At 63.4% G+C, this 41,992-nt stretch carries 48 protein-coding genes and 1 pseudogene; 22 read left to right on the forward strand and 27 right to left on the reverse strand.

The features are described from left to right. Positions 1-269 precede the first annotated feature (269 nt). The 3 genes from ABVF28_RS15545 to ABVF28_RS15555 all read left to right on the forward strand — a co-directional run bounded on the left by ABVF28_RS15545 (position 270) and on the right by ABVF28_RS15555 (position 2,758). Entirely contained in the window at positions 270-932 is a 663-nt protein-coding gene (locus tag ABVF28_RS15545; RefSeq protein ID WP_371031186.1) for a recombinase family protein, read from the forward strand. A gap of 483 nt (positions 933-1,415) precedes the next feature. Further along, the gene (locus ABVF28_RS15550; RefSeq protein ID WP_371031187.1) at positions 1,416-2,291 is read left to right on the forward strand and encodes a hypothetical protein; all 876 of its coding nucleotides are present in this window, start codon (positions 1,416-1,418) and stop codon (positions 2,289-2,291) included. Further along, a complete protein-coding gene (locus tag ABVF28_RS15555; RefSeq protein WP_371031188.1) occupies positions 2,291-2,758 on the forward strand; it encodes a hypothetical protein in 468 nt (155 codons plus the stop codon). Before ABVF28_RS15550 ends, ABVF28_RS15555 begins: the two co-directional genes overlap by 1 nt. A 108-nt stretch (positions 2,759-2,866) precedes the next feature. Here the strand turns inward: ABVF28_RS15555 and ABVF28_RS15560 are convergent, their stop codons facing one another. The 7 genes from ABVF28_RS15560 to arsB form a co-directional block, all read right to left on the reverse strand. Further along, complete coding sequence (locus ABVF28_RS15560) at positions 2,867-3,064, reverse strand: hypothetical protein (RefSeq protein ID WP_371031189.1); 198 nt, start codon at positions 3,062-3,064, stop codon at positions 2,867-2,869. A 41-nt stretch (positions 3,065-3,105) separates the two neighbouring features. Then, positions 3,106-3,405 carry a glutaredoxin family protein gene (locus ABVF28_RS15565; protein ID WP_371031190.1) on the reverse strand — a complete coding sequence of 100 codons (300 nt, stop codon included), beginning with the start codon at positions 3,403-3,405 and terminating at the stop codon, positions 3,106-3,108. Further along, positions 3,374-4,042 carry an SOS response-associated peptidase gene (locus ABVF28_RS15570; protein ID WP_371031191.1) on the reverse strand — a complete coding sequence of 223 codons (669 nt, stop codon included), beginning with the start codon at positions 4,040-4,042 and terminating at the stop codon, positions 3,374-3,376. The genes ABVF28_RS15565 and ABVF28_RS15570 overlap by 32 nt, the downstream gene beginning before the upstream one ends. 80 nt (positions 4,043-4,122) lie before the next feature. Beyond that, the gene (locus tag ABVF28_RS15575; protein ID WP_371031192.1) at positions 4,123-5,502 is read right to left on the reverse strand and encodes an FAD-dependent oxidoreductase; all 1,380 of its coding nucleotides are present in this window, start codon (positions 5,500-5,502) and stop codon (positions 4,123-4,125) included. Positions 5,503-5,517: 15 nt separating this feature from the next. Beyond that, positions 5,518-6,207 carry an arsenate reductase ArsC gene (locus ABVF28_RS15580; protein WP_371031193.1) on the reverse strand — a complete coding sequence of 230 codons (690 nt, stop codon included), beginning with the start codon at positions 6,205-6,207 and terminating at the stop codon, positions 5,518-5,520. A gap of 6 nt (positions 6,208-6,213) precedes the next feature. Next, positions 6,214-6,624 (reverse strand): arsenate reductase ArsC, encoded by a 411-nt coding sequence (locus ABVF28_RS15585; RefSeq protein ID WP_371031194.1) that lies wholly within the window; start codon positions 6,622-6,624, stop codon positions 6,214-6,216. Between the two features lie 42 nt (positions 6,625-6,666). Beyond that, the gene (gene arsB / locus ABVF28_RS15590; protein WP_371031195.1) at positions 6,667-7,761 is read right to left on the reverse strand and encodes an ACR3 family arsenite efflux transporter; all 1,095 of its coding nucleotides are present in this window, start codon (positions 7,759-7,761) and stop codon (positions 6,667-6,669) included. A 100-nt stretch (positions 7,762-7,861) separates the two neighbouring features. Between arsB and ABVF28_RS15595 the strand changes: the two genes are divergently transcribed. After that, entirely contained in the window at positions 7,862-8,233 is a 372-nt protein-coding gene (locus ABVF28_RS15595) for an ArsR/SmtB family transcription factor (RefSeq protein ID WP_371031196.1), read from the forward strand. Further along, positions 8,230-8,637 carry a low molecular weight phosphatase family protein gene (locus tag ABVF28_RS15600; protein WP_371031197.1) on the forward strand — a complete coding sequence of 136 codons (408 nt, stop codon included), beginning with the start codon at positions 8,230-8,232 and terminating at the stop codon, positions 8,635-8,637. The genes ABVF28_RS15595 and ABVF28_RS15600 overlap by 4 nt, the downstream gene beginning before the upstream one ends. Before the next feature lie 18 nt (positions 8,638-8,655). Here ABVF28_RS15600 and ABVF28_RS15605 read toward each other — a convergent pair whose 3' ends face one another. The 12 genes from ABVF28_RS15605 to ABVF28_RS15660 all read right to left on the reverse strand — a co-directional run bounded on the left by ABVF28_RS15605 (position 8,656) and on the right by ABVF28_RS15660 (position 19,998). Next, complete coding sequence (locus ABVF28_RS15605; protein WP_371031198.1) at positions 8,656-10,086, reverse strand: hypothetical protein; 1,431 nt, start codon at positions 10,084-10,086, stop codon at positions 8,656-8,658. A 4-nt stretch (positions 10,087-10,090) separates the two neighbouring features. Then, positions 10,091-10,429 (reverse strand): helix-turn-helix domain-containing protein, encoded by a 339-nt coding sequence (locus ABVF28_RS15610; RefSeq protein ID WP_371031199.1) that lies wholly within the window; start codon positions 10,427-10,429, stop codon positions 10,091-10,093. After that, complete coding sequence (locus tag ABVF28_RS15615; RefSeq protein WP_371031200.1) at positions 10,426-11,532, reverse strand: tyrosine-type recombinase/integrase; 1,107 nt, start codon at positions 11,530-11,532, stop codon at positions 10,426-10,428. Before ABVF28_RS15615 ends, ABVF28_RS15610 begins: the two co-directional genes overlap by 4 nt. A gap of 302 nt (positions 11,533-11,834) precedes the next feature. Then, positions 11,835-13,619, reverse strand: a complete 1,785-nt coding sequence (locus ABVF28_RS15620) for a hypothetical protein (protein WP_371031201.1) — start codon at positions 13,617-13,619, stop codon at positions 11,835-11,837. Between the two features lie 368 nt (positions 13,620-13,987). Next, positions 13,988-14,224, reverse strand: a complete 237-nt coding sequence (locus tag ABVF28_RS15625) for a hypothetical protein (protein ID WP_271986221.1) — start codon at positions 14,222-14,224, stop codon at positions 13,988-13,990. Positions 14,225-14,567: 343 nt separating this feature from the next. Beyond that, a complete protein-coding gene (locus ABVF28_RS15630; protein WP_371031202.1) occupies positions 14,568-14,801 on the reverse strand; it encodes a hypothetical protein in 234 nt (77 codons plus the stop codon). A 95-nt stretch (positions 14,802-14,896) separates the two neighbouring features. Beyond that, positions 14,897-15,238, reverse strand: a complete 342-nt coding sequence (locus tag ABVF28_RS15635) for an Lsr2 family protein (RefSeq protein WP_371031203.1) — start codon at positions 15,236-15,238, stop codon at positions 14,897-14,899. Positions 15,239-15,333: 95 nt separating this feature from the next. Beyond that, the gene (locus tag ABVF28_RS15640; protein WP_371031204.1) at positions 15,334-17,115 is read right to left on the reverse strand and encodes a relaxase/mobilization nuclease domain-containing protein; all 1,782 of its coding nucleotides are present in this window, start codon (positions 17,113-17,115) and stop codon (positions 15,334-15,336) included. Further along, on the reverse strand, positions 17,112-17,522 hold the full coding sequence (locus ABVF28_RS15645) for a plasmid mobilization relaxosome protein MobC (protein WP_371031205.1): 411 nt from the start codon (positions 17,520-17,522) through the stop codon (positions 17,112-17,114). The genes ABVF28_RS15640 and ABVF28_RS15645 overlap by 4 nt, the downstream gene beginning before the upstream one ends. Positions 17,523-17,894: 372 nt before the next feature. After that, positions 17,895-18,179: a hypothetical protein gene (locus ABVF28_RS15650; protein WP_371031206.1), complete on the reverse strand. Its 285-nt coding sequence runs from the start codon at positions 18,177-18,179 to the stop codon at positions 17,895-17,897. Positions 18,180-18,340: 161 nt separating this feature from the next. Continuing rightward, complete coding sequence (locus ABVF28_RS15655) at positions 18,341-18,733, reverse strand: helix-turn-helix domain-containing protein (RefSeq protein ID WP_371031207.1); 393 nt, start codon at positions 18,731-18,733, stop codon at positions 18,341-18,343. Positions 18,734-19,410: 677 nt separating this feature from the next. Then, positions 19,411-19,998 (reverse strand): hypothetical protein, encoded by a 588-nt coding sequence (locus tag ABVF28_RS15660; protein ID WP_371031208.1) that lies wholly within the window; start codon positions 19,996-19,998, stop codon positions 19,411-19,413. A 134-nt stretch (positions 19,999-20,132) separates the two neighbouring features. Between ABVF28_RS15660 and ABVF28_RS15665 the strand changes: the two genes are divergently transcribed. Further along, positions 20,133-21,509, forward strand: coding sequence for a hypothetical protein (locus ABVF28_RS15665; protein ID WP_371031209.1), 1,377 nt, complete (start codon positions 20,133-20,135; stop codon positions 21,507-21,509). Positions 21,510-21,628: 119 nt separating this feature from the next. Beyond that, positions 21,629-22,366: a DUF4839 domain-containing protein gene (locus tag ABVF28_RS15670; RefSeq protein WP_371031210.1), complete on the forward strand. Its 738-nt coding sequence runs from the start codon at positions 21,629-21,631 to the stop codon at positions 22,364-22,366. Positions 22,367-22,413: 47 nt separating this feature from the next. On the opposite strand, the gene ABVF28_RS15675 is transcribed toward ABVF28_RS15670, so the two are convergent. Further along, positions 22,414-22,791, reverse strand: a complete 378-nt coding sequence (locus ABVF28_RS15675; RefSeq protein WP_371031211.1) for a hypothetical protein — start codon at positions 22,789-22,791, stop codon at positions 22,414-22,416. A gap of 129 nt (positions 22,792-22,920) precedes the next feature. Between ABVF28_RS15675 and ABVF28_RS15680 the strand changes: the two genes are divergently transcribed. The 3 genes from ABVF28_RS15680 to ABVF28_RS15690 all read left to right on the forward strand — a co-directional run bounded on the left by ABVF28_RS15680 (position 22,921) and on the right by ABVF28_RS15690 (position 25,705). Next, a complete protein-coding gene (locus ABVF28_RS15680) occupies positions 22,921-23,913 on the forward strand; it encodes a type IV toxin-antitoxin system AbiEi family antitoxin domain-containing protein (RefSeq protein WP_371031212.1) in 993 nt (330 codons plus the stop codon). Positions 23,914-24,230: 317 nt separating this feature from the next. Continuing rightward, positions 24,231-24,998 carry a hypothetical protein gene (locus ABVF28_RS15685; RefSeq protein WP_371031213.1) on the forward strand — a complete coding sequence of 256 codons (768 nt, stop codon included), beginning with the start codon at positions 24,231-24,233 and terminating at the stop codon, positions 24,996-24,998. Continuing rightward, positions 24,992-25,705, forward strand: coding sequence for a DUF3800 domain-containing protein (locus ABVF28_RS15690; protein WP_371031214.1), 714 nt, complete (start codon positions 24,992-24,994; stop codon positions 25,703-25,705). Before ABVF28_RS15685 ends, ABVF28_RS15690 begins: the two co-directional genes overlap by 7 nt. Before the next feature lie 106 nt (positions 25,706-25,811). Here the strand turns inward: ABVF28_RS15690 and ABVF28_RS15695 are convergent, their stop codons facing one another. Both ABVF28_RS15695 and ABVF28_RS15700 read right to left on the reverse strand, forming a co-directional pair. Continuing rightward, entirely contained in the window at positions 25,812-26,036 is a 225-nt protein-coding gene (locus ABVF28_RS15695) for a DUF2188 domain-containing protein (protein ID WP_371031215.1), read from the reverse strand. A gap of 635 nt (positions 26,037-26,671) precedes the next feature. Then, positions 26,672-27,256 (reverse strand): AAA family ATPase, encoded by a 585-nt coding sequence (locus tag ABVF28_RS15700; protein ID WP_371031216.1) that lies wholly within the window; start codon positions 27,254-27,256, stop codon positions 26,672-26,674. 342 nt (positions 27,257-27,598) lie between these two features. On the opposite strand from ABVF28_RS15700, the gene ABVF28_RS15705 reads away from it, so the two are divergent. The 3 genes from ABVF28_RS15705 (at position 27,599) to ABVF28_RS15715 (ending at position 32,216) form a co-directional block, all read left to right on the forward strand. Further along, positions 27,599-28,711, forward strand: coding sequence for a hypothetical protein (locus ABVF28_RS15705; protein WP_371031217.1), 1,113 nt, complete (start codon positions 27,599-27,601; stop codon positions 28,709-28,711). Next, complete coding sequence (locus ABVF28_RS15710) at positions 28,704-30,164, forward strand: hypothetical protein (protein WP_371031218.1); 1,461 nt, start codon at positions 28,704-28,706, stop codon at positions 30,162-30,164. The genes ABVF28_RS15705 and ABVF28_RS15710 overlap by 8 nt, the downstream gene beginning before the upstream one ends. Positions 30,165-30,344: 180 nt before the next feature. Beyond that, the gene (locus ABVF28_RS15715; RefSeq protein ID WP_371031219.1) at positions 30,345-32,216 is read left to right on the forward strand and encodes a PT domain-containing protein; all 1,872 of its coding nucleotides are present in this window, start codon (positions 30,345-30,347) and stop codon (positions 32,214-32,216) included. Between the two features lie 181 nt (positions 32,217-32,397). Here the strand turns inward: ABVF28_RS15715 and ABVF28_RS15720 are convergent. Next, positions 32,398-32,975 (reverse strand): annotated as a pseudogene (locus tag ABVF28_RS15720) (recombinase family protein). A gap of 376 nt (positions 32,976-33,351) precedes the next feature. Here ABVF28_RS15720 and ABVF28_RS15725 point away from each other — a divergent pair. Next, entirely contained in the window at positions 33,352-33,906 is a 555-nt protein-coding gene (locus ABVF28_RS15725) for a hypothetical protein (protein ID WP_371031220.1), read from the forward strand. Positions 33,907-33,953: 47 nt separating this feature from the next. On the opposite strand, the gene ABVF28_RS15730 is transcribed toward ABVF28_RS15725, so the two are convergent. Beyond that, positions 33,954-34,340 carry an ImmA/IrrE family metallo-endopeptidase gene (locus ABVF28_RS15730; protein ID WP_371031221.1) on the reverse strand — a complete coding sequence of 129 codons (387 nt, stop codon included), beginning with the start codon at positions 34,338-34,340 and terminating at the stop codon, positions 33,954-33,956. Positions 34,341-34,368: 28 nt separating this feature from the next. Further along, positions 34,369-34,725 (reverse strand): helix-turn-helix domain-containing protein, encoded by a 357-nt coding sequence (locus ABVF28_RS15735; protein WP_371031222.1) that lies wholly within the window; start codon positions 34,723-34,725, stop codon positions 34,369-34,371. A gap of 172 nt (positions 34,726-34,897) precedes the next feature. Here ABVF28_RS15735 and ABVF28_RS15740 point away from each other — a divergent pair, with 172 nt between their 5' ends. Together ABVF28_RS15740 and ABVF28_RS15745 are read left to right on the forward strand one after the other, a co-directional pair. After that, positions 34,898-35,122, forward strand: a complete 225-nt coding sequence (locus ABVF28_RS15740; protein WP_371031232.1) for a hypothetical protein — start codon at positions 34,898-34,900, stop codon at positions 35,120-35,122. 24 nt (positions 35,123-35,146) lie between these two features. Continuing rightward, positions 35,147-35,473 (forward strand): hypothetical protein, encoded by a 327-nt coding sequence (locus ABVF28_RS15745; protein ID WP_371031223.1) that lies wholly within the window; start codon positions 35,147-35,149, stop codon positions 35,471-35,473. Between the two features lie 3 nt (positions 35,474-35,476). On the opposite strand, the gene ABVF28_RS15750 is transcribed toward ABVF28_RS15745, so the two are convergent. Next, complete coding sequence (locus tag ABVF28_RS15750) at positions 35,477-35,857, reverse strand: hypothetical protein (RefSeq protein WP_371031224.1); 381 nt, start codon at positions 35,855-35,857, stop codon at positions 35,477-35,479. Between the two features lie 74 nt (positions 35,858-35,931). Here ABVF28_RS15750 and ABVF28_RS15755 point away from each other — a divergent pair, with 74 nt between their 5' ends. The 5 genes from ABVF28_RS15755 to ABVF28_RS15775 all read left to right on the forward strand — a co-directional run bounded on the left by ABVF28_RS15755 (position 35,932) and on the right by ABVF28_RS15775 (position 40,477). Beyond that, entirely contained in the window at positions 35,932-36,396 is a 465-nt protein-coding gene (locus tag ABVF28_RS15755) for a hypothetical protein (protein ID WP_371031225.1), read from the forward strand. Further along, on the forward strand, positions 36,377-37,186 hold the full coding sequence (locus ABVF28_RS15760) for an N-acetylmuramoyl-L-alanine amidase (protein WP_371031226.1): 810 nt from the start codon (positions 36,377-36,379) through the stop codon (positions 37,184-37,186). Before ABVF28_RS15755 ends, ABVF28_RS15760 begins: the two co-directional genes overlap by 20 nt. Then, the gene (locus tag ABVF28_RS15765) at positions 37,186-37,557 is read left to right on the forward strand and encodes a hypothetical protein (protein ID WP_371031227.1); all 372 of its coding nucleotides are present in this window, start codon (positions 37,186-37,188) and stop codon (positions 37,555-37,557) included. Before ABVF28_RS15760 ends, ABVF28_RS15765 begins: the two co-directional genes overlap by 1 nt. Before the next feature lie 10 nt (positions 37,558-37,567). Then, positions 37,568-37,879 (forward strand): hypothetical protein, encoded by a 312-nt coding sequence (locus ABVF28_RS15770; protein ID WP_371031228.1) that lies wholly within the window; start codon positions 37,568-37,570, stop codon positions 37,877-37,879. Positions 37,880-38,029: 150 nt separating this feature from the next. After that, the gene (locus ABVF28_RS15775; protein ID WP_371031229.1) at positions 38,030-40,477 is read left to right on the forward strand and encodes a glycoside hydrolase domain-containing protein; all 2,448 of its coding nucleotides are present in this window, start codon (positions 38,030-38,032) and stop codon (positions 40,475-40,477) included. A 94-nt stretch (positions 40,478-40,571) separates the two neighbouring features. On the opposite strand, the gene ABVF28_RS15780 is transcribed toward ABVF28_RS15775, so the two are convergent. Then, a complete protein-coding gene (locus ABVF28_RS15780) occupies positions 40,572-41,051 on the reverse strand; it encodes a hypothetical protein (RefSeq protein WP_371031230.1) in 480 nt (159 codons plus the stop codon). Positions 41,052-41,478: 427 nt separating this feature from the next. Between ABVF28_RS15780 and ABVF28_RS15785 the strand changes: the two genes are divergently transcribed. Beyond that, a complete protein-coding gene (locus ABVF28_RS15785) occupies positions 41,479-41,874 on the forward strand; it encodes a hypothetical protein (RefSeq protein WP_371031231.1) in 396 nt (131 codons plus the stop codon). Positions 41,875-41,992 lie beyond the last annotated feature (118 nt).

Consider the following 41,992-nt stretch of genomic DNA (forward strand, 5'->3'; position numbering starts at 1 on the left):
AAGTCGCGACAGAACTCAACCAGCGGCCACGCAAAACCCTCGGCGGCAGAACCCCTGCCGCCGCCCTCGAAGAGCTACTCTCGAACCCACCAAGACCAGGTGTTGCGACGACCGGCTGACACCACCCTAGGGTTTCGCGCCGTCTCATGTGTGCGGCAAAATCGGGGGAGCGATGCCCGAGATTCCGGGGCTCGCCGTTCGCATAACTATGTATCAGAACTAGGCCGCTAGAGTCGCGTCTTCGACGTTGGTTTTGCGACAGGAGAATCGTGCCCAAACTGATCGGCTATGCCCGAGTCTCGACCCGCCACCAGGACACCGACCGGCAAGAGGTTGATCTGAAGTCCGCTGGGGTGCGCGCTGACGATCTCTACGTCGACCGGGGGGCATCGGGGGCGCATGCGTCGCGTCCAGCGTTAGACGCAGCCCTACGGGCTCTGGAGGACGGTGACACGCTCGTGGTGCCGACCCTCGACCGCTTGGGCCGTTCGACCGGCAACATGCTGGAGCTCGCGCAGCAGTTGCGCGAAGCTGGTGTCGCGCTGCGGGTACTGAACCTCGGTGGGGGAGACGTGGACACGTCCACCCCGATGGGCTCCATGGTCTTCACCGTCATGTCTGCCCTCGCGCAAATGGAACTCGAAGTGAAACACGAACGGGTGCTCGACTCCGTGAGCAAGCGAAGAGCTGCCGGGGCCGACCTCGGCGGGCGACCCCGGAAAATCACCGACAGCCAGCTACGCAACGCCGCACACCTGGTCGCGGCCGACGTACCCGTGGCGGAGGTCGCCCGCAACCTCGGCATCTCGCGCGCGACGTTGTACCGCCGTCTGCAAAACGTGACGCCCCCGGCTGCGGACCCGCCGCAAGTTGCTGGAAGCGCGCACCCTCCAACCCTCCACGGGCTGACCGCCCCGATCAATCGCCCGTAGTTCGTCGACGTATCCAACCATCTGACTGTTCGCGAGACATCGCACCACCCGCGACCAGCAGACTCCCGCGCGAAGTCCAGGCTGACCCAAAAACCAGCGCCTACTACGACCAGAGGAAGCGCGCCGACTTGAAACCCGCGAGCCGTGCCAGGCACCCTGACGGTGTACCCACGAGGTCCTATCAACAACGATCACAAGTAGCAACGCATGAACCATGCCCCACGAGTCTCGATGATGGATCGAGAACAGGCGTCCACGAACAAAAACACGAATTTGGTCTCCTCGTAGACGATTTCGCAAGACCAACTGAAGGCGTCAAAAAAATTCACTTGCCTCTGCATCATTCACTGGGTACTCTCCAAACAGGAACGTTACCTAGCCAACCGGCACCTTGCGCGTCGAACACAGGTTCATTGACCGCGCCACCCTGAGGCTCACTGACGTCCAAATCTTCACCTGAATACTGAGCCGAATAGGAAGTTCGTGTATTTCCACACCCTCTTGGGAGTTATCTCTGTCGCTGCGTTGTCATTAGGGGGTGGAACGGTCACATTGGACACGCCGACCAATCCCGAACCAATTGTAAACTGGATTGAGACATCAGAAGACACACTCGGTGACGTTATTGCGAGGGCCATCGAGGAATCGAATCCTGATCTAGTTGCAGCTGAACTCGAGATCCTTGGGTCCGCTGGAGTAGCCGACAGTGAAAGCCTCACAGGCTTGAACGACCTCAGTGAAGCGCAGTTGGATACCGCCGTTGCCGCCGTTGCCGCCGGAGACGCGATGCCCGACTACCTGGAACAGGTCGGTCCAGCCTCAGATTCTGGCGCTACCCCTGGTGCGTTCAAAACCGGCGCAAGTAGCAATCGCTCTCGGGATACTACTCCTTTCATTCAAGGAGCCATCAACAACGGTTTTTCATACGAAACGACGGACTACATCCGCCGAGGTGTCGTCCAGGCGACCGGAGCGATAAAATGGACAGATCGCATTGACGTCCGAGTGGTAACTGATCCATCAGCGAAGTCAACGAAGTTCACGAGCCACTTGTCATATTTTCCTAGTACGAGATACTTTAACGATGGTAAAGGCGTGATCTATAACATCTGGAAAGGTGTACGACCGGGGACAGGGAGCGTAAAGATCGCAGCCGAAATCCTGGAGAACCCCAAGCTGGGCGCCACGGTGAAGACCTTAACCCATTCACAGTCCGTCCGCGGTGGTACCTACTATATTGATATCGGCGTGTATGCGATGCATCGAGACCGCGGCGAAGTAACTCCGACGTATTATTCGAGTGGGCAGCTGACCGGGGTTGCCCGATGCGAATCGGATACGAACGTGTGCAAGTTCTAATGGACGACACCGAGAGCGAGTTCGACCACAGACTCACTGATCCGACGCTACCCAACGAAATAGCTCTTTCGGTTGTTTCCGCGGGGAGCATTGGGCAGTGCATTACCCTCGCTGCGAATCCGAACTTATCGGCTGAAGCGCAAGCAAGGTTGGCGGATCATACAGAGGAAGTCGTCGCCGAATCGCTGCTGCTTAATCAAACGATCTCGCCCGCGTCGGTGTCGAAACTGCTCGCGCGATGGAAGGTTCAACCCGAGCTCGCGAATCAGGCAAAACACCACGTCAATGCCCCAGATTCGATTAAGGTCACGCTCGAGGTCGGCACGATGACTTGGGCAAGCTTGGATCGGTTCCTGGAGAATCAAGGGGCTACTTCAGGCGAACGTAAAACTCTGGCAACGTACATGGGCACCGAAGAGTCTGGGACGCTTGGCGAAGTCTGGGCGCGGATTCGGGCTTTAGCGTGAGCAGTCGCCCGGGGAGGGGTGGCCTGTACCTCACGGATCATCGCAACTACCTGACCACGAGCTACGACCGACTGCCGCGTGGCGCGTGGATGGCGAACTGAGCGGTGGTTATCCGAGCTCGTCGATGAGCTCGGTCGCGGTAGCCGCGACGCTCTGGAAGTGATCGCGTTCCGCGGTGGTGTTGCCCTCGCGCTGCGCCTGGTCGAAAGCGTCGCTCGCGTAGTCCTGGAGCGCGTTGACCAGGATCGCGTATCGGTCGCCGTCTGTGAGATCGAGCGTCACGATGTGGGTCTGCTGCTCAGCCATGCTCGCAGTCTTGCACCTGCCGCCGACAATCGTGCCCGCGCCTACTGGCGGCGACTCAGCCGGTCGATGTGGTCGGGTCGGAATCCCGACCAGTGGTCGTCGTCTTCGACGACCACGACGGGCGCTTCCGAGTAGCCGAGCTCATCCATGATGTAGCTGCGCGCGGCCGCGTTCTCGTCCAGGGTGACGTCGACCTCGACGAACGCGACCCCTTTGGCGGCCATGGCCTTCTTGGTGAGCTTGCACCGCACGCAGCTCTCCCCGGTCGTGTAAACCCGCACTGCCTCGTCCACGTCGCCTCGATGCTCGTTAGAGCGTGATGGGTTCGATGAGACTGGCATCGGTGCGGTCGAGCTTTCGCACGTTGTTGACGACTCGAGAAACTGGCCGTGTGGTGATCGTCGCGGCAACGGCGGCCGACGTCTCCTCGAGCTCGTGCAGCATCGCGTCTTTGTCGTCGAGCTTCTCGGCGCTGATCCAGCGGTCGAACATCTCGGGTTCGAGGAATACGGGCATGCGGTCGTGAATCTCTCCGGACGCGTCCCGCGCTTCGCGGGTGATGATCGTGAACGTGGATCGCCATTCGTCGTGCTCGTCCTTATACGCGGCGTGCAGCCCAGCGGCGGCGAGCGCGGGTGCGGGGGAGGAGATGAAGTACGGCTGCTTGCCGTCTTCCACTTCTTCCCACTCGTAGTAGCCGCTCATCGGCACGATGCAGCGGCTCCCCGCGAACGCGCCACGAAACAGGCCGTTCGTGGCCACCGTCTCCAGTCGCGCGTTGATGCGGGGCGGGCCGCCGGCCTTTGCCCAGGACGGCCGCAGCCCCCACTTGGCGAGCTCGAACTCGCGCTCGCCGTCGTGCTGGCGCAGGATCGGCGCGGAGTTCGTGGGAGCGATGCTGTAGGCGGGCTGCCACTCGAACTCACCGCCAGCGTCGAATTCAAACAGCAGATCGGTGCTGGTACTGGTACCAAGCAATATTCGGTGAGTATTACTCCCGCCTTCGAGAACCGAATCCGTGAATTCTGCGCTTGGTGTACGTCGCACGAGGTCTCCGACTAGGCGCAGCAGCCAGACGCTGACACTGCTTGCCCGCCAGCGCTGACTAGCTCTGCTTCGCCGCAGTTCGCGCCGTCAAGCTCCTCGGGCGTACTCATGGAGCACACGCCGGTTTCCGGGAGCACGAGGGTCACGAGGCGGGCTTGCTCGTGGTTGCCGGCGAGCTCGTCCGCGATGGAGCGCACCTGTTCGTATCCGGTGAGGAGCAGGAAAGTGGGTGCGCGGCCGTAGCTCTTCATACCGGCGATGTAGAAGCCGGGTTCAGGGTGGGAGAGCTCGTCCACGCCGTGGGGGTAGACGGTGCCGCAGGAGTGCGCGTTCGGGTCGATGAGGGGTGCCAGCGCGCGGGGCGCTTCCACCACGGGATCGAGGTCGAGGCGGAGCTCGCGCAGCATGTCGAGGTTGGTGCGGAACCCGGTCGCGTTCACGATCACGTCGACGTCAACCGATTCCGAAGCTCCGGCGCGGAGCCCGGTGACGCGCACGCCGCCGTCCTCCGTGGGTGCGAGGGCGTCGATCTCGAAGCGGTCGAGGAGCTGCACCTGCCCGGAGGTGACGAGCGCGCGGGTGGCCCCACCGAGCTCGCCTCGTGCGGCGAGCTCGTCATTCGCGGACCCGTACACGCGGGTGGGCTGCTTCCCACGAACCGCCCAGAAGATCTGCGTGTCCGGTTCGTGCTTGGCGAGGGAGGCGAGCTTCGACAGGGTGTTCGCGGCGGAGTGGCCGGCACCAACCACGAGGACTCGTTTGCCCGCGAACCTGGCGCGGTCGTGTCCGAGCACATCGGGGAGTGCGTGGCTGAGGTGCTCGCGCACCTGGTCCGCGTCGATGGGATCGAGCCCGCTGGCGCCGATAGCGTTGCTGGTCTCGAAGGTGCCGGACGCGTCGATGACGGCACGAGCGAGCGTTTCCGTGGTCCCTGCTGCGGATGCGGTGCGGAGTACGAAGGGGGTGCGTTCGCGTCCGAGGGTGCGGGTGCGGTCCATGCCGCGGCGGGTGACGGCGAGTACCCGGTGCTGGTAGTGGATGCGGTCCGCGAGGGCCGCGACGGCAGCAAGGGGGCGCAGGTAGTCGTCCACGAGCTGCTGCCCGGTGGGGAGCGTCTTGGCTGGTGGTGCTTCCCAGTCGGCGGCATCGAGGAGGCGGGCGGCGGCTTCGTCGACGAGGTACTCCCACGGGGAGAACAAGCGCGTGTGCCCCCACTTGGTGACCGCGCTTCCCGCGTGCTCGCCCGCTTCGAACACGACCACCTCCTGCCCTCGCTCCAGCAGCTGCGCTGCGGCGGCGAGACCGATGGGTCCCGCGCCGATGATCGCGACCGGCAACGCATTGAGCGCAGTTGCTGGTGCTGTTGCGGGGAGGGCTGGGGAGGTGATCATGGGTGGCTCCTTGGGTTAGTGGACGGGTGTTGCGGCCGCGTCGAGTTCGGTGGGGGTGACGCCGAGGCTGGCGAGCAGCTCGGTGATGTGTGTGTGGAGCTGGTCGCGGATCGCGCGCACCTCGTCGACCCCGAGGCCGGATGGGTCGGTGAGGTTCCAGTCCTGGTACTGCTTGCCGGGGTACACGGGGCACGCGTCGCCGCAGCCCATGGTGATCACGACGTCGGCGGCCTGCACGACGTCGTCGGTGAGGGGTTTCGGGAACTCCTGGCGGAGGTCGAGCCCGAGCTCCGCCATCGCGGCGACCGCTTCCGGGTGGAGGGTCTTCGCGGGCGCGGAGCCCGCGGAGCGCACGTGCACCTGGTGACCGGCGAGGGCCTGGGTAAGGACGGCGGCCATCTGCGAGCGGCCCGCGTTCTGCTCGCACAGGAACAGGATCTCCGGCACGGGGCGGGCGATGTCGCCCTTGGCCTGCGCGAGCGCCGTGAGGCGGTCTTTCGCGAACCGAGTCGTGTTGGTGACCAGGTGCGCTTTCACCGTGGAGGTGCGCAGCAGGGCGGCGTAGGACTCGAGGACGTAGCGTTCGATGGTTTCCGGGGTGAAGATGCCGGTGAATTGCTCGGATAGCTCGCCCGCGAGGCGCTGGAGGGAGGCTTCCGGGTAGCTGAGGCCGGGCAGTCCACGGCGCTGGCTGAGATCGGTCATGGCCGGTTATGCCTGCTCGGGAAGCAGGTCAGCGATGAGAGCCTGTACGCGCTGCTTGATGTCGTCGCGGATGGGGCGCACGGCGTCGATGCCCTGGCCTGCGGGGTCGTCGAGTTTCCAGTCCTCGTAGCGTTTGCCGGGGTAGAAGGGGCAGGCGTCGCCGCAGCCCATGGTGATGACGACGTCGGAGGCCTGCACGGCTTCCGTGGTGAGCACCTTCGGGGTGTTGCCGGCGATGTCGATGCCTTCTTCGGCCATGGCCTGCACGGCGACGGGGTTGATCTGGTCTTTCGGCTCGCTCCCCGCGGAGAGCACCTGGACGCGTCCTTCGGAGAGGGCGGTGAGGTAGCCGGCGGCCATCTGGGAGCGGCCGGCGTTGTGCACACAGACGAACAGCACGGAAGGTTTCGTGGACATCAAAGGGCCTTTCTGAGCGGAGGGAAGTGGGTGGAGCGGGTTTTAGGCGAGGGTGGAGGTCGACGCGGCAGGCGCGGGCAGGGGTGTCTTGGTGGGGAAGAGTCGTGGGCGCAGCCAGAGGGCCACGTAGACGAGCGCCACCAGCACGGGCACCTCGATGAGCGGGCCGACGATGCCCGCGAGGGCCTGTCCGCTGGTCGCACCAAACGTGCCGATGGCGACGGCGATCGCGAGCTCGAAGTTGTTGCCCGCCGCCGTGAACGCGAGGGTCGTGGTGCGCTCGTAGCCGAGGCCGACGAGCTTCCCGAGCCCGAAGCCCAGGAGGAACGTAACCGCGAAGTAGATCAGCAGCGGCAGCGCGATGCGGGCGACATCCCAGGGGCGGTCGATGACCTGCTGCCCCTGGAGAGCGAAGAGCATGACGATGGTGAACAGCAGCCCATACAGCGCGAACGGGCCCACCTTGGGGAGGAACCGCGACTCGTACCAGTCGCGCCCTTTGGTGGATTCCCCGATGCGGCGCGACAGGTAGCCGGCGAGCAGTGGGATGCCGAGGAACACGAGCACGCTCAGCGTGATGGCCCAGAACGAGAAGTCCGCGCTGGTCGTCGGCAGCCCCAGCCAGGAGGGCAGCAGTTGCAGGTAGAACCAGCCGAGCGCCCCGAACATGATGACCTGGAACACGGAGTTCACGGCCACGAGGAACGCGGCCGCTTCCCGGTCTCCGCAGGCGAGGTCGTTCCAGATCAGCACCATCGCGATGCAGCGAGCAAGCCCCACGATGATGAGCCCGGTCCGGTACTCGGGCAGATCCGGTAGCAGCAGCCAGGCGAGGGCGAACATGAGCGCAGGTCCGACAAGCCAGTTCATGACGAGCGAGGAGATCAGCAGCTTCCGGTCTCCGGCGACGGCCCGTGCATCCGAGTAGCGGACCTTTGCGAGAACCGGGTACATCATCACCAGCAGTCCGATGGCGATGGGCACGCTCACGGAGCCGATCTCGAACGCGTGCAGCGCCTCGCCGACCGCGGGCACGAACACCGCCAGGGCGAGACCGAGCGCCATTGCCGCGATGATCCAGACCGGCAGGAACCGGTCCGTGGTGCCGAGCTTGACGGGCGGGGTGACAGCACTCATGGAGCTCCAAACAGATATTGATCTCGGTCGATATTGATGCGGATCGATACGAGTATGGCTAGGGTATCGATGACTGTCAATTTCCTTGGAGGACGTTCAGATGTCGTTCACGCAACTCCTGCCGCTCACCGACGTGACCGCGTGCTGCGAGCCCCTCACCGACGAGGCGATCTCCGCGGAGAACGCCGAGAAGCTGGCCCGCACCCTTAAGGTCATCGCGGACCCGGCCCGGCTGCGGCTCATCTCGATGATCGCCGCGCAGGAGAAGGCTGAGGCGTGCGCGTGCGACCTCACCGAGCCGCTCGGACTCGGGCAGCCCACCGTGTCCCACCACCTGAAGATCCTGGTCGAGGCCGGCATCCTCTCCCGCGAGAAGCGCGGCTCGTGGGCCTACTTCAGTCTCGTCCCCGGCGCGCTCGACTCACTCGCAGCTCTGCTCACCAGCAACGACCTCACCGGAGCGAACCGATGACCACCAGTCCCCGCAACATCGTGTTCGTCTGCCAGAAGAACGGCGGCAAGTCGCAGATGGCGGCGGCCCTCATGCGCGCCATCGCCGGCCCCGAGGTGCACGTCACGTCCGCAGGCACCAAACCCGGCGCTGCCCTCAATCAGCAGTCCGTCGATTCGCTCGCCGAGATCGGCGTGAGCGTCGGAGACGAGCATCCGAAACAGCTCACCCCGGAGATGATCGACGCGGCCGACCTCATCGTCGTCCTCGGCGCAGAAGCGCGCGTGCCAGAGACTGGTGGTGTGGAGATCGAAACCTGGATCACTGACGAACCCTCCGAGCGCGGCATCGAAGGCATGGACCGCATGCGCCTCGTCCGCGACGACATCCGCGCCCGCGTAGAAGTGCTGCACCGCCGCCTCTGACGCTCGGGCACATGCAGCTTAGTTCCGCCGCAGTTCCGGGTAATCTCGCCAGGTGCCACCCGATGCAACGCTGCGTGCATGTGCCGTCTGCGTGCTGATGCCAATCACATCGGAAAGCACCCGGGCGGGCACTGTCTGTGACAGCAAGACGAGCCGGGATGTGCGAAGTGCACGCACGCGCAAGCCAGCGCGCGTGAGTAGGCCGATACCCGTGCCGGCCGCGAGATGTTGTCCTGGCACGATGCCAGGGAAGAGCCACTCATTCGCGAGCGGGTGATAACTTTGGCGCGTTCGGAGCTGCTCGAGGTGTGCCTCGAGCAGCTCTGAGATGCTCGTCGGCAGACGGACTCGAGTCGTAGCGAACCTGATCCACAATCGCCCCTCTGACTGTTCTACGTCATTGAGGCGGAGATCCACACTGGATCGAATGGGCTGCGCGTAGACGATCGCGAACAACGCGAGCAGACGCCCGACCGGTGACAGCACCACGTCCGCCAGCACTCGTTCGGCAAGCTCCGCCAGCGCTTCGTCCGACATGGTCGCCGGGTGCGCCGCACTGCGCACTCGTGACACCTCAACTTTCGTGCAGAGCCCAGCCCGGGCCGCCCACGCGAGGAATTGCCGTAGCTCATCGCGGCTGGAGGCCGCCGCGAAGTATCGATCAATGACTGCCTGATCCAGTGTCGACAGCTGCAGATGCTGTCCGTGCAGCCATGTCAGGAAAGCAGCGATCGTGCGGGCACCTCGCAAGCGGTTCGCGAACATGCCCGTTGTTACGGGTTTGGCCTGTTTTCGGAGGCGAGGGAGCGTATGCCATTGGTGGTAGCGCTGGATCAAGCGTGCATGCTCGACGGGGATCGTGGTCAGAAACCGCGCCAGCGCAAGCTCGAGCTCGTTCAGAAAGACGTCGATCTCGGGGAGTACGTTTGCGCTGATGAGGAGTCGACGAAAGTAACGGGTTCTCATGCTCAACGGGAGCTCGTCGAGCGTCGTGTGAGCTATCGGGAGTTGACCGACGGCCATGCCACGGAGAGTGGCCGTGATGGGTTCACGCTTCAACCAGCGCACCGCGTTCCGCGGATCCTTGACCGCGAGCAGATAGTCGCGGAGTGGTCGCAGGCGCATGTGCACGGTACCCGTTCCATCGTCAAGGAGGTCCGCGAGTCGTTCGGAGAGCCGACAACTTCCGCACTGCGAGCCAGTGAGCTGCTGGTGGCTGCCGCAGTCTTTGCAGCCGAAGCGGTCGATGCGTCCCACGCACGCGGCGCAGACGCGCGCCCCGACCTTGTCGAGATACGCCAGCACGCGAATCTCGGCGCATCCGGGGCATCGGGCCGGGTTCCGGCGTAACCCGCTGTAGCAGGCGTTGCAGATCCGGCCCCCGAGCAACTGGTAGCGGCTGATCACGTCTCGGTGGCAGTTGTCGCACCGGTCCGCCCATGTCGCCACGGTTCTACGCCTTGGGTGGACGCTGGATCCGAGCCGGCACAGGCTTCAGCTCACGCTGGACCACAGACGAGGCCACCGACTCGTTGACCACGCTCCGCTCCCGCGCCGCCGCGACGTCCGGGATCTCGATGAGGTCATTCGGTGCGCAGCCGAAGATGCGACACAGCGCGACGAGGACAGTCATGCTGAGCCGCTCCGGGGCTTTCGTCACCAGCCGGTACACCTGCTCACGCGACAGGTTGACGCCGTGCTCACGCAACGGCGCGACGAGATCCGTGGTCTGGAACATGCCGTTGCCCGCCATGAGCGTGCGCAGATTCCACTGGATGGCGGGGCTGGTCATGAGTCGTCTCCATAGATACGTCGAAGGGCAACCGCGAGAACGCGGTTCTTGAAGTCATCGCCGACCGAGGTGTAGATCGCCGTCGTCGACGCGTAGGCATGCCCGACCTGGTCCTGCACGAAGCGCTCGGCGTACCCCCACTCGATCAGGCTCGTCACGTACGAGTGTCGCAACGCGTGCACGGTCAGCTCAGAGGGCAGGCTCAAATGGTCTCGAAGCTCGGCGAAACGGAAATCGAGATACCTCAACGACACTCGAGTGCCCCGTTCGGTCGGCCAGAGCGCATCAGAGCGCGAAGGTCCATAGAGCGCTCGATCCTCGTCGATCCACTGCCGAAGACCCTCGACTGCCCAATCGAATTCCGGGACTGCCAGGACCGTGCGCCGTTTTGGCCCGGAGCCGCGGGAGGCCTTGCCCCACCTCACGTAGACAGCGCCGCACTGTCCGAATCTCGGAGCTCCTGGACTTGATCTGACGTCCGCCAGGTCCAGGCCGGCGGCTTCGCGTCGGCGCAGCCCGAAGGCGTAGACGGTCTTGAAGAGGACGGCATCACGCAGTGCAGAGAGCGCTCCCTTACGCCCAGCGCGCTGGATTGCCGCCACTCGCTCATCCGCGGCCTCAAAGAACAGCTCGAGCTCGTCGTACGTCAACGCTCGCCGCTGTGGCCGCCCCTCATATTCGACGATGTGCGCAAGCGTGTTCCACTCATGGCAGATCTGAACGGGAGGCTCCCCGAATCTCTCTACGCACTCAGCAGCCCACGGGTAGCGGGCGTCGGTGATGAAGTCGCAGAACGCGCGCACAACGACCTGATAGCCGCGCAATGTCGATTTCGTCACCGGCCGCGCCCCCGATGCCAGCTCCACGCTGAACGCCTCGAGATCTTCCGGCGTCCACGCCCATGGGTACGCATCCGCGAACTCACGCAGGCGACGGATCATCGCAGCACGAGAGGTGATCGTCGACTGAGCGAGCCCACGACTCACTTGCTGGTCACCCCACCCCGCCAGCATGCCGTCAAACACGAACCGTTCCTGGTTCAAGGGCACAACGTTGGCATCCAGCCTCACTGGAAACCCACGAGGAGTGTGCTGCTCGCTCACCCGCCAAGTGTTGCATCAGATTCAACAATGATGCAAGCGTGGAAGCTGATGGCACTCCAAGCACCCAGATCAGATGGACCCGTTTCGCACCAATACGCCCCGACGGCCGCCATTTCGACGCAGGCGGCACAATCCGGAACTCGACCCTTCCAAGAATCCGCTCGAGTTATGGCACGCCGACCTCAGGAAACCTGCAATTCCGCGGAACGTGAGAAACGAATAATGCTCAGTCTCTTCGCGATGACGTATCGGCCGCACATGTCGTCAGCGTAGAGCTCAGAAGTTCGATTCGGTCGAGAGATTCACGCGGCCCGCAGCGCTGGAGCGTCGACGGTGCCAGCCCGCACGAGCGCGAGCGCAGCTCGGTGGTCGCCTCGACCCTCTCTGCGGGGGTATCTCGGATAGTCCGGCCGGTCGCTGACTCTGAGCAGCTGCGCGGCTGTGGGGGAGCGGCGTCGACGGCGTTGCTTCCCTCGCCTCGACATCCACTGCACCTCCGCCTGCCACCAGGCCCAGCAGTGCTGTTCGTCGGCGTAGCGGGCTCGACGAACTGCGAGGTGCCCCGCGACCTTGAGGGTTTGCGCCACGACGTCAACGGAGCTGCTTTCTTCCCGAGTCCAACCGTGCTCGGTCCTGGATAGGAGGCCATGCAGGTGGAGGGCACGGAGGGATCGCCGGGTGCGGGTGGCGTCGAGGCCGGTACTGCGGGTGAGCTCGTCGACGGTGAGCACGGAGCCTTCATCGACGTGTTTGTAGACGAGTCCTACAGTGCGGCCCAAGCTGCGAGGAGCGGCGAAAGTGTCGTGCGCGAGCGTCTGGAGGTTCTTCGCAAGCCGGGCGATGTGCTGGCTTCGAGCATGCAGGGGGGAGGCCGCGGCGGGGCGTGCACGCACTTGTGTCCGGTTACCAACTCCTGCCCCTGTGGAGAACTTCTGGGAGAGGCGGTAGCGCTGCGCGTGGGCGCCCTCCGGGGTTCCCTCGCGGACGATCCAGGCCGACTCGGGGGAGGCTTCGTCGGTCGGGGTGGCGAGGCGGCGCAGCGCCTCGTGCACAGTGGTGCGGCCGTAGCCGGTGTCGGCGGAGATGCGGCGCACGTCGGCCTCGACCGTGAGCTGCGCGGCCTGGGCCATGTAGAGGCAGAGGGCGTCGAGCACAGCGCGGGTGCTGTGCGTGCCCGTGCGGGACCGCTTCGAGGAGGAGGCGCGGTCGCCGCCCCAGAGACCGGGCATCGCGTCCGCGCGCTCCTGTGCCGCGTCGACGGCCTCGACGGTGGCCGCGCAGCGGGTGAGGAAGTCTTCGTCGCTGCCATCGCCCGTGGAGGGGTTCGCGGCCACGTAGGTCACCGCGTGCCGCCAGGCGGACGCGAGCGCGCGTTCCCTGCCCTGTGGTGTGCGGGGGATGCGGTGGCCGTGCTTGTGGCGCTGCGAGCGCACGTGCTCGAACGCGGGCGCATCGTCCACGAGCTCGCGCACATCGCTGAGGGTCCAGCGGGCGTTCGCGCAGCCCGCCAGAACCGTGGCGAGCGAGAGGGAAGCGTCATCGCCTGGGGGAGTGTCGAGCACCAGGCGCACGCGCGAGCTCAGGGATCGCTTCGTGCCAGCGATATGGGGGTGACCGTCAGCGTCGACGACCATGCCCTTGGTCAGGGAGGTGACCGGGGCGAGCTCTTCAGCTCCCAGGTCCATGAGGAACGCTCGGAGCTCCCGCAGTTGATCCGGTGTCACCGATGGGTCCAGGAGCGCATCGATCGGGCCGGCCGGCCGCGAGGAGTCACCGTTGCGGTGGGGGGATCCAGGGGGGCGTACGCAGCCCGTGCGCGGGTTGGTGAGGGGAGTGGGGTCCAGCGAGGGGAGCAGCTGCGCGGCGAGCTGCGCGAGCTCGCGCACCGTCTCGGCCGCGGCTGCCGTTTCGAGCGCAATCCAGACGTGGCGGCCACCATTCGGGCCGGATTCCGTGACCACGTGGTCGATACCGAGCTCGTTCAACCAGAGCGCGAGCTTCCCGGCGTCGTAGGCCGCATTGCCGCGGCCCGCGTCGAGGTCGAAGCACACGAACCGGTAGTCGCCGGCCTCGGTCGCGAGGTACATCGCCCAGGGACTCTGCGGCTGCTCCGCGAACACCGAAACATCGCGGCTGTACGCGTTCAGAACCTCGCCGTCAGCGAGCCGATCCGCGACGCGAATGCGGGGCCGTGGGCTCAGCGCGCGGGCCAGTTCCCACCCGCTCGGAGTGGTCGGAACACCCTCGTGCGCACGACTCAGCGCCAACACAGGGACAAACGAGACAGATTTAGGTACTATGAGGGCACCTCCTCCTCGGAGTGGGTACTACAAAGGCCCGGCTGGTAACCGGAACTGCGTGGGTATTAGCTCGAACCTCTAGGCGTAGGAACCAAGTGAGGGTTTGAGCTACGAAACTTCACGAAGCCCGTCGCGGAAGCGGCGGGCTTCTTCGTTTAAGCCGCTGCCGTATGCGCCTCCGCATCGTCGGTAAACACGGGGAGCGCGCCGTTCTGGGCGCGCAGCATGGCCGCCAGCCGCTCTAGATAGAGCGACTGCGAGAGGTTGCCCGATGCTTTGGCTGCCTGACGCATCTCATCGGCAGTAACGGACGAGAGCCGCACCTTAAGGTGGCGTACTTCCTCGCCCGCGGGACGCCTGTTGCGGCGGATACCTGCGTTGCTACCGGTCATGACTCCATGATGAAGACAGGACCCGCTTGTTAAGGCCCCCCATATCGGCGTGTCGGCATATTTCAACCCGGCTGCACCTCGAGCCGTCTGTGGCGTGCGCCCGAGGAGCGGCGTCAATACAACCGCTTCGTGCCGAAGTTGCAATCCATCGCACCATTCGTGATCACCAATGAAACTTCTTCGAGGGAGGGTCCGATTGTCATAACGTGGATTATAGGATTTGTTGCCTGACCAGGGGATAGCTCGATGCGAGAGCGTTATCGAGTATTCACATGCGACGATGACCGCTCGACCTGAGCTCGTGCGTTCGAGCTCGATCGCCTTCCCTGTTCCGTTTAGCGCGTCAGGTTCGTCGAGGTCGGTTCGTGCGCAGACCGTGTTCGTAGCGTCTCGTGGAGCGCGCGGCGAGGTCAGGGAATTCGGCCATGACGTCGGTGTCGAGCAAGAGACGCGCGATCTGCTCCGCGTGACGGCCGGCAGACCACCCGTTTTCCGACAACCAAGCGAGCTTCTCCTGGTCCATCTTCGGGTGCGCACGCTCGTACTCGAGCAGAGCCCGCGCCTTCGAGGAGAGCATGCACACACATTAGGTCACGACATGGCCGGCCACGAAGCCCGTTCGATGCGCCTGCTCTCTCTCGCCCTTGCTCCGGACGGCGCAGCGCCTTCGTGTCAGCGTGACGCGCCTGTGGCCTCGTCGTACGCGGTGAGGACCTCACCCGAGACGCGGCCCCGCGCGGACACCTCGTGGCCGTTGCTGCGTGCCCACTCCCGCACGGCACCCAGGTCGTACTTCGACGAGCTCGTCTTCGTCGTGCGGCTGCTGGTGTTGGTTTTGCGGCCGGCTTCGACGTAGCGGTTGAAGTGGCTGCGCAGCTTCGTGGCGTGCGCGTCGGTGAGGTCGATCTCGTAGCTCTTCCCGTCCAGCCCGAACTGAACGGTCTGTCCTTCTCCGTCGGGGATCTCGGTCTGGTCGAGGTCGTCGATGAGCCGGTGGATTGTCTTCCTGACCATGCTGATCTCCCTGTCTTTGTTCTCCAATGACCTGCTGCAGGCCAGTCTCCTCGTCCGAGCTGCCCGCCGGGCGTGGGACACACTGCGCTGGCGCCTTATCTCCCGAACCCGCGATCCCGATCGGGGGCTGGTGGCCGGTGCTTGATCCTCAGGTCCTCTTCGGACACCTTGCCGGTCCGGACTCCTGGCGGATTGGGGAAGTTGATCCGCTGCCACTCCCGCATGTTCTCGATCTGCTGGTCCGTCTCCGTCAGCGGGCCGATAATCCGCGCCGGCCGCTTCTTCGCGTCCGCGGTCGTCTTCGACACAGCACGTGCTGGTGTCGCCTGCGCTGGCTGCGCCGCTGCCAGTTTCTTCTGCGGCGTCCGCGGCTGCGGGAGCGCGTCTCGGACGCGCTCGAGACGCGCCCTCGTGTCGGACGCGAGGGTCTCCGCGTGGCGCGCCTGCCGGTCGGCGTCTTGGGCCTTGTAGATGGCCTGCGCAAGGCGCAGCATCTGCCGGATCATCGCGGCCTGCGCGACCGCGCCCTGCCCGCCCCGGACTGCGCACGAAGCGAGCAGCGCCGCACCACCCAGCGGACCCGCCTCCGGTTGCAGGGGCCGCTCGGGGCGCGTGTATGTCTGCGCTGACCTGGAGAGCGCCTCCGACGCCGCCGCGAGGTCGCCCGGGACGGACTCGGTGGCGTTGGACCAGGCCGCGAACACGCCCGCGGTCTTGCGCGCGATGACCGCCCATTGCGCCCGGTCCTCGAGCGGCACTTCCCGCAGCCGCGTCACCGCGTCCTGCAGCGCGGCGTGCTGCCGGCTCCCCCACCCAGACGCATCAACGTCACGCGCTTCACGACCAGGCGCGACGATACGCTTGCCCCGGTACGCGGCCTCCCACTCGGCCGCGGCCGCGCTCGCCCCGGACGGGGTGTCTGGCCACTCGGCACGCAGCCTCGGCAGCGCGAGATCACGTCCCAACTGTCCCCCGCCGTACCAAATCGGGCGCTCACCGAACGAGGGGCGTTCCGCGATCGAGTACCCCGTGACCACGTCCGTGCGGCCGTCCGCGAACCGGGGCCGCACCAGCACGCCCGAGCGGCGCAGCCGGCGCACGAACTCCCCCTCATCTTTGGACACTGCAGCAGCTCCACGCACACGCACCGCGAGCACATGACGCGGCTGATCCTCCCGCAACTGAGCGGCGACTTTCGCGCTGCGCTCCTCCCCCGTCAGTGCCTCCCACGCCGGCACCTGGCCGCCGGTCTGTACGCGCTGCCGTTCGTGCTTCCCGCGCGCCCGGGCGCGTGCTTGCGCTTCGCGCTCCGCCGGGTTGTAGCCGCGCGTCGCACGCTCCTGACGAGCGGACTCGAGCTCCTCCAACCCGTAGGAAACCTCGAGGCCGCGCGCGGCTTGCTGCGCACGGTAGTAGTCATTGTGGATGGGTGCTTTCGTCCCGTCCTCACGGACCAGATTCACCGCGATGTGGATGTGGTCGTTGCCGTTCGATGAGACGCCGTGACGCACCGCGACCCATCGGCACGGCGCCTTCGTCCCGTCGTGGTCATCGAAGCCCATCGCGGACACAAAGTCGGTCGCGATCGCGCCCCACTGCGCGTCCGTCAACTGCCCTTCTTCGGCGCGCAGCGACAACGACGCATGCCATACATGTCCACCGTTGACCTCGGTCCCGAACGTGCGCTGCGGTTGATCCAAATAGCGGGCGATCTGCGCCGCCGACGCACCACCGAGCTCCGCATCTTCAAACCAGGACATCATCGGCGAATCCCCGGCCACCAGATGCGGTTCAGCGTGCTCGTTCGAGCGCCCAGGTCCCACCAGGTACGTCAACAACCCGGTCATGCGATCCCCGCGCACCACGTTCGGCATCATGGCTTCGGGAGCTCCTCGATCGCGTCCGTCAACGCGGCAGCTGCCGCACGGACCGCGTCCAACGTGTGCCGCAACGGCTCCACCAACTCCCCCGGCACAACCCCCTCCACGTTCGTGGCCTTCGCGATCTGATTCACGTTGTTCCCCAGACTCGCCAACGTGCGATGCGCCGCGAACAAATCCACCAGCAACGCACGCCGATCAGACGCGATCTCCGCACCATCCTCAGCAAGCGCCGACTCCACCAACAATCGCACGACCGTGATGCCCTTCGCGTTCGCCCGACGAAGCAGCATCCCCTCCTCCTCCGGCGACACCTTCACCTCATGACGATGCTGCCGACCACCCGCAACATTCGCCCGACGACGACGATCAAACACACGCCCAACCGGAGCCTGCTCACCCATGAACACCACTCCCCTTCCGGCCCAGCGCAGCGAACCCGCAACCGCGGGGACCACACCCCCAGTGTGCCAAGCCCGAGACACGAAGTCGAGGGCCAAGCCGGTTTAGCACAGCTAAACCTATAGCTTGCTCCGTTTGTTACGGCGAGAAAGCCGATCTGCGGTTGCGAGATGAAGAGGTCTCGGCTGGTTACGTCGGCGTGCCAGTGAGTGCTGTCCGAGTTGAAGCTCCGGGAGCAGCGGGAGCTCGGACCGCGCCACGTTGATGCGAGCTCGTGTATGAGCGAGATCGCGCCATTGCGTGTCCACTGAGATGCGTTAACCGGCCATCGAGAGCTGGGCATCGCGGACGCCGATTGGGCGCATGGTCAAGACCTAGTGCTGCCGGTGAGCCTCGATGGCAGCGGTCAAGGCAGCTGCCCCGGCTGAGCACTCGATGGGGTCGTCACCCCACCACATCACGTTCAGCTTCTCGACGGTTCGGGTAGCTTCGACGACACCGAAATTCGGATGCTCGACCAAGGCCATCGCGAGTCGTGTTCGCTCTTCGTACTCGCACCAGCCGAGTCCTTCGGCGACCCGACATAAGTCCACCGTCGGCGCGTCCGACAACGTGACAAGCGTCGCGTCCCACTGCGCGCGATCCTGGTTCGATTCCATGACCCCATTGTCCTTCCGTGTCACATCACCCCGACCCCTCCAAGGGTCGTGACGTGCCTCAGAAGAGCACGCGGAGCGTGAGGCGTCGATCCTCGATCTTGGACCGCTGAGACTCGTGCTTCGCCGGGGCTGGAGAATGATCTTCCTGTTCGGGGAACGGCTCATCCTGCGTGGTACCCAGTGTGCGTATTGGTGGCCAGGAACTGCATCAGCGATTCGCGCTGAATGTACTTCCGTGACCCGAGTTTCGTGTACTCGATGTCACCGCGGTTGGTCAGATCGTAGAGCGCTGAGTAGGGAACGCCGAGTGCCGCTGCGGCGTCTTTCAGACTGAGCAACATCGGGCCGGACTCCGAGAGTTTGCTCGGATGGATGACGGTCGTCTGCTCGGATTCGATGATCTCGACCTCGGACGCCTTCGTCTCCCAGTTCCCGAAGTACGAGTACGGCTTCGCGAACTCCTCCTGCACCTTGCGGGCCGCGTCCTCTTCATCAGTGGCGCGGACCCACTTCTCCGCGACCTGCACTCGAGTGACGACGACCTTATAGCGCATATACGTCTCCTGCTTGTCGACCTGCTTGACCGGCAGGGACCCTGCAGGCCTTCGTTTACGTGGCGCCCGTCGAAGTACCCGTCCGACGGCGCCGCGGTCCGCCTTGGTGTCGCCCACTTCAGCGCCACTCTCCCGGTGTTGACGCCGCTCCTGACGCGACTGCGCCCTGCGCACTTCATCGTCTTCGATCGCCGCCTCGGGCCAGAGACGCCCACGCTCCGTCGGCACAGCGCGCCACGACGGCCCGCGACCAGAGATGTCAACGAGACCGCGACTCTTCAGCGCACGCGCTGTCACACGATGCGCGAACGAACCCTCCGGATACGTGCCTGGTGGACACCCGACCACGATCCAAGCGAGCACGTCCTTCTGCACAGCATTCAAACTGATACTGCTCCGCCGCGCCCGCTCCTCCACGTTCCCGCCAGCCCCTTCCACAGCCTCACTTTCGACCTCAGGGGTGACAACAAATTAGCCAGCAGATGAACTGATCTCCTTCCCGCGGCACCACCAGTCGCAGCACCTCAACCGGGCAGTTCAAGAGCACCGCTCATCACAGTCTCGGACGCCCCCCTGTGGGCTCGTGAGACTGATGCCGGGCCGACACCGCGCCCGCCGGCCGTGAGCACAAAGCCGTCCCCCTCCGCGCGCTTCTCACTGCACCGCTGTGGTTCGGATCAATGCTGGGTGTTCAGAGACTCCTGAGAGAGGGCTCCGGTCGCGTCGAGCACCTTGAGCGTTGCAAGCACTGCGTTATCCCGGTACTGCTTCGACTGCGCCACGGATCGGACGCTCTTGACCACCTCGGCGGCGCCAACAACCAAGATCGGTCCCGACCCAACCTGTTGCGTGGAACACCACTCACGAACGCCTTCCTCCGCAAATCTGGTGGCGAACCGTCCAACGTAGAGACGCATCTCCACCTGGTCATGCTCGAACCCGAAGCGCTCCGCTGCACTCTGCACGACCGTGTCACGGACGTGCAAGTCGTTCAACAACGCGTAGCGCGCGTTGTACGCCGCGGTGAAGCTTTCACCGCGCACATGCTCAGCAACGACACCCCGCGACCCGAAGAACGACTTCACCGTGACGAGCACCAGCTTGTCCGCCCGAGCTCCCACAAGATCGACTTCGAAACCGTGCGTCTGCCACTCCTCATGCGTCACCTTGCGCGTCCGCCGCTTGACCGGAAACTTCAAAGCGCTCGAAACGACCAGCCCCTCAGACTCCATCGCCAACGCCACAAACTGCTCGAACGCTTCCATACTCCGAGAGTAGCGACGGCCACTAACGCCACTGACAGGTGAGGCCCACGGGCACGCCGCACGCGCACACCACCCCGGCAGAACAACCACCCTCGATTCGTAAGTCCGACAACGACCCGACGTAAAGTGACGCTGTGAGAGCCATCGATGACCTGCGCGCAGCTGTTCGATCCAGGGCAGTCCGAGAGCAGTTCGATGAAGCCGCCCGGGCATACTCCGCTGGCGCCTACCGAACCGCAACCATCGCCCTCTGGATCGCCGTCGTCCAGGATCTCCTTGGAAAGCTACGCGAACTCGCCGGCGACGGCGCCGCCAACGCGCTCGTCTCCGACGTGGATGCCGCTCGTTCTCAAAACGACTTCAAGAAACTACTGGCTATCGAAGCAGGGATCCTGGATCACGCCCTCACGGACTTCGAGCTGATCGAAGTGGTGGAGCACCGGCAACTCGTGCGGCTCCACGAGGACCGCAATAGGTGCGCGCATCCATCGTTCCTAGCTGACGAGGAAGCGCAGTATGCGATGACCGAAGAGCAAGTCCGCGCATACATGGTCCTCGTCGTCGACAGTGTGCTTTCACAACCACCCATCGTCGGCAAGGCCCTGATCGTCCGCTACACCGACGACACACGAGGGTCATCCTGGCCGGACCGAGACTCAGCAGAATACGTCCGCGGACGCTACTTCACGCGCGCCAGGACCCAAACACAACGTCAAATTCTGCAGATTGCAGTCAAGGCCGCCATCACGCCCCCGGACGGGGACCACACCGCCGCGGGACGAAACGTTGCAACGCTCAGGGCAGCGCTCTCCTTCGACGAGAAGGAAACGCTCGATGTCCTGGCCGACGTTCTGCACAAGCAACGAGACACCATGGACGACTCCAAGCTGCGCCGCCTCATCGGAGCTGTTGGGTGGATACCGCGTACATGGGACGTGGTCGGCACCGACATCACGATGAAATGTCGCACACTGCTGGAGTCTGCAGATCTGACACTCTTGCTCGAAGACCGCGCCTTCGCGTCGGGAGCGCCCGCACATCCTGAACTCGCAACGACGTATGCGGCCGCCCTCGAGCGCCTGAGCGTCGACCAACTACGTGATCTAAGCGGACGGTACTTATTCGAGCGCAGGCAATTCGTGCCCCTGCTCTTAGCTCAACTCGAGCGCGCCGAAAGTTGGCGCACTGCGGGCGGACTCATGGCTGCCCTCGTACAAGTCTCCGATCTCCTCACGCTGCATGACGTGCAGCAGCTCGCACGCATCTTCGTGGCCAACAGCGAGGTACACCACTCCTTCGACACGCCTCCCACACTCGTCCAGATCGTTCAACAGACAGCCCCAGTCGACGGGGCGCACACCGAATGGGTGCAGATGTTTGACCACTACCAAGCGAAGTACGCGGCAAATACGGGCAGCACTGGCGGGACGGGCATGTACGGCGACCTCGCCGCACTCCTCACCCCTGGAAACACCGTCGAACGCGCATATACAGCGCCATCGCACAGTTGACCCTCACAATCTTCGACACACCCTTCGTTGCCCGGGGAATCTTGCTTCCGGATACCGAGTGACAATGACTCTCAGCGTTCCAGGGCCGATTCCGCGCCCCGACTCAAACGGAGAGCAGCATGGCTAGCGACGAGACCCAGTACGAGACCAAGACGGTGCAAGCTATTCGCGGCACCGAGAGCCGCGCGGTCGCGAAGTGGCAGAAAGAGGGCTGGACGGTCGTATCCCAGTCCCCCGGAACGTTTCGCACCGAGATAACACTTCGACGCCCGAAGCCGAAAGTCCCAGTGAAGACACTCATCATCGCGGGTGGCGTGGCTGCAATTGCAGCCGCTGCCGTTGTCCTCGGGATGCTCTTCGGGGACGACGACGAAACGGTGCTGGCCACCACGCCGGCACCTTCCGCAGTCGAGACCGAGGCGGTGCCTACATCGGAACCAACTGCGGCTGCAGTTGAAGCGGCACCGCCTACCGTGCTGACGCCGGAAACGAACGCGGACCTGGCGGCGCTCTTGACTCAGGGAGACTCCTGCGACCCGTCCATTCCCGCTTTTGTGGAGAAGTACAAGGGGCAGCGCATCAGCTTCCCGGCAAACATCGGCTACATGCAGAACCATGGCAGCTACGACACCAGGTACGACATCCTCATCGTCGCCGGCGACTACAGCGAGACCAGCGCTCCCGGCCCTGCCATGCAGTTCCGTGACGTGAACACAGTGAGCGACCTAAATTACGTTGGGACAGTACCGGACGCTGTCGGTGTCGGGACGAATCTCCTCTTGACAGTCGAAGCTGCCGAGTACGAATCATCGTCTTGCCTGCTCCTCCTCGAACCGATCGAGACCGCCATCCGATAGCTGGTTGCGCCTGACCACACTCGCGCTCGAAAAGGTCCAAGAACTGCTCAGCCGCTGAAGCTGTCGTCGATCGGTGCCTGAGCAGCCTGCCTAACGTCCTCGAACCGATCTGCCTGAATCGCGACAATTGGGATGTCATCGCCCAGCCTAGGGTTTGCGCCAATGGACCAGAGACGCGCGACGAGCTCACCCTCCGCATCCGCAATCTTCTGCCACTGCTCGTACGCGAACACGAGCCGCTCCCCCACCTCAGCCCCAGGCCGTGGGCTGGTCTTCCTTGCCCACTGGTACGACGCCCTCGCGTCCGCAGAACCCGCGAGAGTCGACACGAGCGTGGCACCAAGCGCCGCGTTCCGACGACGAGCGACCTCACGCACATCGAGCCCGCTCACCCCCTCACGCTGCACGTCTCTCTTTTCGCTCATCCCTCAACCTCCCTTCCCACGATCCACACCAGCTGGACTTCCCGGATCCGAGCTTCGCGTAGCTCTCTGATCGCTGACATCCCCGCTCGTGTGCTTGGTTTGTTGCACCCAGCGTGAAACAATCCAAGCATGTCTTCGATTTCCGCTGTGGGCGCGCTGGCCGACTTGTCGGCCGCACAATGGGGACTATTGACGACCGCGCAGGCGAACGACGTGGGGGTCAGTCGCGTGCAGCTCACCCGGCTCGCGCAACAGGGGCTAATCGAGCGTCTCACTCAAGGCGTCTACCGCGACGCGCACGCCCCGGAGCACGAACTCGACGGACTGCGCGCAGCCTGGCTGAGCACCGAAGCGGGCCTGCTGGCTGAGCAGCGCCTCGCGAACCCCAGCGCGATCGTCAGTGGGCGAACGGCGGCCTACGTGCACGGCCTTGGAGACCTGTTGCCGGAGCCGTACGAGTTCAGCACCCCCAAGCGCCGCCAAACACAGCGACCCGAGCTGCGCTACCGCTACCAGCCCCTCGCCCCCAACGAGCGCACCATCATCGCGGGACTGCCCGTCACCACCGTCGAACGCACCATCGCGGATCTCCTTCGCGCCCGCGAAGACCGCAGCCTCGTCGCCGATGTCCTCGCCGACGGAGTGCGCGGTGGCGTCGTGGATCTCGACGAGCTCACTGAGCAACTCGGTCCCCTCGCCGCGCGCAACGGACACGCAGCAAACGATGGAAAGGCGTTCCTGCAGCAGCTCCTCGAAAGCGGTGGAGTCGACGCCGCAAGCCAACTGCGCCACCTCACCGAAACGACCCTCTGGCAGACCAGGCCCTTTGCCCCTTTCTCCGTCACGATGTCTGAGCACGTGAGCGAGGCGTTCACGCACGCTGTCACCGACGCGTTTCGAACCGCCTATCCGTCGCTGTCCCCGAACGTCGACACCGCAGCGCTCACCAACGCCGCGTTTAACGCGATCGACATGGACCACCTTTGGGCGAACATGAGCGCGGACTTCTTCGCAGCGCTCACCCCCACACTCCCCACGACGTCGTTCATCGAGACGACCGCGATCCTCGACCAGTTGGCAACACGAACCCATGAGCACGAGAGCACCGATGACGAAGACTGACCGCACCGCCGGGTACCCCAACGCGCGCGCCGCATCGCAAGCCATCAAAGCTGCCGCCCAGCACGCCAAACGTCAGGGCTCGCTCCCCATCGACAGCCTCATCCGGACCGAAGGACGCTCCGCGTCCACTCCCCCACCTCGGCGGCCGTATCAGCAGCTGTATGACTGTTCACGATGTACTCCCATCTCTCCATCGTTTCTTGCTTAGAAGAAACGCAGTGCAGATCAGGACGAGGAGCGGGCGCGTGAACCTCTCGCGCCGGACTGTGCGAGATGATCTCTCCATGCCCCTCAGGAAGTCAGATGCGGTAGTACACATGGAGCAGCTCGCTCGCGAGCAGTCAGCGATGGAGCTCATGGCGCAGGGAGTCATCACTTTCGAGATGACGCCGCGACAGCAGGCCGCGTATGACGACGCGGTTCGATTCGCAGCGACCATCGACGCCCGCGAACGTCAGCACTATCGCGAGCTGCCCGCACGTATCGCAGTTGAAAACCGTCAGGTCATGGCAGACCTGAACGATGGAAAGTTGTACCTCGCCAACGCTGACGGCACCTCCTCACCCGTGATCCACTTCGCGTCCTGCGCTTCGGTTCGACACCAAGTCGACCGAGACGTCGCCCACGAGATAGAACAGGAACAGGAAGGCGAGATACACGGGTCCTGGCACTCGGGAACGGGGTTTGACGGAGTTGCGAAGTGGCCCAACTTGCTCACCCTCGACGAAGTGGAAGCGTTGCGCTCCTACCGCGCCTGTCAACGCTGCAACCCGGACACCAAGGAACGACGCAAGACTGCCGCACGAAACCCCCTGCCATCCAAGTTGACGTCAGTCAACGCAAACCGCATTGGGCGCGAGTACGAGACCGTCACCGGTGAATACTTGGGCGTGCTCCGTAGCTACACGGTGACGAAAGCCGAGATCGTCCTGAGCTGCTCCGAACGCGATCTGCGCGGCAGCCACGAGTCCCTCGTCGTGATGCTGCCGCGAGAAACCCCGCCCCGCAACGACGAGCCAGCCCACGTGACGACACACTCCCAGAACCAAGACCGAAGCGACAGCGAGAGGAACCAACCGTGCTGATCGCCTACGTCGATGAGTCCTACACCCAGGACTTCTATTTCATCGGCGCCGCCATCATGACGCAGGAGCAATGGGAGGCTCTCGAGGACGCCTACGACGTCATCCGCACACGCGCAGCAAACGACTACGGCATCCCCGCCGACGCCGAGCTTCACGGCCATGAACTCATGGGCGGGTCAGGTGACTGGAAATCCCTCCGCGGCCGCCACCGCGAGGCCGCCAACATCTACGCAGCAGCACTGCACGCGGCCGAAGATGCCGGCGTCAGGTACCTGTTCCGCGGAGTCGACGTCCAGAGGCTCAACGCACGTTACAAGTACCCCGATCAGCCCCACTCGATCGTGCTCGGCCATCTGCTCGAACGCGTCAACGAGCACCGTCGAGACTTTCACGTCTTCGACCAGGAACAGGTCATCGTCGTCGCTGACGAGATCTCGACCCAGGACGATCACAAAAAGCAGTTCGAGAGCTACCAGCTCATCGGCACCCCCGGATACCGGTCCAGCAAGCTCGACCTGATCTCGGCACCGATCCAGTTCGCTTCATCGAAAGACTCCGCAGGGCTGCAAGCAGCCGACCTCGCCGTCTACCTCCACCGACGCCGGCAAACAGTCACCGAGTCCCACCCCAAGGCCGCGTCCACCATGAACCGACTCGGCAAGTACCTCGACGCAGCCACCGCACACAGCTGGACGTGGACACCGTAAAAAACAAAGGCCCCGCAGTGCGGGGCCTTTGGCTGGCAACGTTCCGGTAGCCGGCCCGTTGTGGTCACGATGCTACACCGAGCGGCTGAATCTTCTCTAGCGGCCGCTAGCCCTTGGGCGGATTCGGGTCGTTGCCGTACGAGTTCTTCCTGCCGATCGTGCCATCCAGCTTGCGCACCGTGTGCTCGACGCGGCGAGCCTTCGCCATGTCGCGGCCGACGGCTTCTTGTTCGGCCTTGGTCCCACCCACGTGCGCAGCACGCGAGCTCCCCTCGACCTTCGATTTGCACACACCGTCCTCGCTATACGTGCTCACGTCGCCAGCGGCCATCCGTCATCCCTTCTCAGAGCCAACTCACCTCACGCAATTCTTAGCACCGTTGCCTCGACGAAGCCGGATACGGATGCTTGGGGCGATAAGAACTGCACGGGACGTGCAGAAGCGTGAAGGAAATCACGCAGTAGGCGACCTCCAGCACGCACCAAACGCCGCCTAAACTCGGCCGGCCGTTTGTCACTCGGCCGACGAGTCGACGCCTGCGCAGACGTGCGCGTGTGCACTTGTGCACTTGTGCATGTGCACTTGTGCATGTGCACACGTACGCACGTGTGCACACGTGCACGTACGCACGTACGCACGTGTGCACGTGTGCACGTGTGCACGTGTGCACGTGTGCTCGTGTGCACGTGCACACGTGTGCTCGTGGGCGCGTGTGCGTAGATGCACCGCCAGTCCTTAGCTCCGGCTAGCCAGGAGCAACCGCAGAGCCTCGACTGTGAGCGCTTGCTGCGATGTACCTTCCTCGAGCGCAAGCTTCTTGATCTCCTTGCTAAGCGAGACAGGAACTCGTGCGGAGTGGTAGACCGATTCCTCTTCAACCGCCGCGGCTTGGGTTCGCTCCCCCGCCTTGGCGCGCTGCGGCCTCGCAGTGCGCCCCGCCGCTGTGAACATGTTCTTACTCTCGCTCACTTGCTCATCTCCCGAATTTCGGTCAAGACATCTGCGTAAGCAGTTCCCAGAGCGATCTTGGCTCCGTAGGCCATTGCAAGCGCCTGAGCCTGGGGAACAGTCGATTCTAGGACCGGCACGCCGAACGGTTCGAGCGCCTCGCGCACTTGGACCGAAGCGAGCGTGCGCTTCACGACTCGAGTGAGCAACACCGCTGCATGCGCGTCAGTGAGTGCCTGCACCTCCTCAACCAACTGCGCAGTTTCAGCAAACTGGGCGAAGTCACCGCCGGTCGGCTGCATAGGAATCAAAATTAAATCGGCCGCGCGCATAGCCGACGTTGCCACCCCCAGATCACCGGGAGGAGTGTCGATCACGACATGGTCAGCCACGCCACTGAGCCAGGACTGTCGATGAATGGTGTTCTTCGGATGAGCTGTCGCTTGCCAATCCAGCGCGTTGGCCCAATCCAACGCGGACCCCTGCGGGTCCGCATCGACTACGAAAACACTCTCCTTTTGGCTCTTGAGCTCGGCGGCGAGATGCATCACCGTTAGCGTCTTACCCGTCCCACCTTTGAGATTCACCACTGCGATCTTCATGACTCCATGTAACCATGGCGCGCACATGTGCACAAGTGCGCTTGTGCAATTGTGCGCACGTGCACTTGCACATGCGGGAGGCCCTGGGGCTCGCGCAGCGCGCCCCTCTCCTCGACATAAAGCCGGTGACACGTCACCAACACTCGGGCCTTCATCGATTACAGGGTCTCGCGTGAATACGTCACCGTTAGCCTCAGTGATCAGCACCAGCGGAATGCCTACCACGCATGCGAGTTCGAGCTCATGTGCGCATGTGCACAAGCGCACTTGCTCACATGCGCACAAGTGAGAAATGTGTTGCAGGTTTGTGCGTGGGGAAGTGCCGCACGAGAACCTCTACGGTTGACGCGGCACCGCTCTCCCACACGCGTATCTCTGCAATGTCGGCAGTGCTCGCTACGCTCATTCAGACGATCGGCAGCAACGGAACACGGGGGGACTATGGACAGCTCAGCCAAGTCAGATGACGTCAAAGACGGACTGGACGAAGCCAAGGAAGGCTTCTCTCGAGCATTTGGCGGGCTCGGGAAGTTCGCGCGGCACGCTTCAGCGCAGCTGGTCGAGCAGGCTGGCGATCTGAAGGACGCCACGGTCGACACGGTCGAGAAGCTGGGCGCTCCGAAGTCGGACCCGTACGAGGATGCGATCGCCGAGTACAACGCGGCTTTCACCGCGATGAGTGACAAGGGTTTCTCTCTCCTGCGCCAGCGAGAGCGTTCCACGGACCTGATCGAGCACGTCGAGTTCCTCGTCAATAGCGTCGCAAACACGCCGAAATCGTTCGACACGGACTTCGAGGAGATCGACGTCCTCAAGGCACAGTTCCTCGACGCGGAAGCATTCGCGCAGAACGATCTCCAAGCCGCCCGAAACTCCGCTGCAGGCGCGGGCGCCGGCATCACCGCTGGAGCGGCGGTCGCGAGCGTCGCGCCGACCGCCGCGATGTGGGTCGCTACAACCTTTGGGACTGCCTCCACCGGAACCGCGATCTCAACACTCTCTGGAGCGGCCGCCAGCAACGCAGCACTCGCGTGGCTCGGTGGGGGAGCGATTGCCGCCGGTGGGGGAGGGACCGCAGCCGGCGGCGCCCTCCTCGCCTTGGCAGGCCCCATCGGTTGGACTGTTGCTGGCGCAGCACTACTCACATCGATCGCGCTGTTCGCGAAGAAGAAGTTCGAGAACCGCGAGGCGAAGCAGGAAGCGCTGAAGGCAGTGATGCAGAACACCGCCCTCGTGAAGACCATGGACGCGCAAATTACCGATCTTCTGCAGCGCAGCGCAGCACTGCGCGAGCTACTCGTGAAGACCTACAGCGCCGCCCTGCAGTTCTATGCAACCGACTTCCTTGACCTGAACTCCACCCAGCAGTCGCAACTCGCGGCCCTAGTGAACAACACCAAGGCATGTGCAGCTCTGCTCGGGCACCGCATCACGCCCGCCAGCACCGATGAGTGACGCGTCAAGGCTCGTGCAGAGCAACCAGGAACAAGCCGTTGCCGCCTGGATCAGTCACCTCAACCAGATCCGCCTCGACACCCTCCTGGTCGCTCTGGGAAAGCAGGATCTGAACCTCAAAGACGCGCTCGGCACCCTCGACGCGGCACTCAAGAGAATCGATCTCGAGGTCATCGCCACCAACCGCGGGGGCGTCAAGGGCATGCACGGCTTCATCGCTGAAGTCGCCGAAACCGGCATCAGCAACGCACGAAGCCAGATCACCGGCGCGGATGCCGCCTACCAGTGGGTGAACGACAACGGGCCCGTCGATCTCCTCCGGAACGGCGTGGAGGTCCAGCAGAAGTTCGTCGCAGCCGGCGGACGCTTCGGACTCGGCGCCGTCGCCCAGCACCTAGAGAAGTATCCCGACTTCCTCAAGAACGGCGCGAAGTACCAGATCCCCGCTGATCACTTCGAGACCATCAAGACGCTGCACGCCATGAGCCCGGAAGACGCGGGTCTCCTCGTCAGGGGCTCCGGCGATGGGTACTCCTTCAAGGACTGGCAGCGTGTCCAGACCTTCTTCAAGCAAGACAACGTCAGCATCGACTCGATCGAGCCCTCGAAGCTCAGCTACGACCAAGCACAACGCGGCGCCTACAACCAGACCTTTCAAACCGAAGAGCAGTCCCTCAAAGCCACCGACCAGGACCTCCGCGCCGAAGCCGTCCGTGACAGCCACGCGAACCTGCGGGAAGGCGCGAAAGCCACCCTCGGGGCTGCCGCCATCGAAGGCGGAACCGCGTTCGTGCTCGCCGTGATCGAGAAACGCCAGCAAGGGACCGCACTCAAGGATTTCACACGCGACGACTGGGTCGACATTGCTAGCGAGACTGGTCTCGGTTTCGCCAAGGGCGGCGTGCGCGGGCTCACGATCTACTCGCTCACCAATCTCACCAAGACCTCCGCAGCTGTCGCAAGCTCCGTCGTCACCGCGGGCTTCGCGATCGCGGAACAAGCCAACAGGCTCCGCCAAGGCGAGATCACCGAAGTCGAGTTCATCGAGAACGCGGAACTCGTCTGCCTCGACTCTGCCGTGAGCGCCCTGTCCTCCCTCATCGGGCAGACGCTCATCCCTGTGCCCGTGCTGGGCGCCGTGATCGGCAACACCGTCGGCACGATTATGTACAAAGCGGTCAAAGACTCGCTCGCCGCACACGAAGCGGCGCTCATCGAGCGCTACCTCCGCGAACAGCAAGCACTCGCCGGGCGACTCGCGCACGAGTACCAAGACCTCATCCAGCAACTCGACGAGAGCATGTCCGACTACCTCGACATCCTCGATCAGGCCTTCGCTCCCGACATCGCCGTCGCTCTGCTTGGCTCAGTCGAGCTCGCCCTAGAACTCGGCGTCGCGCCCGATGATGTTCTAGACACCAAGATGAAGACGTTCGCATACTTCCTCGATTAGGAGCGCCACGGCCCGCGCGAAACGGGCGAAGAGGCCCGCGCGCCAGCCGTCGATCCAGTCCGCCACTCACCACAAGATGGTGTTCCCCGGGGATTCAACGCGACCGAGTAATCTGGCCAGCCTGAGTGTTTGCCGATAGCGTCGAACGAACGTCAGGTCCACACCATCGTCGGAGTGCAAGTGAAAAAGCTCTACACGCTACTTAGCGTGATCGTCGTCGCGTTCCTCTTTGGAGGGGTCGCGGTTACCTCAGCGTATGCTGCGCCAGCATCAACGGATGCGGATGTTTCTGCACCAGAGCTGGTGTCAGCATCACTGGTCGCCGATGAGGTCGAACCAGGTGAGGAAGTCAGCGTCAAATGGAGCGCCCGCGACGCCGGCGGGATCGAGTACGTGTCGTTCGGGTTCAAAGCCCCAACTGGACGCACGTTCTACCTCTCCACGTACGCCTACGGAACAACCGCAACCGGTCTCCAGAACGGCTTCGCGAGCCAGATCGTCGACGGCGGCTCCTGGCCATCCGGCACCTACACGCTGGCATACGTCACGCTAAGCGACAAAGCCGGCAACTCCTCCACGAAATCTGCCTACGACCCAGGCTTCCAAGCACTCACCTTCAACGTCATCGGAACAGATGCGGATGTTTCTGCACCAGAGCTGGTGTCAGCATCACTGGTCGCCGCTGAGGTCGAACCAGGTGAGGAAGTCAGCGTCAAATGGAGCGCCCGCGACGCCGGCGGGATCGAGTACGTGTCGTTCGGGTTCAAAGCCCCAACTGGACGCACGTTCTACCTCTCCACGTACGCCTACGGAACAACCGCAACCGGTCTCCAGAACGGCTTCGCGAGCCAGATCGTCGACGGCGGCTCCTGGCCATCCGGCACCTACACGCTGGCATACGTCACGCTAAGCGACAAAGCCGGCAACTCCTCCACGAAATCTGCCTACGACCCAGGCTTCCAAGCACTCACCTTCAACGTCAAGAGAGAAGGGGCGACTCCTCCTGCTTCAGAGCCGACAGTGTCTCCAAGCACGCAGCCGAGTACGCCCCCGATGCCAACGGAAACGCCCCCTCTCGAACCGAGCGAAACTGCAGAACCAACCCCAGATACGACAGCCCCGGAGTTCCACAGCTTGCAGGTGACCGCGGCCACTTTCAGAGATCCAAATTTCGGAATCATGTGGACAGCGATCGATGAGAGCCCGCTCACGAGTGTGACGTTCGAGCTACGGATGCCTGACGGCTCTAGCAGGTGGGTGCTGCATACCCTGGACCCTCTTACGCAGTTACCCGGATTGCAGCTGGGCACGTACATCGCGGACCTCTCCGACGGAACGTGGCCGAACGGAGACTACGAGATACTCACCGTTCGCCTCACGGACAGTGCCAATTACGTCTCAGAACACACGGCAGCAACGTGGAATCCAGACATAGCCCCCCAGATTTTCACGGTCGATCTGCCGCTTGCAACTCCTCTTCCAACCATAGAACCGACGGCGGAGCCGACCGCTGAGCCTACCCCGGCACCCACGGCCGAACCGACCGCTGAGCCTACCCCGGCACCCACGGCCGAACCGACCGCCGAGCCCACCCCGGCACCCACGGCCGAACCGACCGCCGAGCCCACCCCGGCACCCACGGCCGAACCGACCGCCGAGCCCACCCCGGCACCCACGGCCGAACCGACCGCCGAGCCCACCCCGGCACCCACGGCCGAACCGACCGCCGAGCCCACCCCGGCACCCACGGCCGAACCGACCGCCGAGCCCACCCCGGCACCCACGGCCGAACCGACCGCCGAGCCCACCCCGGCACCCACGGCCGAACCGACCGCCGAGCCCACCCCGGCACCCACGGCCGAACCGACCGCCGAGCCCACCGCTTCTGAAGTGGCAACGCAAACCAAACCGTCGAACGCATCACCACCAGCTGGTGCATTAGCCACAACTGGAGCCGAGGGAAACATAGCGACATGGCTTGGCCTCGGATCGCTCGTTCTAGTGGCGGGCATCTCACTGCTCCTACGGCGCCGCGAGCCGACTGAGCACTAAGACCACGACGTGGCCCGTCACGCGACCCTCCGCGATGACGGGCCACGCCGTTTGGCATAACGGTTCAAGTAGAGCAGAGAAGCAATCAACGTCGCACAAACCCCGACTTGGTGCCTCCCGCGGAGGGAAGACGACCCGGTCAAGTGGATATTTGCATAGCCTGTAGGCGCTGAAAGGTAATTTACTCGCCCGGTGCGCGCGTTCGCTGGTACCGGTAACACGTCGCGCGACTCCACCCAGCAAGACGAGCCGCATCTTCAGCTGTGCGGCCCCAGATGCGTGCGTCCGCGATCACCTGGATCTTCTTTGCGATCTGAATAGGGTCGGAGATCGGCTGGCCAAACTTCGTGCCGTTCAGGGCACGCGGCTGCGATGCCTGCATTCACCCGTTCCACGATGAGCTCGCGCTCGTGATCCGCGTGGGTGGCGAGCATGTTCAACATCAACCGGCCAGTCGAATTGGCCGGATCGATGCCGCCAGAGACCGAACGCACGTTGATGTCGCGCTGCCGCAACAGATTGAGGACATCAATGATGTGACCGACCCAGCCGGTCAACTCGGCCCACGACGACGGTATCGCCATCCCCCGCATGCTCCAGCAATCGCTTCATACCAGGGCGCTCAGTCGCAGTCCGAGTCCCCGAGGTTACGTCGGTGAAGACGTCGCGCTTCTGGACGCCCACGTCGACGAGCGCGTCAAGCTGGAGCTGCGCATCCTGAGTTGCGGTGCTGACGCGGATATAGCCAGGGAGTCTCACTCGAACAGCTTGCCTCAGAAAGTCCGTGATGCAGATGGGTTGAGACGATTCATGATGAGACGAGTTTCCGAGACAAGCTGGGATTCGGATTTCTGGGGGAGTGGGTACACCATGGACACGTTGCCCCGTGTCTCGGAAACCTAATGATTAGTGATACAGGCCGAGCAAGCTCGGTGCGCCCTTACCGGGAGGGGCAGCCTGCACCCCCGACCTGTTTGGCCTTGGTGACACGCAATGACGCAGCGCTGCCGCGACTGCGCGACCTCATTCGTGGGTGCTTGAGCCGTGGCCCAGGTGGGTTCAGTGGCGTCCTGTGCACGTAGGCCATTGCATGCACGGACCACACGCAGGCGAGCGGCCTGCGTACCCTGTTGGCATGAGATGCCGTTCCCGAGCCCCACTCTGGGCCCTACTGGTCAGTTCCGCTCTCCTGCTCACCGGCTGCGTCGGTGACGGGGATGCCGAGAGTGACACCTCGACAATCGAGGGGGAAGGTGTTACCGAAACCTCGACCCCGACTGTGACACCAGCGGGTACTCCCGAGGCATCAACCGCTCCAAGCGTCGGGAGCCCCGAAGCCATAGACACCTGTGGTGATGCTCTCAGCTACTTCTACCTCGACGGCACGTTCAACGATCGTTTCAACCTCGACGACGTCAGGGTTGAGGGTACGCGCTACGTATTCGAGAACCAGAGCGAGTACTACGACTTTGCCCCAGGCCACCCGTACGCGTCAGATCCAGAGATTGCCGCCTACGTGGACACGTTGGTGACAGACAACGATGCCGACATCTGGTGTGAACAATCTGGCACGACCTTCAACGTCGGTTTCGTGGGTGGCGAAAGCACGATGGGAGTCACGATGGGAGACCTGCAGAAGGAGTTCAGCGCTGCGGATCTTGAGATCCGCAAGCTTCTAGGATTGGCGTGAGTGGAGCCTAATCCTCGTCACCCCGACTTCGACATCGGACCAGAGGTTCATGCTGCGAGTCGCTGACTAGCCCTCGCGTAGTTGTCAGGCTGGGCCATCCAAGCGCGGAGGATGTCCGGGGTGACTTGAAGTTCGTCACACCACTTTTCGGGGGAGTCTGGCCAGCGTTTGGCACAGTTCGCGACCATGGGCGCACTTAGGAGCATGTTCGCGGCCCATTCATCGGCTTCGCGTTCTGCTCGACTACCGTCGCACTCGTGCCCCAGGACTGCGTGACCAATCTCATGCGCAAGGACAGAGCGAATCTCGATCTCGGTCAGATCAGTTCGCAGCGAGATCGCGTTCTGGTCCGGGTGCCAGCTGCCGGCGTCATGCATGTTGTCGCGCCAGAACACCTCGATGCCGAGGAGCTGCGCAAGATTGAAGACGGGCATAGCGGCATGGTCTCGCCGACCACCGACATTACGGAGCCCGATCAGGATCCAGCTCGCCTGCCGACGAGTCACCCTTGGCGACCTTGCGGGCATCAGCTTCGACCCAATTGGGTGCGCGAAGCGGCGTGACGTTACTGGGCGCCTCTACCTCGGCATGCCGGAGGAGCTCGATGGGAGCAATGTCGAACGCGCGCGCGATGTTCTCGAGGTCGTTCAGTGTGAAGTCCGTCTGGTCGTTGATCCGCGCCCGTACGTAGGGCTCGCTCTTGCCCATGAGCTCGGCGAGCTTCGTCCTCGACATGTTGCGGTCACCGAGCTCACGCCGAACGATGCGGCTCAGGCTGCGGGCGAACGTCCCTGCACTGTCTTGCTTCGGTCTTCCCATGACTCCATGGTACCTCCTGAGGCGTATCGCGTACGTAAAGTTTCGGGCTACGCCTGCAAACGGCCTTTAGATGTTTCATACTGTCGTAATCACGTCTCATGAGATGTACAGTCATGTCATGAGTTCAGTGAGCGGGTTCAGTGGCCAGGTGGTCGCAGCGATCCGCGCGGAGATGGGATGGCGAAACCTCGCCACCAGAGACCTAGCAGCAGCATTGCGGATCTCACCCCGCGCTGCTGCTCGACGCCTCAGCGGAGACGTCGACATCAGCCTCAACGAACTCAGCGCGATTGCTCAATGGCTGTCCGTCGAAGTTTCGGACCTCGTAGATATGCACAGGCCGAAGAGGACACCCCACCGAGCGTCGAACCCGGGCAGCAAATTGCTGCTCGCGTAACCAACCACAAGGAGAAATCACACCATGGCACTACTCTCTTGGCGCCTGCCAGGCACCCACGCCCTTCGCTGGATGATTCAGCACCACCTCAAGCGCATGAGGCGCTACGACGGGGCTATCGACGGAGTCTGGGGACCCATGACAATCCGTGGCGTGCAGATGACCACGCGCGCAGCCGGCTCGCCGACGTCAGTCGACGGGGTCGGCGGACGGGAGACTGCCTCGCACGTCGAGTACTACGTCGACGGAGTTGTTCGCGACCACAGCGGCAACTACCCGATGTCGGACGGGCTCTGGCAAGGCTTCCACGACAAGCTCGGCCGAGAAAAGCCTCCGATTGTCCGCCCATAGGGTTTACACCCAGTCGTCGTAGCCGACCCCAACCTGCGTCGTTGCGTTTCCGTTCGTCTCACAGAACATGTTCTTCAACGACGGGTCCGGCTTCTTCGGGGTAAGCACGATGCGCCACTCCCCGTCCTGAATCGACGTCTTCACTGTCTCGGCGTCGTACTTCGTGTCGAAGTCCGCGGCCGTGGACGGCGCGATCTTCTCGGCCTCACCGCGCCATAGCGCGACGCACTCAGCGATCGCGTCAGCCTCACTGATCTGCGGAGTGGGCGTTGGAGAGGAAGCGGCGGTTTCTGTGGGTGCAGCTTCCTGCTCTGGTGAGCTGCACCCGCAAAGACCAAGGGTCACAACAGCAACGGACACAGCGGCAGTTCGCACAAAACGCATGTGCTCGATGCTAACGCCACTCGTTCACACGCGTCAGTCCGTAGATGCTCAGCACAACCAGAAAGGAACCACCAATGTCCGAAGCGTCCAAAGTGCTCCCGGCTGGAAGCAGCGTCTCGGGCCTGCTCGAAAGCACAGAGCGATCGCCTGACGGTCGCTACGTTGCGGTCGTCATCAGTCGCGCCGAAATGGAGTTCCGGGTGCCACTCGACGACCCCGACCTCGCCCGAGAGGCCAACCAGGAACTCCGCGAGTTCTTCACCCGCCATCCCAACACTCACCCTGGCATCACGATCGCTCGTGACGTCGAGGGTGCGGCACGCATCGGAGACCTCGGCGCGGGGGAGTGCGCCCAGATCGCGTGGGTGTTCGTACTCCGACACACACCCCCCGAACCAGCCCCCCTCAATGAGTCCTCGGACTGGCGCCCGTACCCGAGCAGCTCCGAGTTCTCCCAAGCCACCTGGGACGCGGCAGTCGCTGCCGCGCCACTCCCACCCGAACCGGAAGGACACGGCCATGCCGCTCGCGACGGTTGACCACGTCTTCCGCACCCACCAGAAGTCCTCCCGACACGGATCGAAAGTCCGCGCCCTGCAGCTGCACCACGCCACGTCCACGTCTTGGCGCAGCGTCGTGAACATGATGGTCAGCGGCAGCCGAGAAGTGTCCTCCAACGACGTCGTCGGCTCCAACGGGGAACTCATCGAGGTCGTCGAGCGCGGAGCCCGAGCCTGGACCTCCGGATCCGCGACCTTCGACGCGCAAGCGCACACCTTCGAGATCTGCAACGCAACCCTCGGCGACGCGACCGGGTGGCCCGTCTCCGACGCAGCTCACGAGATCGTCGCGAATCGGTGCGCGGACATCGCGTTCGAGAACGGCTTCACCATCGAACGCTCCACCACCAACTTCTCCCTCTACGGACACGGCGAGATGCACCCGAAATGGGGCGTCTCCTACCCGACCGCGTGCCCAGGCGGGCTGAACCTCGACTGGATCTTCACCACCGCAGAACGCCGCCGACAGCAGCTCGCCGCCGGCACCCCACACCCACTCACCCAAGCTCGACACCTTCTGGAGGAACTCATGGTGCTCGTCTCCCGCGTCGAAGACGGCGCCATCTACTTCGTCACCTCCACCGGTGCATCCCACATCCAGGACATGGACACGGTCTACGCCATCCAGTCCCTGCTGCAGCAGTGCGGCATGAAGTCCGACCCGATCCGCCTCTACGCCTCGCAGATCACCCTGATCAGCGAACAATCCCGCGAATCCAGCAACATCAACCCGCTCCGCGCCGACGTCACGAAACTGCTGGCCAGCTGATGGCCGAGCCGCTCATCATCGCGCTGCTCAGCCTGGGTGGGGTTGTGCTGACGGTGTGCGGCGCGATCGTCGGCCATCTGCTCTCCGCCCGGGCCTCCGCCCGCACCGCCACCGTGCAAACCGAGGCCAACAAACGCTCCAACGAACAGCACATGATCGACCAACTCCAGGAAGAGCTCTCCGGCTACCGCGCCGCGGCCGACGCCCGCGCCGCCGAACACGACCGACGAGCGACCGTGCAAGACGAACGCATGGAACGCCTCGAGCACCGCGCCGAGGGATACCGCGACTACGCCCACACCCTCCGCGCCCACATCTACAACCAACTCCCACCCCCACCGCCGGCCTGGCCCGACGGACTACCCCGCTAGGACCCGGCCCATGACCTTCACCCTCGACCCCATCCTCATCGCACAACTCGTCTTCTCCACCGTCCTCCCACTCCTCGTCGCCATCGTCACCACCCGCGTCACCTCCGCAGCGAGGAAAGCGTGGCTGCTCGCCGGCCTCGCGCTCATCTCCGCACTGCTCGCGGAAGCGATCAACGCGTGGCAGCAAGGCCAGCTGTACGACCTCGGCACCGGGCTCCTCCTCGCGTTGCCCTCGTTCCTCATCGCCGTCGGCCTCCACTACGGCCTCTGGAAACCCACCGGCACCGCCACCGCACTCCAAGAGGCCGGCACCACCAGCTAGAACCCGCGCCCCCGCCGCACCGGCCGGGACGCCCACACACTTCAGCACCTCTCAGCGCGGCGGCAACCCGCCAGCGCGATCCGTCGCGCCAAAAACTGCGTCATCCGGTGCTGAACCACCAAGAAGAACACCAACCACAAGGAGCACACCATGTCCGACCCCTGGGTCACCAACGTCCAAACCTGGATCAACACCGCCTACGCCTCCGTCTCCGGAGTCCCCACCGTCACCGTCAACGGCCAGACCGGCTGGCCGACGATGTACGCCCTCACGCGAGCCCTGCAGCACGAACTCGGCATCACTGGTCTCTCCGACACCTTCGGCGACGGCACCTATGCGGCGCTCCTCGCGTACGGCAACATTGGCGCGACCGTCCCCGCCGGCACCGCCACATCCGCACCCGTACAGAAGTACCGACGCCTCGTGAAAATCGTCCAAGCTGCCATGTACTGCAAGGGCTACAACGGCGGCAACGGCGACATCGACGGCATCTGGTCCACCACCACCACTGCCGGGATCACTAAGCTTCGCGGCGACATGGCAGTTAGCACGACCAACAAGACCGTGTCGCCCAAAATCTTCAAGGCGCTCCTCAACATGGACGCCTACGTCCTCGTCGACGGCGGGTCCACAACGATTCGTACCATCCAGCGCGAACTGAATACGAGGTACGCCGGCGGCCGCAAAGAGTTCTACATCATCCCCACCGACGGGTTCTACTCCCGAGACGTTCAGCGCGGCATGATGTACGCCATCCAGTACGAAATGGGCATGAGCGACAGCGTCGCCAACGGGAACTTCGGACCAGGCACACGGGAAGGGCTTGGCAGTAACGTCTCGCAGGGGATCCCTGGTGTCGCGAACTTTGGCGTCGGCAGCAGTGGCCCCTTCCTCATCAAGCTCTACCAGGCAGCTCTGATCTTCAACGGCTTCACCGTCAACTACGGCGGATCCTTCACCGACAACACCGCCGCAGTCACCCGAGAGTTCCAGGCCTTCTGCAAGCTTGACGTCACCGGACGCAGCGACTTCCGAACCTGGGCGTCCCTCCTCGTCTCCACCGGAGACCCAGACCGACCGGTCACTGCCTGCGACGCCAGCAAGACGATCACAGCAGCCCGAGCTCAGACCCTCAAGAACCTCAACTTCAAGATCATCGGCCGATACCTGACCAACGAACCAGGAGAAGACACCCTCAACAAAAACATCAAGCCAGGCGAACTCGCCACCATCTTCAGCGAAGGCATGTCAGTCTTCCCAATCTTCCAGGAAGGCGGCACCGTCCTGGGGTACTTCAATTACAGCCGCGGTGTCATCGCCGCCCGCAATGCGCACGACGCAGCGCGCGCACACGGCTTCAAGCCAGGCACCACGATCTACTTCGCAGTCGACTTCGACGCCATGGAACACGAGGTTCACAGCAATATCGTTCCCTACTTCCGCGCAATCAAGGACACAATGAAAGTCTACGGAAGCCCATACCTAATCGGCATCTACGCCTCGCGAAACATCTGCACCATCGTCTCTGACGCGGGCTATGCCGAACTCAGCTTCGTGAGCGGAATGTCGACAGGCTTCAGCGGCAACCTTGGATACCCGCTGCCCAGAAATTGGGCCTTTGACCAGATCAAAGAACACTGGGTCGGCACAGGCGACGGCGCACTCGACATCGATAGCGACGCATCGTCTGGACTCGATTCGGGACAAAACTCTCTTGTCCTACCCCCGACCTCAAGCCCTCTCAATTCCGTCATCGATTTCATCACCCGAATTGAAGTTCTTGCCCATGAATTTAAGGCGTCAAACAGCGTTCCGCAGACACCGGCTGAGCTTGTGACCAGGTACTTACGCTCGCTGAATGACAGCTATACGAGATCAATCGGCAATGTTACCAGCGCGATGGGTATCGCTTGGGCGCTAATCGGTGGTACCCCCTCGGGCGCCTTCCGCGATTGGGTCAGTCAGAGAATTGCAGACGGACAGTTTTCACTACACCCCGCCTTTGTAGCAGTGAACGACCGTTTCCCATTCACCTATGGACTGGATTGGACTCATCTGATGGCGACAGTAAGCTCGTACCAGGCAAAGGGGTTGTCTACCGACCGTCTAGGGCCCGAGTTCAGTGACGCGGCAGGGTGGGGCGGCGACGGCATCACGCTCTTCAGGGACTATCTGAAGCACCGCAACAACACGAGCAGCCCCCTGACTCCTGAAGTTTTCGCTACACAACAGCTCGTCTCGAGCAGCTCAAGCTTCAACGCCACGGATGTTGACTCAGACGCGGTTGCATGGCTGGTTGCAGAGCAGATGCAGGCAGGCGCCGGCGTCGCTCAGTCACTGCGGCAGGTCTTCAGTAACAACCCGAACATGTACACATTGAGAGTCCGATTCGGCCAGCGCCGCTGGAGCACTGGACCGCAAGCTCGAGACTGCATCAACGACGGTTTCAAAGTAGAGCCGAGAGACGGAGCCTTCGCTGGATACCGGACGGGAATCCTGGCTCAAGACGGATTTGCTCTCCTGGCGGCGAACAGCGGGTACGGCTATGGCATCAGTACCGCCATCGCGAAACGCTACCTACCTTCGCACGGCCTCTGATCTCTAGACAGCTGGGTTCGGGTGCGATGCGTGGCGAGCACTCGAACCCAGCTCGCGGTCGCTGAACCAGTAAGTAACCGCAATACGCAATGTGTCACCACCAAAACTTGCGTAACTGCACGGACTCCCAGCCCACATCGCTCCGAGTGAAGTCACACCGATCACTCGACCGAAAGTTGGCGAGCAGGTTTCCGCTCGCGTTATAAACACAAACCGCAAAATTGGCACGATCGACACTAAAACCGTCACTGACATCACCGGAGAGTATTTCTCGATTTTCAGTCAACTGCTCTGGCGTTAATTCTTGATCAACCAGGATGTCCAAACCGTAACCAAAGGAGCCGTTAACCTCGCTCTGACTGAGGCGGAACTTCTCTGCGCCATGGAGAGAGTCAGCCAATTCCACCGCGGCACGTTGGCGACCAACCGGGTCGAGAGCGAACCCTGCAATGCGATTGACCGCAAATACGCCCACCACCACGAGCGGCAGCATAATAACCAGCATGAACGCGATCTGTGATCGCTTGTCCTGGAAACGTTGTCTCCGGGTGCTGGACTGTTCAATCTCCGTCATGGCATCACTCCTCGCGAGGGGCCAGCATACGCGTATGAAGGCATAGGCAGGGGCACTGCCAGGCAGGCATCTTCGCTCGTCGACTGAATCGGCGGAGCCACAACCGGCCTCCCACGGCAATGATCTGACAGTGCCCAGTTCAGTGTTCCTCCGTCCAGCACACGATGTGGCAACCCATGTGTTCCGAGACGGCGGTGTTGTGCGACACGGGCCGGCCATCGCTTCACATAACAACACTCCGTGACCTTCTCGTGACCGAGCCTTCGCGGAGTACATCGGATCGTTAGCCCATCAGTCAAGAACAAGAGCAGCACACAGCACCGTTCGCACTACGTTCGATGCCATGGACCCACGCGCGAGACCGGACGGCCACTCACTCCATGAGGCGATCCCCGGTCACGCAGGATTCGATCCGAGCAGACACCAGATGAAGAGCACGAGGGCCGAACGGAAGAACAAAGTGAACCGCTGGCGTGCAGCGCTGTTCACGGCAACGTCCGCCGTGGTGCTTTGCCTCCTGCTCCTCTGGGGCGGGAACGTGTTCCTGCGGCTGATATCGGACCCATTCGGGCGCGAAGCTGCGGCAGTAAGCCTGGCCACGTCACTCAACGGAGCCAAGGCCTATCACGTGTCCCACGACAGCGAGGGGCACCCCGCGTTGAGAGTCGACGTCGAGGTCTCGAACGAGTTATCCAATGAAGCTCGGGGCCAGAACTTAAGTTCTTTGCAAATACCGCCCGCCTACGTCGCGTCGATGGCACCAAGCCTCCAAGTCTGTGTCTACGACGAGAACGGGGCGCACCAGATGTCGATGGGGCCTTGACCCTCGATCGTGGACACGGTGTCGGTTCGGTTATGCCGCTTCCGCGAGGGTAGCGGATGTGGTCGCCGTGTAGGCGGTCTCGTAGCTGTTCGGGGTGATTTGGCCGATCGCGGAGTGG

Origin of the sequence: Pseudoclavibacter sp. JSM 162008, assembly GCF_041366455.1 — a bacterium.
GTDB lineage: Bacteria > Actinomycetota > Actinomycetes > Actinomycetales > Microbacteriaceae > Pseudoclavibacter.

Excerpts from the sequence above, each read along its gene's own strand:
- ABVF28_RS15555 (WP_371031188.1), top strand. The coding sequence starts at position 2,291 with ATGGACGACACCGAGAGCGAGTTCGACCACAGACTCACTGATCCGACG.
- ABVF28_RS15560 (WP_371031189.1), bottom strand. The coding sequence starts at position 3,064 with ATGGCTGAGCAGCAGACCCACATCGTGACGCTCGATCTCACAGACGGC.
- ABVF28_RS15565 (WP_371031190.1), bottom strand. The coding sequence starts at position 3,405 with ATGCCAGTCTCATCGAACCCATCACGCTCTAACGAGCATCGAGGCGAC.
- ABVF28_RS15575 (WP_371031192.1), bottom strand. The coding sequence starts at position 5,502 with ATGATCACCTCCCCAGCCCTCCCCGCAACAGCACCAGCAACTGCGCTC.
- ABVF28_RS15580 (WP_371031193.1), bottom strand. The coding sequence starts at position 6,207 with ATGACCGATCTCAGCCAGCGCCGTGGACTGCCCGGCCTCAGCTACCCG.
- ABVF28_RS15585 (WP_371031194.1), bottom strand. The coding sequence starts at position 6,624 with ATGTCCACGAAACCTTCCGTGCTGTTCGTCTGTGTGCACAACGCCGGC.
- arsB (WP_371031195.1), bottom strand. The coding sequence starts at position 7,761 with ATGAGTGCTGTCACCCCGCCCGTCAAGCTCGGCACCACGGACCGGTTC.
- ABVF28_RS15595 (WP_371031196.1), top strand. The coding sequence starts at position 7,862 with ATGTCGTTCACGCAACTCCTGCCGCTCACCGACGTGACCGCGTGCTGC.
- ABVF28_RS15600 (WP_371031197.1), top strand. The coding sequence starts at position 8,230 with ATGACCACCAGTCCCCGCAACATCGTGTTCGTCTGCCAGAAGAACGGC.
- ABVF28_RS15610 (WP_371031199.1), bottom strand. The coding sequence starts at position 10,429 with ATGACCAGCCCCGCCATCCAGTGGAATCTGCGCACGCTCATGGCGGGC.
- ABVF28_RS15620 (WP_371031201.1), bottom strand. The coding sequence starts at position 13,619 with ATGTACCTCGCGACCGAGGCCGGCGACTACCGGTTCGTGTGCTTCGAC.
- ABVF28_RS15625 (WP_271986221.1), bottom strand. The coding sequence starts at position 14,224 with ATGACCGGTAGCAACGCAGGTATCCGCCGCAACAGGCGTCCCGCGGGC.
- ABVF28_RS15630 (WP_371031202.1), bottom strand. The coding sequence starts at position 14,801 with ATGCTCTCCTCGAAGGCGCGGGCTCTGCTCGAGTACGAGCGTGCGCAC.
- ABVF28_RS15635 (WP_371031203.1), bottom strand. The coding sequence starts at position 15,238 with ATGGTCAGGAAGACAATCCACCGGCTCATCGACGACCTCGACCAGACC.
- ABVF28_RS15640 (WP_371031204.1), bottom strand. The coding sequence starts at position 17,115 with ATGATGCCGAACGTGGTGCGCGGGGATCGCATGACCGGGTTGTTGACG.
- ABVF28_RS15645 (WP_371031205.1), bottom strand. The coding sequence starts at position 17,522 with ATGGGTGAGCAGGCTCCGGTTGGGCGTGTGTTTGATCGTCGTCGTCGG.
- ABVF28_RS15650 (WP_371031206.1), bottom strand. The coding sequence starts at position 18,179 with ATGGAATCGAACCAGGATCGCGCGCAGTGGGACGCGACGCTTGTCACG.
- ABVF28_RS15655 (WP_371031207.1), bottom strand. The coding sequence starts at position 18,733 with ATGCGCTATAAGGTCGTCGTCACTCGAGTGCAGGTCGCGGAGAAGTGG.
- ABVF28_RS15660 (WP_371031208.1), bottom strand. The coding sequence starts at position 19,998 with ATGGAAGCGTTCGAGCAGTTTGTGGCGTTGGCGATGGAGTCTGAGGGG.
- ABVF28_RS15670 (WP_371031210.1), top strand. The coding sequence starts at position 21,629 with ATGGCTAGCGACGAGACCCAGTACGAGACCAAGACGGTGCAAGCTATT.
- ABVF28_RS15675 (WP_371031211.1), bottom strand. The coding sequence starts at position 22,791 with ATGAGCGAAAAGAGAGACGTGCAGCGTGAGGGGGTGAGCGGGCTCGAT.
- ABVF28_RS15680 (WP_371031212.1), top strand. The coding sequence starts at position 22,921 with ATGTCTTCGATTTCCGCTGTGGGCGCGCTGGCCGACTTGTCGGCCGCA.
- ABVF28_RS15685 (WP_371031213.1), top strand. The coding sequence starts at position 24,231 with ATGGAGCAGCTCGCTCGCGAGCAGTCAGCGATGGAGCTCATGGCGCAG.
- ABVF28_RS15695 (WP_371031215.1), bottom strand. The coding sequence starts at position 26,036 with ATGGCCGCTGGCGACGTGAGCACGTATAGCGAGGACGGTGTGTGCAAA.
- ABVF28_RS15700 (WP_371031216.1), bottom strand. The coding sequence starts at position 27,256 with ATGAAGATCGCAGTGGTGAATCTCAAAGGTGGGACGGGTAAGACGCTA.
- ABVF28_RS15710 (WP_371031218.1), top strand. The coding sequence starts at position 28,704 with ATGAGTGACGCGTCAAGGCTCGTGCAGAGCAACCAGGAACAAGCCGTT.
- ABVF28_RS15725 (WP_371031220.1), top strand. The coding sequence starts at position 33,352 with ATGAGATGCCGTTCCCGAGCCCCACTCTGGGCCCTACTGGTCAGTTCC.
- ABVF28_RS15730 (WP_371031221.1), bottom strand. The coding sequence starts at position 34,340 with ATGCCCGTCTTCAATCTTGCGCAGCTCCTCGGCATCGAGGTGTTCTGG.
- ABVF28_RS15735 (WP_371031222.1), bottom strand. The coding sequence starts at position 34,725 with ATGGGAAGACCGAAGCAAGACAGTGCAGGGACGTTCGCCCGCAGCCTG.
- ABVF28_RS15740 (WP_371031232.1), top strand. The coding sequence starts at position 34,898 with ATGGGATGGCGAAACCTCGCCACCAGAGACCTAGCAGCAGCATTGCGG.
- ABVF28_RS15745 (WP_371031223.1), top strand. The coding sequence starts at position 35,147 with ATGGCACTACTCTCTTGGCGCCTGCCAGGCACCCACGCCCTTCGCTGG.
- ABVF28_RS15750 (WP_371031224.1), bottom strand. The coding sequence starts at position 35,857 with ATGCGTTTTGTGCGAACTGCCGCTGTGTCCGTTGCTGTTGTGACCCTT.
- ABVF28_RS15755 (WP_371031225.1), top strand. The coding sequence starts at position 35,932 with ATGTCCGAAGCGTCCAAAGTGCTCCCGGCTGGAAGCAGCGTCTCGGGC.
- ABVF28_RS15760 (WP_371031226.1), top strand. The coding sequence starts at position 36,377 with ATGCCGCTCGCGACGGTTGACCACGTCTTCCGCACCCACCAGAAGTCC.
- ABVF28_RS15765 (WP_371031227.1), top strand. The coding sequence starts at position 37,186 with ATGGCCGAGCCGCTCATCATCGCGCTGCTCAGCCTGGGTGGGGTTGTG.
- ABVF28_RS15770 (WP_371031228.1), top strand. The coding sequence starts at position 37,568 with ATGACCTTCACCCTCGACCCCATCCTCATCGCACAACTCGTCTTCTCC.
- ABVF28_RS15775 (WP_371031229.1), top strand. The coding sequence starts at position 38,030 with ATGTCCGACCCCTGGGTCACCAACGTCCAAACCTGGATCAACACCGCC.
- ABVF28_RS15780 (WP_371031230.1), bottom strand. The coding sequence starts at position 41,051 with ATGACGGAGATTGAACAGTCCAGCACCCGGAGACAACGTTTCCAGGAC.
- ABVF28_RS15785 (WP_371031231.1), top strand. The coding sequence starts at position 41,479 with ATGAAGAGCACGAGGGCCGAACGGAAGAACAAAGTGAACCGCTGGCGT.